At 46.2% G+C, this 57,671-nt stretch carries 43 protein-coding genes and 1 tRNA gene (1 of these 44 running past the window's edge); 35 read left to right on the plus strand and 9 right to left on the minus strand.

What is annotated here, in order from left to right; genetic code table 11:
- The first annotated feature begins 102 nt into the window (after positions 1-102).
- From IC230_RS29635 to IC230_RS29715, 17 genes are all read left to right on the plus strand, one after another.
- A complete protein-coding gene (locus IC230_RS29635; protein ID WP_223860936.1) occupies positions 103-2,379 on the plus strand; it encodes a glycoside hydrolase family 127 protein in 2,277 nt (758 codons plus the stop codon).
- 33 nt (positions 2,380-2,412) lie between these two features.
- Positions 2,413-2,931: a VOC family protein gene (locus tag IC230_RS29640; protein ID WP_223860943.1), complete on the plus strand. Its 519-nt coding sequence runs from the start codon at positions 2,413-2,415 to the stop codon at positions 2,929-2,931.
- Between the two features lie 30 nt (positions 2,932-2,961).
- Positions 2,962-4,545 (plus strand): glycoside hydrolase family 43 protein, encoded by a 1,584-nt coding sequence (locus tag IC230_RS29645; RefSeq protein ID WP_191042705.1) that lies wholly within the window; start codon positions 2,962-2,964, stop codon positions 4,543-4,545.
- Positions 4,546-4,586: 41 nt separating this feature from the next.
- Entirely contained in the window at positions 4,587-5,441 is an 855-nt protein-coding gene (locus tag IC230_RS29650; RefSeq protein ID WP_394355514.1) for a sialate O-acetylesterase, read from the plus strand.
- Between the two features lie 7 nt (positions 5,442-5,448).
- Positions 5,449-6,345: an alpha/beta hydrolase gene (locus IC230_RS29655; protein WP_191042706.1), complete on the plus strand. Its 897-nt coding sequence runs from the start codon at positions 5,449-5,451 to the stop codon at positions 6,343-6,345.
- Between the two features lie 70 nt (positions 6,346-6,415).
- Positions 6,416-8,503, plus strand: coding sequence for an alpha-L-fucosidase (locus IC230_RS29660; RefSeq protein ID WP_223860937.1), 2,088 nt, complete (start codon positions 6,416-6,418; stop codon positions 8,501-8,503).
- Positions 8,504-8,619: 116 nt separating this feature from the next.
- Positions 8,620-9,780, plus strand: coding sequence for an esterase (locus IC230_RS29665; protein WP_191042707.1), 1,161 nt, complete (start codon positions 8,620-8,622; stop codon positions 9,778-9,780).
- 13 nt (positions 9,781-9,793) lie between these two features.
- Positions 9,794-10,873 carry an alpha/beta hydrolase gene (locus tag IC230_RS29670; protein ID WP_191042708.1) on the plus strand — a complete coding sequence of 360 codons (1,080 nt, stop codon included), beginning with the start codon at positions 9,794-9,796 and terminating at the stop codon, positions 10,871-10,873.
- Between the two features lie 111 nt (positions 10,874-10,984).
- Positions 10,985-12,106, plus strand: coding sequence for an alpha/beta hydrolase-fold protein (locus IC230_RS29675; protein ID WP_191042709.1), 1,122 nt, complete (start codon positions 10,985-10,987; stop codon positions 12,104-12,106).
- A gap of 190 nt (positions 12,107-12,296) precedes the next feature.
- Positions 12,297-13,598: a glycosyl hydrolase family 8 gene (locus IC230_RS29680; RefSeq protein WP_191042710.1), complete on the plus strand. Its 1,302-nt coding sequence runs from the start codon at positions 12,297-12,299 to the stop codon at positions 13,596-13,598.
- A gap of 27 nt (positions 13,599-13,625) precedes the next feature.
- On the plus strand, positions 13,626-14,777 hold the full coding sequence (locus IC230_RS29685; protein WP_191042711.1) for an alpha/beta hydrolase-fold protein: 1,152 nt from the start codon (positions 13,626-13,628) through the stop codon (positions 14,775-14,777).
- Between the two features lie 32 nt (positions 14,778-14,809).
- Positions 14,810-16,735, plus strand: coding sequence for an alpha/beta hydrolase-fold protein (locus IC230_RS29690; RefSeq protein ID WP_191042712.1), 1,926 nt, complete (start codon positions 14,810-14,812; stop codon positions 16,733-16,735).
- Positions 16,736-16,941: 206 nt separating this feature from the next.
- Complete coding sequence (locus IC230_RS29695; protein WP_191042713.1) at positions 16,942-18,057, plus strand: endo-1,4-beta-xylanase; 1,116 nt, start codon at positions 16,942-16,944, stop codon at positions 18,055-18,057.
- Positions 18,058-18,133: 76 nt separating this feature from the next.
- On the plus strand, positions 18,134-19,204 hold the full coding sequence (locus tag IC230_RS29700; RefSeq protein ID WP_223860938.1) for a glycoside hydrolase family 43 protein: 1,071 nt from the start codon (positions 18,134-18,136) through the stop codon (positions 19,202-19,204).
- A 105-nt stretch (positions 19,205-19,309) separates the two neighbouring features.
- On the plus strand, positions 19,310-20,371 hold the full coding sequence (locus IC230_RS29705; RefSeq protein WP_191042714.1) for an endo-1,4-beta-xylanase: 1,062 nt from the start codon (positions 19,310-19,312) through the stop codon (positions 20,369-20,371).
- A gap of 55 nt (positions 20,372-20,426) precedes the next feature.
- On the plus strand, positions 20,427-22,934 hold the full coding sequence (locus IC230_RS29710; RefSeq protein WP_191042715.1) for a glycosyl hydrolase 115 family protein: 2,508 nt from the start codon (positions 20,427-20,429) through the stop codon (positions 22,932-22,934).
- 4 nt (positions 22,935-22,938) lie between these two features.
- The gene (locus tag IC230_RS29715) at positions 22,939-23,574 is read left to right on the plus strand and encodes a hypothetical protein (RefSeq protein ID WP_223860939.1); all 636 of its coding nucleotides are present in this window, start codon (positions 22,939-22,941) and stop codon (positions 23,572-23,574) included.
- A gap of 145 nt (positions 23,575-23,719) precedes the next feature.
- On the opposite strand, the gene IC230_RS29720 is transcribed toward IC230_RS29715, so the two are convergent.
- From IC230_RS29720 to IC230_RS29730, 3 genes are all read right to left on the minus strand, one after another.
- Positions 23,720-24,079, minus strand: a complete 360-nt coding sequence (locus IC230_RS29720) for a hypothetical protein (RefSeq protein WP_191042716.1) — start codon at positions 24,077-24,079, stop codon at positions 23,720-23,722.
- Between the two features lie 611 nt (positions 24,080-24,690).
- The gene (locus tag IC230_RS29725) at positions 24,691-25,041 is read right to left on the minus strand and encodes a cupin domain-containing protein (protein WP_191042717.1); all 351 of its coding nucleotides are present in this window, start codon (positions 25,039-25,041) and stop codon (positions 24,691-24,693) included.
- A 128-nt stretch (positions 25,042-25,169) separates the two neighbouring features.
- Positions 25,170-25,739 (minus strand): DUF308 domain-containing protein, encoded by a 570-nt coding sequence (locus tag IC230_RS29730; RefSeq protein WP_191042718.1) that lies wholly within the window; start codon positions 25,737-25,739, stop codon positions 25,170-25,172.
- A 747-nt stretch (positions 25,740-26,486) separates the two neighbouring features.
- Between IC230_RS29730 and IC230_RS29735 the strand changes: the two genes are divergently transcribed.
- From IC230_RS29735 to IC230_RS29750, 4 genes are all read left to right on the plus strand, one after another.
- On the plus strand, positions 26,487-26,747 hold the full coding sequence (locus IC230_RS29735) for a hypothetical protein (RefSeq protein WP_394355515.1): 261 nt from the start codon (positions 26,487-26,489) through the stop codon (positions 26,745-26,747).
- 92 nt (positions 26,748-26,839) lie between these two features.
- A complete protein-coding gene (locus IC230_RS29740; protein ID WP_191042719.1) occupies positions 26,840-27,355 on the plus strand; it encodes a tail fiber domain-containing protein in 516 nt (171 codons plus the stop codon).
- Between the two features lie 150 nt (positions 27,356-27,505).
- Positions 27,506-27,796, plus strand: coding sequence for an ArsR/SmtB family transcription factor (locus tag IC230_RS29745; RefSeq protein ID WP_191042720.1), 291 nt, complete (start codon positions 27,506-27,508; stop codon positions 27,794-27,796).
- Between the two features lie 940 nt (positions 27,797-28,736).
- Positions 28,737-28,928 carry a hypothetical protein gene (locus IC230_RS29750; RefSeq protein ID WP_191042721.1) on the plus strand — a complete coding sequence of 64 codons (192 nt, stop codon included), beginning with the start codon at positions 28,737-28,739 and terminating at the stop codon, positions 28,926-28,928.
- 931 nt (positions 28,929-29,859) lie between these two features.
- Here the strand turns inward: IC230_RS29750 and IC230_RS29755 are convergent.
- Positions 29,860-29,932 (minus strand) — tRNA-Lys (locus IC230_RS29755).
- Positions 29,933-30,158: 226 nt separating this feature from the next.
- Between IC230_RS29755 and IC230_RS29760 the strand changes: the two genes are divergently transcribed.
- Positions 30,159-31,589: a site-specific integrase gene (locus IC230_RS29760; protein WP_223860940.1), complete on the plus strand. Its 1,431-nt coding sequence runs from the start codon at positions 30,159-30,161 to the stop codon at positions 31,587-31,589.
- A gap of 15 nt (positions 31,590-31,604) precedes the next feature.
- Here IC230_RS29760 and IC230_RS29765 read toward each other — a convergent pair whose 3' ends face one another.
- Positions 31,605-32,624, minus strand: coding sequence for a helix-turn-helix transcriptional regulator (locus IC230_RS29765; RefSeq protein WP_191042722.1), 1,020 nt, complete (start codon positions 32,622-32,624; stop codon positions 31,605-31,607).
- Between the two features lie 318 nt (positions 32,625-32,942).
- Here IC230_RS29765 and IC230_RS29770 point away from each other — a divergent pair, with 318 nt between their 5' ends.
- Genes IC230_RS29770 through IC230_RS29785 form a run of 4 tightly spaced genes read left to right on the plus strand, consistent with a single transcriptional unit; the run spans position 32,943 to position 37,709 of the window.
- On the plus strand, positions 32,943-34,127 hold the full coding sequence (locus IC230_RS29770; RefSeq protein WP_191042723.1) for a reverse transcriptase family protein: 1,185 nt from the start codon (positions 32,943-32,945) through the stop codon (positions 34,125-34,127).
- A 39-nt stretch (positions 34,128-34,166) separates the two neighbouring features.
- Positions 34,167-35,330 (plus strand): hypothetical protein, encoded by a 1,164-nt coding sequence (locus tag IC230_RS29775; RefSeq protein WP_191042724.1) that lies wholly within the window; start codon positions 34,167-34,169, stop codon positions 35,328-35,330.
- A complete protein-coding gene (locus tag IC230_RS29780; protein WP_191042725.1) occupies positions 35,327-36,049 on the plus strand; it encodes a hypothetical protein in 723 nt (240 codons plus the stop codon). Before IC230_RS29775 ends, IC230_RS29780 begins: the two co-directional genes overlap by 4 nt.
- Positions 36,018-37,709, plus strand: coding sequence for a response regulator (locus tag IC230_RS29785; RefSeq protein ID WP_191042726.1), 1,692 nt, complete (start codon positions 36,018-36,020; stop codon positions 37,707-37,709). Before IC230_RS29780 ends, IC230_RS29785 begins: the two co-directional genes overlap by 32 nt.
- A 263-nt stretch (positions 37,710-37,972) precedes the next feature.
- Here the strand turns inward: IC230_RS29785 and IC230_RS29790 are convergent, their stop codons facing one another.
- From IC230_RS29790 to IC230_RS29800, 3 genes are read right to left on the minus strand one after another with little or no spacing between them, the layout of a single operon-like run.
- On the minus strand, positions 37,973-38,461 hold the full coding sequence (locus tag IC230_RS29790; RefSeq protein WP_191042727.1) for a hypothetical protein: 489 nt from the start codon (positions 38,459-38,461) through the stop codon (positions 37,973-37,975).
- Positions 38,448-39,179: a P-loop NTPase family protein gene (locus IC230_RS29795; protein ID WP_191042728.1), complete on the minus strand. Its 732-nt coding sequence runs from the start codon at positions 39,177-39,179 to the stop codon at positions 38,448-38,450. Before IC230_RS29795 ends, IC230_RS29790 begins: the two co-directional genes overlap by 14 nt.
- A 22-nt stretch (positions 39,180-39,201) precedes the next feature.
- On the minus strand, positions 39,202-39,543 hold the full coding sequence (locus IC230_RS29800; protein ID WP_191042729.1) for a hypothetical protein: 342 nt from the start codon (positions 39,541-39,543) through the stop codon (positions 39,202-39,204).
- Between the two features lie 198 nt (positions 39,544-39,741).
- Here IC230_RS29800 and IC230_RS29805 point away from each other — a divergent pair, with 198 nt between their 5' ends.
- Both IC230_RS29805 and IC230_RS29810 read left to right on the plus strand, forming a co-directional pair.
- Positions 39,742-40,221 (plus strand): hypothetical protein, encoded by a 480-nt coding sequence (locus IC230_RS29805; RefSeq protein WP_191042730.1) that lies wholly within the window; start codon positions 39,742-39,744, stop codon positions 40,219-40,221.
- Positions 40,218-41,111 (plus strand): relaxase/mobilization nuclease domain-containing protein, encoded by an 894-nt coding sequence (locus IC230_RS29810; protein WP_191042731.1) that lies wholly within the window; start codon positions 40,218-40,220, stop codon positions 41,109-41,111. Before IC230_RS29805 ends, IC230_RS29810 begins: the two co-directional genes overlap by 4 nt.
- A 31-nt stretch (positions 41,112-41,142) precedes the next feature.
- On the opposite strand, the gene IC230_RS29815 is transcribed toward IC230_RS29810, so the two are convergent.
- Complete coding sequence (locus IC230_RS29815; RefSeq protein ID WP_191042732.1) at positions 41,143-42,597, minus strand: sigma 54-interacting transcriptional regulator; 1,455 nt, start codon at positions 42,595-42,597, stop codon at positions 41,143-41,145.
- 186 nt (positions 42,598-42,783) lie between these two features.
- On the opposite strand from IC230_RS29815, the gene IC230_RS29820 reads away from it, so the two are divergent.
- From IC230_RS29820 to pglX, 7 genes are all read left to right on the plus strand, one after another.
- Positions 42,784-46,074 carry a helicase-related protein gene (locus IC230_RS29820; RefSeq protein ID WP_191042733.1) on the plus strand — a complete coding sequence of 1,097 codons (3,291 nt, stop codon included), beginning with the start codon at positions 42,784-42,786 and terminating at the stop codon, positions 46,072-46,074.
- A 118-nt stretch (positions 46,075-46,192) separates the two neighbouring features.
- Positions 46,193-48,778: an N-6 DNA methylase gene (locus tag IC230_RS29825; protein WP_191042734.1), complete on the plus strand. Its 2,586-nt coding sequence runs from the start codon at positions 46,193-46,195 to the stop codon at positions 48,776-48,778.
- Positions 48,775-49,686, plus strand: a complete 912-nt coding sequence (locus IC230_RS29830) for a hypothetical protein (protein WP_191042735.1) — start codon at positions 48,775-48,777, stop codon at positions 49,684-49,686. The genes IC230_RS29825 and IC230_RS29830 overlap by 4 nt, the downstream gene beginning before the upstream one ends.
- A 195-nt stretch (positions 49,687-49,881) precedes the next feature.
- On the plus strand, positions 49,882-50,475 hold the full coding sequence (locus IC230_RS29835) for a DUF1819 family protein (RefSeq protein WP_191042736.1): 594 nt from the start codon (positions 49,882-49,884) through the stop codon (positions 50,473-50,475).
- A complete protein-coding gene (locus IC230_RS29840; protein WP_191042737.1) occupies positions 50,472-51,059 on the plus strand; it encodes a DUF1788 domain-containing protein in 588 nt (195 codons plus the stop codon). Before IC230_RS29835 ends, IC230_RS29840 begins: the two co-directional genes overlap by 4 nt.
- The gene (gene brxC, locus IC230_RS29845; protein WP_191042738.1) at positions 51,060-54,680 is read left to right on the plus strand and encodes a BREX system P-loop protein BrxC; all 3,621 of its coding nucleotides are present in this window, start codon (positions 51,060-51,062) and stop codon (positions 54,678-54,680) included.
- 71 nt (positions 54,681-54,751) lie between these two features.
- On the plus strand, positions 54,752-57,671 hold the 5' portion of the coding sequence (gene pglX, locus IC230_RS29850; RefSeq protein WP_191042739.1) for a BREX-1 system adenine-specific DNA-methyltransferase PglX. The gene runs 614 nt beyond the window's last position; 2,920 of the gene's 3,534 nt are visible here — the first part of the coding sequence; it begins with the start codon at positions 54,752-54,754; the stop codon falls past the right edge of the window.

Raw genomic sequence — 57,671 nt, forward strand, 5'->3', positions numbered from 1 at the left:
ATGACCTTTGACAAAAGGTAGTCTACCGACGGAGGCACTCAAAAAGGAACGCGCACAAACATAGAATGACAAAAAAAAGATAATTGTTTATCAGAGAGTCAAATGAATACACTACGTATCATAACCCTACTCTTGCTCAGCGTCTCGGCGTTGGCTCAGATGCAGCTGTTTTCCTTGCAGGAGGTGAAACTGACTGGCGGGCCGTTTAAAAACGCGCAGGATGTCGACCTCAAGTATATTCTGGCGCTGAAGCCGGATAAACTGCTGGCTCCATACCTGATCGATGCCGGGTTGCCCGTAAAAGCGCCACGCTACGGCAACTGGGAAAGCTCGGGTCTGGATGGCCACATCGGCGGGCATTACCTGTCGGCGCTGGCCATGATGTATGCCTCGACCGGGAATGCCGAACTGAAAAAACGGCTCGACTATATGGTCGATCAACTGGCTCATTGTCAGGCTAAAAACGGCAATGGATACGTGGGTGGCATTCCCCAGGGAAAGGTATTTTGGGAGCGTATTCATAAAGGCGATATTGACGGTAGCAGCTTCGGACTGAACAACACATGGGTGCCGTTGTACAACATTCACAAGCTGTTTGCCGGGTTACGCGATGCCTATGAGTACGCCGGAAATAAACAGGCCAAACAAGTGCTGGTTGGCTTAGGCGATTGGTTTACTGAGCTGATCAAACCTCTGTCTGATGAGCAGATTCAGCAGGTGCTACGTACCGAACACGGCGGCATTAATGAGACTTTTGCCGATCTGTACATCCTGACCAAAGACAAAAAGTACCTCGAAACGGCGCAACGGATTTCGCACCGGGCGATCCTGAATCCGTTGATCGACAAACAGGATAAGTTGACCGGCCTTCACGCCAACACGCAGATTCCGAAAGTGATTGGTTTTGAGAAAATCGCTACGTTAACGGGGAAAACCGACTGGTCGGAAGCAGCCATGTATTTCTGGCAGAACGTATCACAGACGCGCAGTGTGGCTTTTGGCGGCAACAGCGTCCGCGAGCATTTCAACCCGGCAACCGATTTTAGTCAGGTGCTGCAATCCAACCAAGGGCCGGAGACGTGTAATTCGTTCAACATGCTGCGCCTGAGCAAAGCCCTGTTTCTGGATAAAAACGACGTCAGCTACCTGGATTTCTACGAGCGGTCACTTTATAACCATATCCTGTCGAGCCAGCATCCCGAAAAAGGCGGATTCGTGTATTTTACGCCCATTCGGCCCAACCATTACCGGCTGTATTCACAGCCGGAAACCAGTATGTGGTGCTGCGTGGGGTCAGGCCTGGAAAATCACACCAAATACGGCGAGTTGATTTACAGCCATTCGGCCAACGATCTGTTTGTCAACCTGTTTATCCCGTCGACGGTTAACTGGACAGCTAAACAGATAAAGCTTACCCAGCGCACTGAATTTCCCTACCAAAATGAGTCTGAACTGGTTGTCGAGACACCAAAACCACAGAAATTTTCTGTACACATCCGCTATCCGAAATGGGCTGAAAACCTCCATGTGCTGGTGAATGGAAAGGTCCAGCCGGTCGATGGAAAACCAGCCAGCTACGTTGCTATTAACCGGACGTGGAAACAGGGTGATAAAGTAACCGTCCGCTTCAAGACCTCAACGCACTTGGAGTATCTGCCCGACGGCTCGAACTGGGCGGCCTTCGTCAACGGCCCCATTGTATTGGCCGCTAAAACCTCGACGGACGATCTGAAAGGGCTTTTTGCCGACGATAGCCGGATGGGGCACGAAACGAAAGGCAAACTGTACCCAATCACCAACGCCTACGCGCTCGTGGGCGATCCAGCAACGTATCTGTCGCAAATAAAACCAATAAATAAACTGCGATTTAGCCTGGATTCGTTGACGCTGCAACCGTTTTACGAAGTGCATGATGCCCGCTACCAAATGTACTTCCAGACCTTTTCCAAAGAGGCATTCAACGAGCAGAAAGCCCGGTTAAAACAGCAGGAAGCGGAAGCACTGGCCCTTGACGCCAGCACGGTCGATAAGGTAAACTGTGGTGAACAGCAGCCCGAAGTCGATCACGACTACAAAGGCGAAAAGAGTGATTCAGGCTACGATGATGAGCGGTTCTGGCGACGTACCCGTTCCTTTATCGCTTACCAGTTACAAAACAAAAACCGGGCGGGTAAGTACATCGATATTCGTGCTTTAGATACTATCAAGCCGGAGCAGGTGAGCTTTGTAATCAATGATAAACCAGCCGAGGTTCTTTCTGCCAATGGGAAAACAATCCGGCTTAATGCATCTGACGACGAGGTAGTTAGACTAAAAATCGTGGCGGTCAATGGCGCGAATACACCGCGCTTTAATCAAATCAGAATTTTAACGCATTAACCAATGGTTCTTTTTCACATGAATAAAAAGATAATGAGTGTCTGTAAATGTGTCAAAATAACACTATTGGTGTTTGGGTGCGCACTGAGTTCTTTGGCACAATCCAATTTCAGCAGCAAAGTCATTGGCGTGGGCGTTGTCGTCGCCGATCTTGAACGCTCGCTGGACTTTTACGTGAATGGCATTGGTATGGTCAAAACGGGCAACTTTACGATCAATGAAGATTTTGGCAAACGCTCGGGCCTGACGGATGGTGTGGCGGTGGGAGTTACCATCCTGAAACTCGAAAACAGTCCCGAAGCCACCGACTGGAAGCTGATGAGCTTTGGCAAAAAAGCCGCGCACCCGAAGCCCAACCACATTCAGGACGATACGGGTATGCAGTACATCACCATTCAGGTAAAAGCCTTACAGCCCATCATCGACCGACTGAAACAAATGAAAGTACCCTTTTTAGGCAGTACGCCCACCCCCCTGAATGCGAAAGCGCACTTTGTGTTCGTGCAGGACCCCGATGGGACTTTTATTGAACTGATTGGCCCACTGCAATAACCGGAGCAAATCTGATACGTATTGTCTATCATGCAAAAGTCCATTTTTCAATCGGGTTTGCTAGGCGTTGTGCTGTTGCTGATTCACTGTTCGGCAATAGCGCAAACCGCTCATAACCCTATCCTCTTTGCCGATGTACCTGACCTGTCCATGATTCGTGTGGGCAATACGTACTACATGAGCAGCACGACCATGCACCTGAGTCCGGGCTTGCCGATTATGAAGTCGAATGATCTGGTGAACTGGCAACTGGTTGGATACGCCTACGACACGCTAGCGAATGTGGATGCGCTGAATCTCACCAATGGCAAAAGCACCTACGGGCGCGGTTCGTGGGCCAGTAGCCTGCGGTATCATAACGGTACGTACTACGTAACAACCTTTGCTCAGACGACCGGCAAAACGTATGTCTATACCACTAAAGACATTGAAAAAGGGCCCTGGAAAGTGGCCTCGTTCAGCCCCTCTTACCATGACCACAGCCTATTTTTCGACGATGATGGTCGGGTGTATATGATTTATGGCGCGGGCCAACTCCGGCTTATCGAATTAAACGCCGACGCATCGGGTGTGAAGCCCAGCACTACCGAACAGGTCATTATTGAAAACGCCAGTACGCCGTCGGGCACGGGTGGTGGATTACCCGCCGAAGGGTCACAACTGTTCAAGGTGAAGGGTAAATACTACCTGTTCAACATTACCTGGCCCAAAGGAGGCATGCGGACGGTCGTGATTCACCGGGCCGATAAGATTACGGGTCCATGGGAAGGCCGGATCGGCTTTCAGGATTTGGGCGTAGCGCAGGGCGGTTTGATTGACACGCCGGATGGGAAATGGTACGCCTATCTGTTTCGAGATTTCGGCGGAGTCGGGCGGATTCCGTATCTGGTTCCGGTCAAGTGGGAAGATGGCTGGCCCGTACTGGGCGTCAATGGAAAAGTCCCCGAAACGCTTGACCTGCCTGCCAACAAAAGTCTGATTCCGGGCATCGTAGCCTCCGACGAATTTACCCGAAAGAAAGGCGAACCCGCGCTGCCGCTGGTATGGCAATGGAACCATAATCCCGACAACAAACTTTGGTCGGTTACTGAACGGAAAGGCTATCTGCGCTTGAAAACTGGACGTATTGATACGTCGTTCGTGATGGCTCGGAATACCCTTACCCAGCGTACCATTGGCCCCGAATGCTCGGGTGCTACGTTGCTCGATGCCTCAACGTTGAAGGACGGTGATTTTGCGGGACTGAGTCTGTTGCAGAAAAACTACGGGCTGGTCGGTGTCAGGGTAACGAACGGCAAGCGCTCCGTGGTCATGGTTAGCGCGGCATCGGGCAAACCGGTTGAGGTACAGAGCATTCCACTCACGCAAAAGACGGTCTACCTGAAAGCGGAATGCGATTTCAGAGACCGGAAGGACACCGCTCATTTCTTTTACAGCCTCGACGGAAAAGCGTGGCAGTCCATTGGCGAACCGCTGAAAATGCCCTACACCATCCCGCATTTTATGGGCTACCGATTCGGTCTGTTTGCCTACGCCACTCAACAGACAGGTGGATTTGCTGACTTTGACTATTTCCGGATTACCGACACCATTTCAGAATCAGCCAAAAATTAACGCCTAGATCAATGGTTTCGATACCCTATTCCTTACCCCTCATGAACAAGTGTTTTTCTACCGCTACGATTCTTCTTGGCTTGCTGTTTTGGGGGCAGATGGCTTCGGCACAGGACAAAAACTTTTACATTTTTCTCTGTTTCGGGCAATCCAACATGGAGGGTAATGCCAAAATTGAACCGCAGGATACGGTCAATGTGAACAACCGGTTTCAGGTGATGGAAGCCGTAAACTGCCCGGATTTAGGCCGGACAATGGGTCAATGGTATACCGCCGTTCCGCCCTTGTGCCGATGCCGGACTGGCCTAACGCCCGCCGATTATTTTGGTCGCGAATTGGTGGCGAATCTCCCTGAAAAGGTGCGGGTCGGTGTGATCAATGTGGCCGTGGGTGGCTGTAAAATTGAGCTGTTCGATAAAGACCATTACGAGTCCTACACGGCCAACGTACCGGGCTGGATGAAGAACATGCTCAAAGACTATGACGGAAATCCGTACGCCCGACTGGTCGAGATGGCGAAGCTGGCGCAGAAAGATGGCGTTATCAAGGGGATTCTGCTGCATCAGGGCGAGTCGAATACCAATGATACGTTATGGACGAAAAAGGTGAAAGTCGTGTACGATAACCTGATGCACGACCTGGATCTGAAACCCAGAAAAGTACCGCTACTGGCGGGCGAAACGGTCAATGCCGATCAGGGTGGCGTTTGCGCGAGTATGAACAAGATCATTGCGACGCTTCCCGAAACCATCAAAAACGCTCACGTGATTTCGTCGGCGGGATGCACCGACGCGGCCGATAACCTGCACTTCAATGCCGCCGGATATCGGGAATTAGGGAAACGTTACGCGGCACAAATGCTGTCGCTGATGGGCTTTTCGCTTAGTGGAAATTAACGAAATTATGAAGACACTCACGCTGGTAGTAAGTTTTTGGTGGTTAGGTTTCCAGGCGTCAATCGCACAGGAATTGGTGAATCTGTATCCGGGTGCCATCCCGAATGCAAAGCCGGCAACTGTTCAGGAAACGTATACGTCGGGGATGTTCAGGAACGTAACGAAGCCAACGCTGGATGTGTATTTGCCCGATAAAGCGGCCGCGTCGGGAGCAGCCGTTGTCATCATTCCCGGTGGCGGCTACGGTGTTGTGGTGTACCAGGGAGAAGGCGTCAATACGGCCAAAGAATTTGTCAAAAACGGGGTGGCTGCTTTCGTGTTGAAATACCGGTTGCCGAACGATTCGATCATGGTTGATAAAACTATTGGGCCGTTGCAGGATGCCCAGCAGGCCATTAAACTAGTGCGTGACAATGCCGCCAAGTGGGGTGTCGATGTGGGGAAAGTGGGCATTATGGGATTCTCGGCGGGCGGGCATCTAGCGGCTACTGAAGCGACACATTTCGAGAAAGCGCTGATTGAAAACAGCAGCAACACCAGCCTTCGGCCCGATTTTCAGATTCTGGTGTATCCGGTAATCAGCATGCAGGACAGCCTGACGCATCGGGATTCGCGCAATAGTCTACTGGGTAAAAATCCGTCGAAAGAAACCATCGATTTGTATTCCAACGAGCGGCAAATCACGAAGAACACACCACCGGCTTATCTGACCCACGCGGCTGATGATAAACTGGTGGACGTTGATAACAGCGTTGCTTACTTCGAAAAATTAAGACATCAGAAGGTCGATGTGGAAATGCACATTTACCCAAAGGGCGGGCACGGGTTTATTTTCCGACAGCCGGGCTGGATGAATCCGCTGTTTGCGTGGATGAAGCAAAATAACTGGCTTAAAAACGAATGAGTGGTCCACCTGCTCTGGCAGAGTATATCGCGAACTGAACAGACCTGATGATTTTTAATTTCTGTAACTGATGCCTAAATTCTCGTTTTACAATCTGCTGCTTTTTTTGCTGATAGGTCTTTCTGGATTGGCACAATCAACACCCCCCAAACCCGTTAGCCCGCTTCCCAGTGAAAATCAGTTGCGTTGGCAAAAAATGGAATACTATGCCTTCATCCATTTTTCGATAAACACCTATACCGACATGGCCTGGGGCCTGGGCAATGAAGATCCCAAGCTGTTTAATCCGACCAACCTGGATTGTCGGCAATGGGCCCGGATTTGTAAAGAGGCCGGTATGAAAGGCATCATTTTTACGGCCAAACACCACAGTGGTTTTTGCCTATGGCCCTCGAAATACACCGACTACTCCGTAAAAAATATACCCTGGCGGAATGGGAAAGCCGACATCGTGCGGGAAATGGCCGACGCCTGTAAAGAATATGGGCTGAAGTTTGGCGTATATCTGTCGCCCTGGGACCGGAACCATGCCGACTATGGGAAGCCCGAATACATTACGTATTTCCGCAACCAGTTGACAGAGCTGCTGACCAACTACGGCGATATTTTTGAAGTCTGGTTTGATGGAGCCAATGGTGGGTCAGGCTATTATGGCGGGGCTAACGAAACCCGTAAAATCGAAGCCAAAACGTATTACGACTGGCCCAATACGTACAAACTCGTGCGTAAACTCCAGCCCAAAATCGTCATCTGGAATGACGGTGGTGATCGGGCCGACCTGCGCTGGGTGGGTACCGAAGCCGGGTATGTGGGCGAAACCAACTGGAGTTTATTGAACGCAACCGGCGATGTGCCCGAGAAAATGCTGCGCTACGGCGTAGAGAATGGTAATGCCTGGGTGCCGGGCGAAGTAAACACCTCGATTCGTCCCGAATGGTTTTACCACGAGCGGGAAGACAGAAAGGTGAAAACGTTGCCCCAACTGATGGATATTTATTACAATTCTATTGGCCGAAACGCTACGTTACTGCTCAATTTTCCGATCATGCCCAATGGGCTGATTCACGAGAAGGATGAGAAAGCTGTTCAGGCATTTGCCAAAGCGACGAAAGAAGCCTTTACACTGAATCTGGCCAAAAATGCCCAAGCTACGGCCTCGCAGGGGCGGGCGAAAAGCTCAACGTACGATGCCAGCAAAGCCATTGATGCCGATCAAGAAAGCTATTGGGCTACGGATGATGCCGTTCGGAACGTATCGTTAACGCTTGATTTTAAAAAGCCTACCGCTTTTAATCGGTTTCTGGTACAGGAGCCCATTCGATTGGGTCAGCGAGTCAAAGCCTTTACCGTGGAGGCTTTTGTCGATGGGAATTGGAAAGAAATTGCCAAAGAAACAACCATTGGATACAAACGTATTCTGCGGTTTCCGACCGTCGAAGCCACCCAATTGCGGCTGACGATTCTGGATGCCAAAGGCGCTCCCTTGATTTCAAATCTGGAAGTTTACAAAGCACCCCTGATTCTCACGCCCCCTGTAATTACCCGTGACCAGGCGGGTGAGATTCACATCAAACCCGGCGATACCGAATCGGAATTGTATTATACCCTCGACGGGCGTGCGCCAACTGCAACCGCTACCAAATACACGGCTCCCGTAAAAACCGGTACTGGCAAAATTGACATTAAGGCGATCGCCTACAACCCGTTCACGAAACAAAGTAGCATCGTCAGCGAAGAGAAATTTGACATCGCCCGCACGGCCTGGAAAATCGTGAATACGGACGCCAAGTCGGCGTATCAGGTTGTCGATGGCAATCCGGCTACGTCATGGCATCAGCCCAAAAGCCAGGCGATGCCTACGGACCTGGTCATTGATCTGGGAAAGGAAGAAAATCTGGTCGGTTTCCGGTACTTACCTGCTCAGAACTGGTGGGAAGAGGCCAGCATCATCACGCAGTACCAGTTTGAGGTGTCGACGGATAACGCAAGCTGGAAACGGGTTAGCGAGGGCGAGTTTTCCAATATCAAAAACAGCCCGGTCTGGCAAACCAAATCATTTGAGCCGACTAAAGCCCGGTACATCAAATTACGCGCCTTGAAAAATACGCAGGACGGTTCGGCATCGGGCTACGCTGAAGTTGACATTATTACCCAGTGACCTTTTTTTCTGACAGGATTGACAGGATGAACAGGATTTGTATTGACGGAAAAATCCTGTTCATCCTGTCAATCCTGTCAGAAAAAAGACAGACAATTCCTAAACCTTAATGAACTATGAATCAATACGTATTAAAGCGATTATGGCTTGTAGGGGTCATACTCTGCCTGTATCAAGGAGCCTTAGGTCAGCCTCCACGTGGCCCACTGGTGGTGTCGCCCCAGGTGAACGCCGACAAATCTATTACGTTCCGGTATCTGGCTCCGGCTGCCAGCGACGTAAAGCTGAGCGCTCAGTTTGAAAAAGCGCCCCTGCCTATGACCAAAGAAGCACAGGGTATCTGGAGCGTGACGACAAAACCCGTCAAACCGGACATCTACCCCTACAGCTTTCAGGTCGATGGCATTACGGTGATGGACCCGGCCAACGTAGCGTTTTTTCCGAACGAACGCTTCAAAGCCAGCCTGGTCGACGTGCCCGGCGAAACGCCCTTGGTTCATGCCATGAAAGACGTACCGCACGGCTCGGTCAACTATGAGTACTATCCATCGCTGGAAGGCACTACGGGTTCGCTGGTGGTCTATACGCCACCGGGTTACGATAAAAATCCGTCTCAGACCTACCCGGTTTATTACCTCATCAGCGGAACGACGGATATCGAAGAGACCTTCTTCAAAGTGGGCAAAACGAATCTGATTCTGGACAATCTAATTGCCGAAGGCAAAGCCAAGCCCATGATCATTGTCATGCCCTACGGTAATATCGCAGCCCGTTTTGCCGAGCAAAAGGGAGGCTCCAAACCCGCCGACCCGACTGTCCGCGATGGGGAGGATGCGGTCAAACGCGCCAATGATTTCGGAAATGACCTGATCGGGAAGGTTATCCCGTACGTGGAGAAGAACTACCACGCCATCGCCAACAAAAACAACCGGGCTATCGGCGGATTCTCGCGCGGGGGTGGGCAAACGCTCCGGGCGGCTTTTGGCAACATGGACAAGTTTGCGTGGGTATGCAGCTACAGTTCGTACCTGTCGCCCGCTGAAATGGACAAGAGTTTTCCGCAGATAGGCAGTAATTCAGACAACACGAATAAGCAGCTGAAACTCCTGTGGGTGAGTGTGGGAAGCGACGATTTTCTCTACAAGGGGACGATCGAATTTATGGATTACCTAAAGGCGAAGAAGGTCAATTACAAGAGCCTGATTACCGACGGTGGTCACACCTGGATGAACGTCAAACACTACGTTGCCGCAACTACGCCACTACTCTTCCGCTAACTCGCTTACCCGTATGAAACCTAGCTTATACCTGCTTCCAGCTCTCTTGCTTTGTTCGATGAAGGTGATCGCCCAGCAACGGCCGCCGTCGATCAGCTCGCCCGAAGTGCACCCCGACCATAGCATTACGTTTAAATACTTTTCGCGCAAAGCGCAGAAAGTGACCCTGAACGGCGAGTTTCTGAAAGCGCCGGTTGCCCTGATGAAAGATACGTCCGGCATCTGGAGCGTGACGGTTCCGCCCGTCAAAGCCGACATCTATCCGTACAGCTTTTCAGTTGACAGCGTTCAGGTTGCCGACCCAAACAACACGTACATTTTCGCCAATGAACGCTTCAAACGGAGCATCGTCGATGTGCCGGGCGACCAGCCACTGGTGCATTCGCTCCAGAACGTACCGCACGGAAAAATCAGCTATCGCTACTATAAATCCGCTACGTTGGGGATGACGCGTCAGTTACTGGTCTATACGCCACCCGGCTTCAATCCGAACGGCAAAACCAAATACCCGGTGCTATACCTGATTCACGGTGGCTCCGACACCGAAGAAACCTGGACCAAAGTAGGCCGCGCCAACCTGATTGCCGACAATTTGATTGCGCAGGGTAAAGCCAAGCCCATGCTCATTGTGATGCCCTACGGCAATGTGCGCCCGGCTCCGATGCCCGACTTTACCAAAGACATGGTGGCCGACATAGTACCATTTATTGAGGCCAATTACCCGGTGATTATGGAAAGCAAAGGCCGGGCCGTAGCGGGCTTTTCGGTGGGGGGCGGACAAACCCTAAACATCGGTTTGACCAATCCCTCCACCTTCGCTTACATCTGTTCGTATGCGCCCTATACCGCTACCGAGGAGTTTCAAAAGAACTTTGCCAACTGGACACCGGATGCGGCTAAAATCAACAGTCAACTGAAATTATTCACGGTCAGCGTGGGCACCGACGATTTTCTGTACGAACCGGTGAAAAAGAACATCGCTATGTTCGAAGACAAAAAGATCAAGCTGAAAAGCTACATCGTGCCCGGTGGTCACACCTGGATGAACTGCAAGCAATACCTGGCTACTACGTTGCAAGAGCTGTTTAACTAGAATAAAACACCCCTGAATCCCCTAAAGGGGACTTTGTTCGAGAGTGAGAAAAGTCCCCTTTAGGGGATTTAGGGGTATTCAAACAAATTTCACTTCTAAACCAATAATTCGATGATTTCTAAAACAATAGTTGCATTCGTTGCGGCCACATTGATTAGTTTAACCTGTTTTTCGCAGGCAAGCCAACCCGCGATGCTGGAGGATTTTAAACCGTCCACATTGAACCAGCCGGGGCAGGAATACCCGCAGGTAAACTCACAGGGGTACGCACGATTCCGTATCAAAGCACCCAAGGCTGATAGCGTTCGGGTGAGTTTGGGGCTGGGCGGGCGAGGAGGAACCATCCTCACCAAAGGAGACGATGGCTTCTGGACCGGCACGACGGCAGGACCGATGGACGAAGGATTCCATTATTACAACGTAACAATTGATGGTGGCAAGTTCAACGATCCCGGTGCTCTGAATTACTACGGCTCCGTCCGGTGGGAGAGCGGCATTGAAATACCGGCTCATGATCAGGATTTCTATGCATTAAAAGACGTACCGCACGGCAACGTACAGCAGGTGCTGTTCCCCTCCAAAAGCACCGGTACATCTCGTCGGGCTTTTGTCTATACACCAGCGGGCTACGAGAAAGATAAATCGAAAAAATATCCGGTACTGTATCTGCAACATGGTTGGGGCGAGGACGAAACGGCCTGGAGTAACCAGGGGCACGCGAACCTGATTATGGACAATATGATCGCGGAAGGTAAAATCAAGCCGTTCATCATTGTGATGACCTATGGTATGACCAACGAAGTGAAATTTGGCAAGATTAGAGAGTTCAAAATCGATCCCTTCCAGACGGTCCTGGTCGATGAACTAATTCCCTACGTTGACGCCAATTTCCGCACCCTCGCCAACCGCGATAATCGGGCGATGGCGGGCTTGTCGATGGGCGGCATGGAAACCAAAATGATTACCCTTAACAAGCCGGACGTTTTTGGGTATTACGGTTTGCTCAGCGGTGGTGTCTACGCGCCTGAAGACCTTAACGGTAAAGCAAAACCGAAGCTTGTTTTCATTAGCTGCGGCAGCAAAGAACGACCCGATGGCGTAACCAAATCGGCTACAGACCTGAAAGCAGCCGGTTACAATGCCGTCTCCTATGTTTCGGATAAAACAGCTCACGAGTTTCTGACCTGGCGTCGCAGCCTGCATGAGCTGGCTCCACTGCTGTTTAACAAGTAGCTCGTTTATTATTTTTTGTCATGCTGACCGGTCCGCCGGTGCGGCAGGAAGCATCTTTGCTCAGCTATTTTTTGCTCATCCGAAGGTGCTTCCTGCCGCACCGGCGGACCGGTCAGCATGACAAAAACTCAATTAGTAATACGTTGATGTGAATTAAACTGAGTGCTTGGTAGCACGGATAACATTGAAAATGAACTCGATACGTACTCTATTACTCGGTAAGTCCTGGCTGCTGCCCATACTGGCAATTAGTTGGTTGATGACGCCCGAAAAGGTTTCGGCTCAAAACAAGAAAACTGCCAGCCGGAATGCAACGGCGGTTCAGTCCGCTACTTATCGGAATCTGTTTCGCGAAGCGGGCTACAAACAGGCTGACATTGACGCGAAAGTGGCGAAGGCGTATCACGACGTTTTTGAAGGTCCTAATAAGGTTTATTTCGAAGTTGGCGATACCATGGCCTACGTATCGGATGTGAAAAATCATGACGCTCGTACCGAAGGCCTTTCCTACGGCATGATGATCGCCGTGCAGCTTGATAAGAAAGATGTATTTGACCGAATCTGGCGCTGGTCGAAAAAATACCTGCAACACCAGAGCGGTCCACGGGAAGCGTATTTTGCCTGGAGTATCAACCCGCAAACGATGAAAAAGAACTCCGAAGGTTCGGCTTCGGATGGTGAGTTGTATTACGTTACCAGTCTGCTGTTTGCCGCCAATAAATGGGGAAATAATACGGGCATCAATTATTACGGCGAAGCCCGGCGGATTCTGGATGCGATGTGGAAGAAAGATGGCACCGGCAACATCTACAACCTCATCAACATTGACGCTAAACAGATCTCGTTTGTTCCCGAAGGCAACAACTACAAATGGACCGATCCGTCGTACCACCTGCCAGCCTTTTACGAAGTTTGGGCCGTTTATGCCAAAGATGGTCATGAATCTTTTTATAAGGAATGCGCCGACACGTCGCGGGTGTTTCTGCACCGGGCCTGTCATCCAGTAACGGGACTCAATGCCGACTATACCGAGTTCAGCGGCAAACCGCACGATACCCGCTGGTCGCCCTCGGCATTCCGCTACGATTCGTGGCGGGTGCCCATGAATATTGCGATGGATTACACCTGGTACGGTAAAGACAAAGCCTGGCAGGAAGATTACGCCCGTCGTTTTCAGGGTTTCCTGCGCTCTAAGGGCATCGATACGTTCGACGATCAGTTTAACCTGGACGGGTCACGCCCCGAGTTTATTCTTCAGGCGGGGCCGGTAAAAAAACTCCGGCACTCCATTGGTCTAGTGTCTACATCGGCAACGCTGTCGCTTGTTAACAGGGAGAAAAATAGCCTCGATTTTGTGCATGCTTTGTGGAAGGCGAAACTGGAGCCTTTCGACGATGGCTATTTCGATCCGTACTACGACGGGCTAATGTATTTATTCGGGCTTATGCACTTGAGTGGCAAATACCAGATCATTCAGCCGCAGACCCATTAATAAACCCTGATACTTCTAAACCTTACCATGAAAAAATTAATCCTTTTCGTCGCCTGTGTTGTGGCGCTGAGCTTAGATGCCCTGGCTCAGACCGCTGGCGTTCCGGCAACAACCAATATTCCGGGGCAGAAATATCCGCAACTATTACCCGATAACCGAGTAGCATTTCGAGTCAAAGCGCCGGATGCTCAGAAAGTGCAGATGGATTTGGGTAAAAAATATGATATGGTGAAAGACACCAGCGGTTTCTGGACTGTAACGACCGAACCCATTCCCGAAGGATTTCACTATTACTCGCTGGTTGTTGACGGGGTTCCGCTTTGCGATCCGTCCAGTCAGACGTTTTACGGCATGGGCCGGATGGCGAGCGGCATCGACATTCCCGACAAGGACATGGATTATTATCAGCCCAAAAATGTGCCGCATGGGCAGGTACGGTCTGTTAATTACTACTCCGACATCACCAAAGCGTGGCGAAGAGCGAATGTATATACGCCACCGGGTTACGACGACAATTCAAAAAAACGCTATCCTGTTCTGTATTTGCAACATGGCGCGGGCGAAGACGAAACCGGCTGGCCAAATCAGGGGAAAATGGATTTTATCCTGGATAACCTAATTGCCGAAGGCAAAGCAATGCCCATGATCGTGGTGATGGAGCGAGGGTATGCCACCGACCCCACCAAACCCGTCAGCACAACCGGTGGCGGTCCCGGCAACATGACCAGCAACGTGTTTCCCGAAGTGCTAGTGAAAGAAGTCATTCCGATGATCGACAAAACGTTCCGAACGCTGGCGGATCGGGATAACCGGGCGATGGCGGGACTGTCGATGGGAGGTTTCCAGACCTTTCAGACCACGATGACCAACCTCGATAAATTTGCCTACATCGGTGGATTCAGTGGCGCCGGTCGTTTGCAGCCTGGCAGCGATATCAAGCAACTCTATGACGGTGCGTGGGCCGATCCTGCTGCTTTTAACAAAAAAATAAAGGTGGTTTACATGAGTATTGGTACCAAGGAGCCTGAACGGATGTACACCGGCGTAAAAGGGTTCCACGAAGCACTAGAGAAAGCAGGTATCAAACACGTGTATTACGAGTCGCCAGGTACGTCGCACGAATGGCAGACCTGGCGCCGGTCGCTGAAGCAGTACGCTGGTTTGATCTTTAAAAACTAATCCTGAAAACAGTTAATCAACCATTTACGAGAATGAAGCGATTTATCCTATTGATAGCAGCTGTAGGTTTGTTCGGCACCAGTACCTACGCGCAACCCATCGAAAAAGAAATGCCCAAAGGTTTCGACCAGGTGCGCACGGGTATTGCCACGGGTAAACTGGATTCCGTCCAGTATGCATCTAAAACCGTGGGCACGACCCGAAAGGCGTTAGTGTACACGCCACCGGGCTATTCGAAAAAGAAAAAATACCCCATTCTGTATCTGCTGCACGGCATCGGCGGTGATGAAAAGGAATGGCTTCGGGGAGGCAATCCGCAGGTCATTCTGGATAATCTGTATGCCGAGAAAAAACTGGAACCCATGATCGTCGTCATGCCGAATGGGCGGGCTATGAAAGACGACCGTGCCGTGGGCAATGTTTTCGACAAAGACAAAGTGGAAGCCTTTGCTACGTTCGAGAAGGATTTGTTGACTGACCTGATTCCGTTCGTTGAGAAGAAATATTCGACCCTTACCGATCGCGAGCATCGGGCTATTGCGGGTCTGTCGATGGGGGGCGGTCAGTCGCTGAATTTTGGGCTGAGCAATCTGGATAAATTCGCTTGGGTCGGTGGGTTTTCGTCAGCGCCCAATACCAAAAAGCCTGAAGAGTTGGTGCCGAATCCGGAGGATGCCAAAAAGAAGTTGAAGCTGCTCTGGATTTCGTGTGGAGATAACGACGGGCTGATTACGTTCAGCAAACGAACGCACGATTACCTGTATGAGAACAACGTACCGCACATTTACTACGTCGAGCCGGGCGTACACGATTTTAAAGTCTGGAAGAACGGGCTGTACATGTTCTCGCAGTTTCTGTTCAAGCCGGTAGACGTAGCGTCTCTGACCAAATACACGATATTGGGTTCATCGGCGGCTACCAACATACGTAATGCCAAATACCCGCAGATTTTACCGGACAACCGCGTGGTGTTTCGGGTGAAAGCGCCGGATGCGCAGAAAGTACAGATTGATCTGGGCAAAAAATATGACATGGTGAAAGATACGGCCGGGTTCTGGAACGTAACGACCGATTCCATCAGCCGGGGCTTTCACTATTACTCCCTGCTGGTTGATGGCGTAGCGGTTGCTGATCCAGCCAGCGAATCATTTTACGGGATGAGTCGCATGGCCAGCGGTATCGAGATTCCGGATCGCGACGAAGGCTATTATGCGCTGAGAGACGTACCGCACGGCGACATTCGGATTAAACGCTATTTGTCGAAAGCGTCGAATACCTGGCGCGAAATGTATGTCTACACGCCACCCGGCTACGATCAGGCTAGCGAAAAATATCCGGTCCTGTATCTCCTGCATGGCGGGGGCGAAGATCAGCGCGGGTGGGCTACGCAGGGGCGAACCGACCTGATTCTGGACAATCTGATTGCCGAAAAGAAAGCCAAACCCATGCTGGTGGTGATGCTCGACGGAAACATTGGTATGGGTGGTGGTGTGGCAGGTTTCAACGAAAATGCCCTGCGCGCTTTTGAAAACGAGTTGAAACAGGGGGCCATTCCCTTTGTGGAAAGCAACTTCCGGGTCGAAACCGACGCCAAAAATCGGGCGCTCGCCGGTCTGTCGATGGGCGGGTTACAGACGCTGCACGCGGGAATCAAAAATACCAATCTATTCTCGGCGCTGGGCGTGTTCAGTTCGGGCTGGTGGGCCAACAATACCAAGCTGTCTGATCCGCAGTATGCTTTCATGAAAGAGAACGCCAGCACGATCAACAGCAACCTCAAACAGTTCTGGATTTCGCAGGGTGGCAAAGAAGACATCGCGCATCAGAACTGCCAGATCATGATGAAGAAGTTTGATGAGATGGGCATTAAATATCAGTACAGCGAATATGCTGGTGGACATACCTGGCCGGTCTGGCGGCACGACCTGTTCGGATTTTCGCAGTTGCTGTTCAAGTAAAGGATACTGAACCTGTTTGAAATTTCACTTGGATGGATTTTTTGTCATTCCGACGTAGGAGGAATCTTCGATGGTTGGCTGTTTTATCGACTCATCCGAAGGTTCCTCCTGCGTCGGAATGACAAAAAACACGCATGGTTTAACTTACTATTAGGCTGTTTATACGGTCTATTGAAAAAACCGCTCAACTCGAAAAGCAGTACGTTATGATACCGAACAAACACATCCTTGCCCTAAGTACGGCCGTCCTTTTGCTGGCAAATGCTGCCACCGAGCAGGGTGTCGCTCTGGCTCAACCCATGCCGTCGTTGAAAGACGCGTTTAAAAAAGATTTCGGCATCGGAACTGCGCTCAACAACGCTCAGATTGAGGAACGGGACCCCAAAACGACGGCGTTTATTGCCCGGCAGTTCAACATGGCAACGCCCGAAAACATCATGAAGTCGGCGCTGATCCATCCGAAATGGGACACGTACAATTTTGAGATGGGCGACAAGCTGGTTGAATTTGGCAAGAAACACAACATCAAAATCAACGGGCATACGCTGATCTGGCACAGCCAGTTACCAAGCTTCGTCCGGGGGATTCACAGTCAGGATTCGATCCGGACGTTCTTTACGAATCACATCAAAACCGTCGCTGGTCATTATGAAGGCAAAGTTTTCTCGTGGGATGTGGTGAACGAAGCGTTGAACGAGGACGGCACAATGCGGAAATCGGTGTTCCTGCAATACCTCGGTGAGGATTTCGTCACGGAGGCCTTTCGGCTGGCCCAGCAGGCTGCCCCTAAAACGGAGTTGTATTACAACGACTACAACAACGAACAACCGGCCAAGCGGGCGGGCTGCATCGCGCTAATCAGGAAAATACAGGAGGCTAAGGTACGTATCGATGGCGTAGGTATTCAGGGACACTGGCACGTTGGGAAAGTGCCCCTGAAAGACATCGAGGAAAGCATCAATCAATACGCAGCCCTCGGCCTGAAGGTCATGTTCACGGAACTGGATATTGAAGTTTTGCCCCGCAATTTTCAGGGGGCGGATGTCGGTCAGCGCATGACAGCGAACGAACAGTCGAATCCTTATCCTACCGCCTTACCTGACTCCGTTCAGCAACAATTGGCGGCTGATTACGAGGCTCTGTTCAAGCTGTTTCTCAAGCATAAGGACAAAGTCACCCGCGTGACCTTTTGGGGGGTCAACGACGGCGATAGCTGGCTCAATAACTGGCCCATCCGGGGCCGAACCAGCTACCCGCTACTGTTCGACCGAAGTAACCAGCCAAAACCGGCTTTCGAGCGGGTGATGGCCCTAAAGAAATAAGCGTTTAGAGAGAACGATTTGTAAAACGGGCTTTTCAGTCCATGTCTTTTCACCGTATTATTCATTCAAAACTAACATGACGTATCAAAACCTGATGCCACAAGCCTACGCAACGCTTACCCTGGCAGCTCTGATTGGGAGTTCGCTAACGACCCTCGCACAAACCAACGGAGGCAAAAAGCCGATTTCGCAACCGCTGGTAAAGCACATTTACACGGCTGACCCGTCGGCCCATGTGTTTAACGGCAAGATTTACATTTATCCCTCGCACGACGTTGATGCCAAGGATGTCAAAGAAGATGATGAAGGTGGCCATTTCGCCATGCGCGATTACCACGTCCTGTCGATGGATAAGATTGGTGGTCCCGTCAAAGATAACGGCGTAGCGCTCGACATCAAGGACATTCCCTGGGCGGGCCGTCAACTGTGGGCGCCCGATGCTACGGTCAAAAATGGTACGTATTACCTCTATTTTCCGGTCAAAGACAAACAGGATATTTTCCGCATCGGCGTCGCGACCAGTAAAAGCCCCACCGGACCGTTTAAGGCTGAACCAGAACCGATTAAGGGCAGCTACAGCATCGACCCCACCGTGTTTCAGGATACCGATGGCAAAGCGTATCTCTATTTTGGGGGAATTTGGGGTGGTCAGTTGCAGCGCTGGAGTGGGAACAAATACAATCCCAAAGGAGCGTTGAAACAGAAAGATCAAGTTGCCTACCTACCCCGCATTGCCCGGCTGAGCGCCGACATGAAAAGCTTTGCCGAGCCGGTTAAGGAAGTGCAGCTTCTGGATGAAAAGGGCAAACCATTCCTGGAGAAAGACAACGACAAACGGTTTTTCGAAGCGGCCTGGCTCCACAAATACAAAGGCAAATACTATTTCTCGTATTCGACCGGCGATTCGCACAACCTCTGCTACGCCATCGGTGACAATCCATACGGTCCCTTTACGTATAAGGGCTTGTTGCTAAAGCCCGTACTCGGCTGGACCAATCACCATTCCATCGTGCAAGTGGGCGACAAATGGTACCTGTTTTACCACGATGTACAGCTTTCCGGCAAGACTCATCTCCGTAATGTAAAGGTTACCGAGCTGACTTACAATTCGGATGGAACGATCAAAACGATTGACGCTTACAAGTAAAAGTTTTTGACAGGATTAACGGGATTGACATGATTCTTTTCAACCCAATAAATCATGTCAATCCCGTTAATCCTGTCAAAAAAATCATCATAAATATTCGTTCCTATGCGTAAACTAATTTCCTGCGCCCTGATTACCTTATCCGTCGCCTTCGTAGCGCCCGAGAAAGGACTGAAAGACTACTATAAAAACTACTTTCCCATTGGCGTGGCCGTAAACCCACGGATGGTGCAGCCCGGTCCGGATGCCGAATTGATCAAAGCCCAGTTCAACAGCATGACACCCGAAAATGCCATGAAAATGGGGCCTATTCATCCGGAAGAGAATCGCTATAACTGGAAAGATGCGGATGCCATCGCTGATTTTGCCCAGCAGAATAACATCAAATTGCGGGGGCATACGCTTTGCTGGCACAATCAGACGCCCAATTGGTTCTTCACCGACTCGACAGGTAAAACGGTAAGCCGGGACGTATTGCTGGCCCGTCTGAAACGGCACATCACCGACGTAATGGGTCGGTACAAGGGGAAAATTTACGCCTGGGACGTAGTAAACGAAGCGGTCCCTGACACGGGAACGGCTCTCTACCGAAAATCGAAATTTTACGAGATCATCGGCGAAGATTATATCGAGAAAGCGTTTCAGTATGCTCATGAAGCTGATCCCTCCGCGCAGTTGTTTTACAACGATTACAACACCGAAAATGCCTCGAAGCGGGAACGTATCTACCAGATGTTGAAGAAGCTGAAAGACAAGAAAGTGCCCATTAATGGGGTTGGCTTACAGGCGCACTGGTCCATTTACGAACCTACGAAGCAGGAGCTGGAAGAATCCATTACCAAGTTTGCCAGTCTGGGCCTGAAAATCCAGTTCACGGAAGTCGACATGTCGGTGTACCCCAAAGAACACGAACGCCGAGCCCGGCGCGATACGGACAAAAGCGAGTTTACGCCGGAGATGGTCGACAAGCAGGCAGCACAGTACAAAATGGTATTCGACGTATTTCGCAAACACCGCGACAAGGTTACCGGCGTTACGTTCTGGAATCTGACCGACAAATATTCTTGGCTGGATAATTTTCCCGTTCCGGACCGCAAGGATTATCCCTTACTGTTTGATCAGGAGGGTAAGCCGAAGAAAGCCTATGAAAGTGTAGTGAAGTTTTAAGCAACCACCACCAATAAGTAAAGGAATATTTAGCGGCTCAACGTCAACAGGAAACATGAACTTCAACCTACTTGCTGTCTTTTTAACGCTCTGCTTATCCGTCACGGGTTGGGCGCAAAGCATCGTTGCTGACAAATCGTCCTTTGCCATTACGTCGGCGGTGATTTATGTCGATCCCGGTGAGCCCGAACTTGTAAAAACGGCAGCAACACTATTGCAACAGGATATTGAGCAAGTGACGGGTAAGAAACTGTCGATGATTACGGACATCAACCAGGCATCCAAAAACGTCATTGTCATTGGCACCCTACACCAGTCATCCTTTCTAAAGCAACTGGTTTCACAGAAGAGACTAAGCCCGAATGCCATCGAAGGGAAATGGGAAGCCTCACTGATTCAAACCATCAGCAAACCGGTTCAGAAGGTGTCTCAGGCGCTTATCATTGCGGGTAATGACCGACGGGGGGCGGCTTATGGTGTATTCGAACTGTCAAAACAAATCGGGGTTTCGCCATGGTACTGGTGGGCCGACGTACCTGTTGTGAAGCGAAAGGAGATTTTCATTAAGGAAAATACCTCCCTAACCGATGCGCCGAAAGTTAAATACCGGGGGCTGTTTATTAACGACGAAGCACCGGCACTTTCCGGCTGGACCAAAGAGAAATTCGGCGGGTTCAACCACAAATTCTACGGGAAGTTTTTCGAGCTGGTGCTTCGGCTCAAAGGCAATTACATCTGGCCAGCCATGTGGGGCAATGCCTTTTATGCAGATGACTCCCTGAACATAAAGGTTGCCGATCAATTCGGCATTGTGATTGGTACGTCGCACCATGAGCCGCTGATGCGGGCGCACGACGAATGGCGACGGGCCGGTGGTGGTCCATGGAATTATGAAACCAATAAAGAAAAATTGCAACAGTTCTGGCGGGACGGTATCAAAAGAGCGACCAACGAAAAGATTGTGAGTGTGGGCATGCGGGGCGATGGTGATGCACCGATGTCGAGGGAAACGGCCACCGCGCTGTTGGAACAGATTGTAACCGACCAGCGCGCCATTATCAGCGACGTAACGGGTAAGCCAGCGGCCGAAACGCCACAGCTATGGGCGCTCTATAAAGAAGTGCAGGATTATTACGATCAGGGGATGCGAGTGCCGGATGACGTAACGCTGCTGCTTTCCGACGATAACTGGGGCAACCTCCGTAAACTCCCCCGACTGGATGAGAAACCGCGCAAAGGCGGCTATGGAATCTACTATCATTTCGATTACGTCGGCGGTCCCCGAAACTACAAATGGTTGAATACCAATCCGCTTCCGCGTATCTGGGAGCAAATGCACCTGGCCTGGGAATACAAGGTACGCGATATCTGGATTGTCAATGTTGGCGATATCAAACCGATGGAATTTCCGATTTCCTTCTTTCTGGACTATGCCTGGAATCCCGAAAAAATCGACGCCGATCAACTCCAGCGCTACACCGAAAACTGGGCGACTGACCAGTTTGGGAAGCAACAGGCTAAAGAGATCGCTACGCTGCTGGCGAAATACGCAAAATACAATTCCCGACGAAAACCGGAACTGCTCGACGCCAATACGTATAATCTGCACACGGGCGAGTGGAAAACGGTTGTTGATGAATACACGGATTTACTGAAAAAAGCAGAGAAAATAAACAGCGTATTACCGACTGATTATAAAGATGCTTATTTCCAGTTGGTATTACATCCAATAAAAGCCTGTGCGAATCTGAATGCCATGTATTATTACGTTGCCCTGAATAAAGAAGCCTACCAGGCTAAAGGGAAAAAGACCAATGCGTATGCCGATAAGGTAAAAGAACTGTACGCCAACGATTCGCTGATTACGCAGCAATATCATCATTTGAACAACGGCAAGTGGAATCACCTGATGAGTCAGACGCACATCGGCTATACGTACTGGCAACAGCCCAATCAGCAAAAAATGCCAGCCGTGTTCTATAGCTCATCCGATTCGGCCGTAGTTACTAAAACGATTTCCGTTCAGGACACCAAACAGAGAATCTCCATTGCCGCCGATCAGTTTACCAAAGCGGTAAACACTAATGGCGTCACCTGGAAAGTTTTGCCTGATCACGGCAGAACCGGATCGGCTATTACGCCTTTTCCGGTTACGGCTACCGAGCAGAAGCCGGGTGGCAATTCGCCCCAGCTTCAGTACGACGTCGTTATGGATCGTGAAAGCGAGTTTGCAATCAATGCGTACTTCTCGCCTACGTTGAATTTGTTCAGGGACGAAAACGGCCTGCAATATGGCATGTCGGTAGACGACGAGATCCCGCAAATCATTAGCCTGAACAAAGAGGATAAAACCAGCGACAAAGGCATCTGGAATAAATGGGTGTCGGAGAACATTATTATCAAATCCACTACGCACAAAATCGCCAAAGCTGGTAGGCATACCGTGAAATTCTGGATGGTCAATCCCGGTGTGGTTCTGCAAAAGCTGGTACTTGATTTTGGTGGTTCGGAGAAGAGCTATCTTGGGCCGGAAGCAACAGGGGGGAAAACCACAAAAAAATAAGCAAATGCAATCCAGATTCATTTCTGTTACCGGCCTGATCATGATCACCCTGTTTGTGTCAACAGGTGTACAGGCTCAACTTCGCTTACCCAAACTAATCAGCGATGGCATGGTGCTGCAACGGGACGCTACGCTCAAAATTTGGGGATGGGCCAGTTCAGGCGAGCGAATTACCGTACGGTTTAACAATAAGAACTACAAAACGGTAACCGAGGCCAACGGACAATGGCTGGTAAAGCTGCCACCCATGCCGTCGGGAGGGCCGTTTACGATGGAGATTGCTGGTAAATCACGACTCGAATTAAAAGACATTCTGATCGGCGACGTATGGTTTTGCAGTGGGCAGAGCAACATGGTTCACCAGTTGAATATTCACGACGTAACGTATGCAAAAGAAATTGCAGAGGCCAACGATCCGCAAATCCGGCAGTTCTGGATTCCTACCCTGACGAACCTGCAAGGGCCTCAAAAGGATCTTCCGAGTGGACAATGGAAAGCCGTCGTCGGCGAAGACGTTCGTCCTTTTTCGGCGGTCGAAGAGGGTCTAACCGATTTTTCGACGCTAAAAGCGACAATCGAAAAAAACAAGGATACTACGTATATCAATAGCCTTACTAAAAGGCAGTCTAGTACTTCTTGACTAGCTTCACCTGTTGATTTGGGTATGACAGGTAAAAGTGATTTTGATGAACAGGTTAGTCGGTTTTCTTCCTGTATGCGATCCATTAAAAAAGTCGGCCTTTTCAAAGGCCGACTTTTTTAATGGATCGCATACGTCGTACTTCTTATGGCTTCGAGGTGCCGCTCGATGAACTGCTTCCTGAGGTGCCGCTACCGCTTTTCATTTTGCGGCCACTATTTTTGCCCGTTGAGCCTGAAGACATGTCGCCCGACTGACCGGAGGTCGAACTATTGTCGGTAGTGGTCGAGCTTTTATCCATCGTACCCGAATTCATTTTACTGTTTTTGCCGGACTGATTTTTCATATTGCCCGAGCTACCCGTTGTTGGTTGGCTGGTGCCGTTTTGAGCCGACGACCCATTGGTGCCGTTACCCGTACCACTGGTTGAATTAGCGTTCTGCGCCTGAGCGCTGAAAGCGGCTACTCCCAGTAGCAACGCTCCCATGATGATGACTTTTTTCATAGCGTTAAGAAGCTGGCAGTCTAGTTAAGCCAGCCCAGATCTAACGGCTTGTGTAGCTAAAAATGTTTAAAAATAATCTCACTTTAACACCAACTTAATCGCAGAATTCAGACGTATTTTTTTTGCTATGATTCGCTCTGAGTGTCATTCTTGTAAAAGATCGCCCGCCCGCTTGCTCCATTCCTGCAAACGGCGCAAAGCGGCTGTCTTGCTGGAACCATCACTACCATTAGCCCCAAAAAAGTACGCTTCATCTTCCCGACTGAATAAGTTTATTACGTTAGCTGCTTCCAGAAAGATTTGCTTATCATCAGCCGCTACACCTGATAAGTTATTAATCAGCTCTTTAATGGTATGATGTTGATCGCGGATAGGGCAATGTATGCCGATGGACTTAAGCCTCGAAGCGATTGGATATTGGAATTATCAAAACTCCAGGCTCTGTTTTGAACCGACCGGCCATTAACCTGGGTGGGTTCCGGTAAGTAACTTCCTGAACAAATGAGAGCAATCATGGGATTACTGGCCGTTCCGCTGTAGGCGATCCGACCAAAATACAAAACCGTATTACGGGGAAATTTGAGGCTGAGTAATTATATATACCCGCACGTCTATGCTTCTTTGTTTAACATCACCGTTTCTATCTGGCTATGTTCAACGGTTAGATTGACCGAACGCTCACCCCTAGGCCGGGTACGGTGGACAGTGTTCTTAGGAATAGTCAACAACTGACCGGCTGACAATTCGATGGTTTGGGTTTCTAAGTCAATTACTAAAACGCCCTCCATCCCGATAAAGGTCTCATCCGAATTGGGATGGTAATGCCAGTCATAGGTGTAGGTCATTACGCTCACTTTAACGACATGATCATTAACCTGGGCCAACGAGAAGTTAGCATACGGCGCTGTAACGGCGCGCGATAGTTCATTAATATCAGTAAGGGTTAGGGGAATAACCTCCATAGTTTACAACCGTTCCTGTTTAATTTAGCTTTCGAACTCTTTAATTCTTGTCTCAATAAAGGTGTCTGTTTGCTCCTGAAACTCACGTAGCTTTAAGGCCGTAGGGACGCCCAAATTGCGCAGAGCCATTACATTGTGGCTTGTGTCCGCATCTGTCCGGTAAGAAGTACAATCAGAATACCTAAAGCAATGGGGAAGATGCCAATATACCCCATTGAGTTATCAAATCCTGCTGGATGAAGCATTAGGGTGAAGGTCAGACCACCAGCCACCAATACATTTGCTAAGTGAATAAAGCTATTACTGCTTATGCCGCCCGCACCCGTTACTCCCCGGGCCGCCATGAATGCGTACATGGCTTGAACAGCCTGGAGGAAGGCGTACATCATGGCCCAGAAACCCAACACATCCACAAAACCTTCTAGCGTACCATTTGACAATAAAATGATAGCGATGCCAAAACCTATATCGGCAATCCCGTGGAGAATACCCCAAACGTTATTTTTTTCCAGCCGGTTAGAAAAAGAAAAAACTAACTGAAGGATGCCCGCCAGAAGGGCCATTGCCCCAATAATTTGCCCGGATTGCACCGAATAGGTGCTGGCAAAAATAAACATGGTAGCCCCTATCAATATATAGAGCGTACCCCGAGCGCTTAAGAGCCACCAGCGCTGGAGTGTCAAACGATTAGCTTTCATAACCTTGCGTATTATTTGTGACTCAACAGGGTGTGGAAGCGGTTTGTTTTTTGGTCAGTGCTGGAAGACACTCAATAGGTTGCAGAGGTAGCCCAGCTGAACCTGGAAGAAAACGTTGATCACTTTATTTATTCAGCCCGAATGACGGGTGACGTATCCAGGAGCAGACAAGTCGACTTCACAATAGCCCGCGCCAGATTCAGAGGACACCTGAACCAACACGGCCTTCCTGCACATATACAAAGCCTCTCAAGCGATAGTTTAACCAAGCGAACAAGCAAATTCATCGAGTATTTGCGTGTACTCGACGAACTGTTTAAAGCAATACGAAGTCACTTTGTCGGCCGGGCAGTATAAACATGTCTGGCAGTTGAATTATTGACAGCAGTAAGAAGGCCCCGGCAAGCCGTCGGGGCTTTTTTCTTATCTTGTAACCATGTTAAGCTCCACAAGTATAAAATCAACTTTGTTTTTAGTTCTTTCATTTCTCTGTAGTATTACCCTGAGCCATGCTCAGGTGGGCATTGGCACAACCACTCCCCAAGCCTTCTTTAACGTAGCTGTGGGCAGGGATGTGCTGTTTGGAGAAAATTTGACCAACTCCGGTAATACGAACAAACTTATCTAGTACGCCAGCAAAGCCGCCATGCGGGCAGGTTATGTAGATGATGCAAGCTGGAATACGCTTACCATCGGACCCTATTCGCTGGCTACTGGCTATAATACGAAAGCCAATGGTAATTATATATAGCTTTAGGGTTTCAGACCACTGCCAGCGGAGAAGCTGCCGTAAGCCTGGGGGCTTCTACCACTGCATCGGGTACAGCCGACACTGTAATGGGCAACCAGTCGACAGCCAGCGGGTCATCGGCTACGGCGATGGGTCTGCAAACAATGTCCGATGGGAACTATGCTACGGCCTTAGGGTATCAAACAACAGCGAGTGGCTTTTCGTCTACAGCACTGGGCTATCAAACCAGGGCTAGTGGCTCGCATCCACGGCGCTAGGGGCCAATGTATCGACGAATAGTCAGGTTGGCTCGTTTATCATCGGCGATTATACGACAGGCTATGCTTATTCCAGCAAAAAAACCTATCAAATGATGATGCGCTTCAGTGGCGGTTATGTGCTTTATAGTAGCGCTCCGGCCAGTCAAAGCACAGCTATAGGCGTGCAACTGCTGTCCGGAGGTAATGCCTGGACGACCATTTCTGACTCGACCCGTAAGGAGAAGTTTCGTCCCGCCGACGGAGCTAACTTTTTACAAAAGATCAGTGCTATGCGCTTAGGTAGCTGGAACTATAAAGGGCAGGACCTAAAGCAATATCGTCACTACGGTCCAATGGCCCAGGACTTCTTTGCGGATTTTGGTCAGGATGAACTGGGTGCTATTGGCGAAGACAAGAGTATTAATCAGGCAGATTTTGACGGCGTAAACCTGATTGCCATTCAGGCGTTGATCAAAAAGGTAGAGAGACTAGAAGCCTATAATCAACACCTTCGGGCGGAGTTAAAAGCCTCCCGTCAAGATCAGCAATTAACCCAGGAACTAGCTACCTTCCTAGCCAGACTGAGCACTCAGCTAAACACGCCAGCAGCCAGTCTTAAGCTATAGCTATACCATCTGGAAAGTGTAAAATGTGCAGACTCGAAAACAATCCTTTCATTTTTCTTCTCTATATTTTATTGTTTACATTTAATAAAATATATAATGTTATTGTTTTCATTTGTATAAAAAGGTAACTTGTTCCCTCTTTAACGTGATATGAAATCAATCATCAAAGACTACCAATTGGCTGCGGAACTGCTCAAGACAATCGCTCATCCAATCCGGCTACGGATCTTGTTAATACTAGCTCAGGAGCCCTCGCTGAACGTATCGACTCTACAGCATGAACTCAAGCTGGATCAATCGGCGTTATCACACCATTTGATCAAGATGAGGGACCGGGGGATTTTAAATAGCGACCGACGCAACAGGGATATGTACTATTACTTGGCTGACCCGGCGTTTGTTCAGGTTATTAAACTAATGCTAGAGCGAGAGATAAAGTAAGCCTGTCCTGTCATTTCTTATTTATTTTGGGGGTAGCTCGATTGATAAGCTTAGTGGTTTAGCTACTAATGGCCAGCACTTTTGTTCAAGAGGTCTTTGGCAAACATACCCTTGCTGAGCGGTTCCGAGCTAGCTTATACGTACCATTATTTAGCCGTGTCGCAGGAGTGCTGATCTGGCTTTTAGGGACTGATACAGAAACGTTAGTGAGCTCTTGACGCCTTGCTGAACAAACTAACAAACAAACATTAAACCTGATACCCAGGACTCAGTTTTTAGATTCAGCGGGCCATCTGCTGGGCGTAATAGCGCTGAATCTTTTCCCGGCTTCGCTTGAGTCGCATCTTCACAGCGCTCAGCTTGATCTGGTACAACTGAGCCAATTTTTCCAGGCTTAAGACTTACTTAATGAGGAAAATCTAAACAAAAATAGAAAGATCGGATAGAATTTACTTTTATATGATAATAATTTGTCGTACGGCAAGATTAGGTACATACAGTTAGCGGTGATGGTTCTCTTATTATCATTGGATAATAAATGGTCATTTTCTGGTCCACATTTCACTAAGTCGTTTTTGCTTTTTTGTCTAGTTTATTCACAGCGTTTTGGGGTGAGCTGTGGACAAGTAGGAGAAGGGGTACATAGGGGGCTTTTGTGTCGCAAGTGATCTAGATCTGTACTAACAACCGGTTAATAAATTCGATGCTTATTCCGGAACACGCCCTTAGCTAAGTGTGTAATTAGGTTGCCATGATCCCAGTAATAAAAGCTGTACTCTGGCCCTGACCCAACTCTACGCTGACCGGTAGCTTCCTTCGGTAGGCAACAATGGCGGGTAATGACGAAGGGGACGGCTACATTGCATTTAGGGAATAGGCTTGTTAACTATGACTATCACCGCCTGCCTCTTTCAGGCTTTCCAATGATTAACCCTAACAAATGAACCCAATTGATGCCACTAAAATTGATGCAACTAATCGAATCCTTCAACAAATAAAAGCGGAAAATGGCCCTACTCCTCTGGTGTTCACACTGGTTAAACTAAAGACTTTGTGCTTTGAACTGCTGCAAACCAGCCTTGACAACCCGTACCTCCGTCAGCTATACGAGACGCTCCAACACATCAGCTAGCGTCAAGTAAATGACATGCTTGATTGCTATCAACAGAATCAGCAACAGGCTTATCAAGAGATCTTTACCCAAATCCAGCATCGCATTGATGACTTAGTGAAGGAACTACCCTACTAATTACTAGACGGCAAATAATTATCTAAGACGAAGCTGGCAATACTAGCCGCCCCGGCAGGCTCACCAAGTTCCACCAGTAGCGACGGAAGGTGTAAAAATGGGTGAGCCATTTGTTAAAGGAATCGGGTTTGATGATCTAGGAGTTTATGCCGGCCTGACACCAATCCGAAATATCTTGCTGATGCTGGCTGTGGCTTAATAAAATAATGGGTATCCTTGTATAGCCTGCCTGAGATTTTAGAAATTGTAAGACCGCCAATCCGTCGGCTCGACTGGGCAAGGTAGGCTCCAATAAAATTAGCAAAGGCAGGACCAGGTTATGTGCCAGGTTTTTCTCCAAATAGGCTTGCAACTGGGTGAAGTGAGCCATCCAGATGGGTTCTGTCTGAGGGAAACACTGCATCTACGCTGAACGAATAATGAGCCAATGATCGGCGTTTGATTCGATAACTAATATAGGGACTCGGTTGATTTTTGGGCTTTTACTCATTAATAAAAGGTAAGCAACTGGTTCGACATATACGTTGATGTGCTGCGATCAGATGTCATTCGAGGGTATGAATTAGCCTGATGACGCCGACAAAAGCTGTCAATACTTGATCCCTACTAGATCAACACAAATCCAAGCGATCCTCTTTTGACGAATGAGGGAGCGGGAGAGGTATGTGTTAAGAGGTTACTAAGCTATTACTCCAGACAGGATAAATTGTGGCTAACCTCGCGGGTCGACAACATTGATTGGCCAATGAAGCATAACTATTTATCTAAATCAAAAGCCACTTACTGGATTGCAGCAAGTGGCTAGTGGGAAAAGTGACCCCGGACGGGCTCGAACCGTCGACCCATTGATTAAGAGTCAATTGCTCTACCAACTGAGCTACGGAGTCATGTTATATAGATACAACAACTTTTCTTTAGAATAATGCCGTGTATCAAATAAAAAAGCACTTACAATTTTTACGTCGTAAGTGCCTGATTTTGAGTGGTGGGAGTTGACGGGTTCGAACCACCGACCCTCTGCTTGTGAGGCAGAGGTTACATATTCTGAATATCTCTGCTTATATACATCAAATGCTTTAAATCAATCTATTAGGGCTGATTTTGTTCTGGTTGATGTTGGTTATTTCCAGTTGTTCTGGTAGATTTGTTTCAACCAACGTTTCAACCAGTGCGTTGGTTGAAACAAAAATGGCAGGTACTAGGACAACAGATCATAAAGAAGGTAAAGCTACTGTCAAAGTAGTTTATTATACGCATAAGACACTTGCTGATGGGTCTCATCCATTTGTCGTCCGTATTACTAAAAATCGAAAGAATCGTTGGATTTCAACAGGCTTAAGTTTACACCCCAAATATTGGAATGAGCAGAAAAAAGAGATACGTCGTAGTTATCCTGAGACAGAGCGATCGAAATTGCTAAAAAAGCTGGCGGAGTGGCAGGAAAAATATGAGAAAGTAGTTGAAATGGTAACCGACATGGATGAGCAATATGACGTCAAGTCGATAGCTGCGAAAGCCGTGGAAAATCGCAAACAAACGCGTAAGATAACCTTGTTAGCTTATATTGATTCGATAGTCGAGGGCATGGTAAAAGCCAATCAAACAGGAAACAGCATCGTCTATCGGGATCTACGCAATCAGCTGCATAAATTCATTGTAGATGAATATGATACCTCTGATGTATCCTTCGATAAGATTACAGTGAAATTTTGTTATGAATGGGAAAATACCTTACGCATTACAGGGGCGACAGATAATACGCTAAGTAATCGCTTCAGGACACTTCGTGCTGTTTTAAACCGGGCTATAGCCAATGGCTATGCAAAGGCGGATAATTATCCTTTTGCGCGTAATGTGGCGGAAAAACATAAGTTTAGTGTAGGTAAGTTTGATACGTCAACGCAGAAACGGGCTATTAGTCGAGATCACATACGTAAAATTGAAGCCTATCAACCAGTTGGTGCCGCTACTGGTCCATACGCCCAGCTGAAAAATGATGCTGAAATTGAACGGCTCCAACGAGCTAAAGATATTTTCCTGTTTTCATTTTATGTAGCCGGGATAAATTTTGTTGACTTAGCTAAGCTTCGCTGGCGAGATATTCAGATTGATGATATTGAAAATCAACGTATTAATTACGTTCGACAAAAAACGGGAGGAAAATTTTCTCTGAAGCTGTTAGAACCCGCAATGGCTATAATTGAGCGTTACAGAGCAGAAACGTATACTGGACCAGACAGCTATATTTTCCCTATCCTCAATGTTCAAACTCATACTACTGTTGTCAAAATCAACAATCGAATTCACAAGGTCTTAGGGCAAACCAATACAGATTTAAAAACTATTGGCAGGACTATTGGCTTGACAATACCATTGACAACTTACGTAGCCCGTCATTCTTTTGCTATGGCTCTTATTCGAGCAGGAGCGGGCAAATCAGTCGTTGGGCAAGCTTTTCAACATGGAGCAGAGTCAACTACGAATGTGTACGTGAATAGTTTCGAGAATAGCGATGTTGATAGAGCTATGGATTCGTTGCTATAAAGCAGATATACGGGTCTATTGCTCCAATTGATCCTGATACTTTTCATTCAGAACGGCTATCTGTTTGGCAATGTCATTTCGTAGTGAATCCGGAGAAAGCAATTGTGCATTAGCCCCTAATCGTAAAACTTCGGATATAAATTCATAATTAGGGATAAGCTTATATTGGAACGTTACGCCTGTTTCATTGGCCGAATGAATCTGTTGTGAGTGATGAATTGGCCGTGTTTCCAAATAAGGGGCTGTATTCACATCAACTTGAAGAAGTACTGTTTCAATGTCTTTATTAGCTGGCCGAGTAACCCCAACAATATCATTAAAGTATGTTGTGGGGTTAAAGTGTTTATTGGCTTTAAATAATTTTTTTGTTGATTCAATCGTCTGTATACGATCCAAAGCCAGATTGTAGACCGTATCTTTTTCAGATACCCAACCAAATACATACCACCGTTGACGATATTCCTTTAGATAGTAAGGATGAAAAGTAAACACTTCGTCTACACTTGCCTGAAATGCCCGATACGTAATTCTTGAAACCTGCTCAGTACGGATGGCCTGATATAAAGGCTCCAGGTACTCATACCCGCGGACTAAGCGAGTGTTTTCAAAGGAAACGATAGTTTCATCTGGATCGTTGGTAATAGCCTTACCCTCAATCTTTGTTACAATAGCCTCAATCTCCTGAAAATGAGGTAACCCCCTAAATTGCTTCAGCAAAGTAATGGCTTCAGTTAAGCTTCGAATGTCTTCTGTATTAAGAGCCTTTTTTTCAATGCTAAATTCAAGATCATAGTAAAAATACACTCCTTCCTGGCAAATAATAGGTGCATCGAAACCTCTCGGCGGCAAGCTACGCATGATGTGAATATCTTCTTTGAGTTGCCGATCGCTAATCCCCTTATTGATACCAAAATGCGCATTTAGCTCGCTGGATACGTGATCAATTAGACGCTCAATTGTCCAACGACGTGAACCATCACGGAAACATTCGTTCAGAACCCGGTAACGAAAACTGGCGTTTTTATTGGTTGCCATATGAATTTTTAGAATCTTACAGCAAAATGCAGAAAGAGTGCATTTGAGGCAACTAATTTTGCCGAAGTTCTTTCTTTTCCTGAATCGCCTGTCCTAAGGTATTGATTGTGTGCACGTGCGTTTCGCTGTGTAGTCTGGTGTAAGCCGGACTGAATGTAGTTGGGTAATTGGTGGTGTTGATGGTTGAAGTGAATGCTCTTTAACTGTTGGCCTGGACTGTATTACTTTAATTATATTATTAATTATTGTATGCTTATTCATACATAAAGAGTACCGAGGCAACTTGCCTCCGTTCAGGTGGTTCAGGATTTTTTCGTTATGTCTCTAGATCAGCAGCAAATCGATAGTATTCGTCAACAGTTTGCCTCTATGCAAAACAAAGAGGAATTACTTGTGCTGCTAAATTTGGCCAAATCCTTACTATTTGAGAAGGGAACAGAAAAGTCGATTAAGCTTCACTCGCTGACCTGGTATAGCAATACATCGTTAAATGCTGTACGATACCAGTCATTTACGATCCGTAAGAAAAGCGGAGGTGAGCGAACTATTCATGCGCCTGTTGGCCCGTTGAAAACGATTCAGCAATGTTTAAATTTTGTTTTACAGTGCGTTTTTGTACCCCATCCGGCGGCAACAGGTTTTGTTATTGCCAAAAGCATTGCTGACAATGCCCGACCTCACGTTGGTCATCCATATGTGTATAATCTTGACTTGAAAGACTTTTTTCCGAGTGTTAATTTCCAGCGAGTGAAAGCTTGTCTTAAACTACCTCCTTTCAACTTGAATGAGACGCGGGAACCGTTGGCTTTTCTGATTGCTAACCTTTGTTGTGTTCGTAACCCCATCGATCCGAAACAAGCTTTTCTTCCGCAGGGGGCACCGACCTCTCCGGTACTGACGAATATTGTCTGTCAGCAGTTAGACCGTCGCTTGACCGGCTTGGCTAAACGGTTCGGAGCTTCATACACCCGCTACGCCGACGACATGACGTTCTCTTCCTTCACGAATGTCTATCAGCCCGGTAGCGAGTTTTGCCAGGAGCTAAATCGTATCATTAGTGGTCAACGCTTCGTTATCAATCCTTCCAAAACCCGTCTGCAACGCACAGGTTACCGACAGGAAGTGACTGGTTTAGTAGTTAACAATAAAGTGAATGTCAACCGCCGTTATCTACGGACGCTTCGAGCCATGTTGCACAATTGGGAGACATTAGGATATGACGAAGCTGACAGACGCTTTAAACAGGCGTATGCACTCGATCGTGCTTATACTGGTAAAAAAGCACCTGCCCTTCTAAATGTATTGATGGGAAAGTTGGAATTTACGAAGATGGTGCGTGGCCAAGAAGATGTCTTGTACAGCCACTATAAACAAGTTTTTGAAACTCTGCTGGCTGAAACGACAGATCAAAAACCAGTGGAATTAGAACAAATTTTGGATATTTGGGAAGAGCAGGGTATCGAAAAAGCAATGATCCTCTTTGAACGTTACAAGGCTCTTTAAATTCATATGGACGCCCGTAGAATTCAGTTTCTAATTGCTATGCAGCGCGAGATAGATAAACTCGAAGCGAAGGAGGGAGAATCGACACGTGTTGAGCGTCTAAAAAGTCGATTTTATGATGTTGTGGAAATTGAGGAGATGACAGTGGGGGGGCATGGACAACAGTCAGAGGATAGTAAAATCTCAGGGAATTCGATTGTATTACAGAATGAAGGATCAAATCAATACAGAAGCTTGGATGGTTCAATTGATAACCAAATCAAGGCGGGTAATGAAAAGCAATCTAATTCGCTAAGTACTGGACATCCTAAAACTGATGAGGTATCCAGAGCATTCCCACACAAGCCTAAAGATGTAGCCAATTTTATGAAATTGTTTGATGATTCAAATGGTCTAAAATATCTGACTCACGAATTTGATGAACCAAATGCTACTTTTTATGTAGATGATTTCTTATCTAGTTCAGAAATACTATTTAAAGAATATGACAAAAAGTATATAATTCCAAAATCTCTATGGAGTTTGATAGAAAATTTTGCTTTCAAGGAAGCTCCAGACTGGACTGCTGAAAAACAAATGAAAGAGGGATGGGCATCTCCAAAATGGAAAGATTGGGCTAGGCATAATGGTCATCCATTAAAAAATCGTGATTTTGAAAATATAGTACAGTCCTTTAGGAAGTCTACTAGAGTAAAAAATACTTTAGATTATTTAATTAATTTAGTTATTGACGATAAGTTTAAGGAAAAAAGAAGTGAGTTTAATTTCGATTTCTTTGATCTCGATAAAGCAGATTTTTATACCTATGTGGTTAACTTCAGGAGAGCTCTTCGCGCTTTGTTTGATGAAATCTGTGAGCGTCCTAAATATCCAAACGTATCGATTCGATATAAAAGATTAATAGATAATGATTATAGAACCAGAGTAATAGAAATATTTCAAGAAAATTCTTATCCAACAAATAAGACTTTAGGTGAAACACTGGAAAAATATAAAAAAGGTGGTGGCCATCTGTGGAATATACGTCAAAACTTATTTGGCTATTGTGATTGGTATATTGAAACTATTTGGGATGAAAAACCGATACGTCTTCATCTATTAAAAGAGGGTATGAAAGACTCTAAAATTGAGTTTAATATTGAAGAATTAGAAGCTATTTCGCAACCAGGTTTTATGCACACACTAATTTTTTATTTTAAATGATTTACTTATTGGATGATAACAAAGATGATAAACGGAAAACCACATTCAACGTTAGTTATGTTGATGATGGAAGCTTTAGTGATTGCCTTACAGCTATCTCACATCTACCACAAAATGCAGATTTAGGATTTATGTCGGACGCTCGTTGTCTATTTATACACGAGAGTACAGAAGATACAGATGCAAATGCAAAGTTCATGAGTGGCTCTACGACGAACGCTCGACGCATAATTGAAGATTTATCTGATAACGGTGATAAAATACCGCTTGTGGTATTCAGCAATCAAATGACAGGAGCTACTATTTATGACTTCGATAACAAACCGTATTGGGTTAAGCAGATTAATAAAACGTTACTTTACCAACAGCGACTTTATCCGTTTTTGAGCCATTATAGAATTACAGGCCATATTGAGTTGAGAATAATAGCCTATGGTGAAAATTATAGGTTAGTTGAGGCAGGCCGATATGCACGTTGCCTCATAGAACCTTTAGTAATATTTGAACGAAGCCAAATGATGGACTTATCATTCCTGCCAAAATTGACTATGCTGGAACGTTTCTATGAATTTATGAACCCCGATGGGGGTTATAACGAATTTGTAAATAGCCTGGAAGATAACCCCATTACAGTTGGTAACTTTGTTGACAATATCTCATTGGTGATTGAAAGTATTAGCGAGAACTATGGCAAAAACACTTACGCTTGGCAAAGATGAAAGTACTTTCGTAGCTGCTCTTGGGTTCAAATTTATTCAGTTACCTCGGTTCTTATCGGATGATGATCGGCACGATTTCACTCTAAATACACTCAAAGAAGTTGAGTTTGATAAATTAGTTATTTTGATCGACAGTGAGGATGGCTATGATGGACTTAAGCTTGGATTGCACATTCGGTTAACGACTCAAATGCATGAGAAGCGGTTGGTACCTATCTTGTTTATAGCTTCTGATACATTGAAAGTCATTCTACGACAGGCTGGTATTTGGGGTCGTATTTTGACTACTAAAGGTTGTTCATTGCAGCAATTCGATGTTACAGCCATACGAAATGGATTAAACTTTCCTCCCTTACGGTTAGAAGCCTTAGACGAGTTTCTCAGGATAATACAACTACAACCTGATGAAACGGTAGGAAGACACTCTTTAGCTAATCAGTGGGGAGCTTATGCATTAAATAAAGCGGCCGGCACCAATGCTTTAAGTAAGAACGAATCACTGGTAAAAGCCCAAAAGCAGCTGTATTTTAAATACATCGAATCAATAAATAATACGTCGAAGCACGTTTCTGTACCAGCTAACCCAGCGGCAAAACCAGTATCATCGACCCCAGTTCAGGTTAATGCAACTGGAAAAAAAATTCTATTAATTGATGATGAAGCTGACAAAGGATGGAGCGACGTTTTACGCGTTATTTTTAAGGTTAGCGATCCGCAAGATTTTATTGTAGTTAATCGGCGTGTATCAGGTTGGTCTGATTTTAAAGATGAGGAAAAGAAGTTAATTATTGAGACAGGCTTTGATTTGTTTTTAGTTGACATGCGCCTAACAGGTAAGGAAGAGGAGGAAGCAGTCGAGCCTAATAAGTTTTCTGGTACAGATGTAGTGCGGTATATTAAACATGATAACAACGGTAATCAAGTTATAGTGTTCACTGCTTCTAATAAAGTTTGGAATTTAAAAGCATTACTTGATAATGGCGCTGATGGGTATTATATAAAGGAATCTCCAGAATATAATTTCTCACAGAGTTTCTCAGTTGAGAATTTTATGAATTTTAAAGCTGAGGCTGAATATTGTTTGCGTCGATCTTTCCTTAAAGAAATGTTTAAAAAAACGCACACATTAAAAGGTTCTTTACTGGAAAAGAAGAAGAGAAGAATAATAAATAAAGAATTAGCAGTGGAAATTTCTCGTTACTTAAATTATTCTTATGATTCTATTACAGACTATAAAACGGATAATACTTCTCAAATTGGTTTGAGTATGGCTTATACCCTTTACTTTCTCATACTAGAAGCTCTGTTTAAACAATTGATTGATTATGACGGAGAAGTAAGTGGGAATATATATAAATTTCAATTTAGAAAAGGGGGTTACCTTAAGAAGTTTAATACTGATACAGGACTAAGTACTGGCCACGATTTAGAAATACAAACTAATGACCATCATTTTAGCCCTAATATACCGTATAAGCAACAATTGTTCAATGTGATTCATTTCGCTGGTTTCTCTTCAGATAGAACTGTAGATATAGTTAGCAAAAGGAATGCATTTCAGCATCCTGACCTTACAAAGAACGAGTCATTTGCCGAAATTAATCTTCAAGACGTGATTATGATATTTGAAGTGGTTTATAAGTTGGTATCTGAGTTATAAAAAAGCAGATCTAATGTATAAGCACTGCATTTCTACTTCCAACCTTTGAGCCAGAAATCAACATCTCTACCACACCATGTCTAGTATTTTATCTTACTTTGCTAAACTTAACTGAGGGCCAGTGGAAAGCAGCTTTACACATTGAGAAATTTTTGAATAGATCTGGGGAAGCACTGCTATCGTTTGATAAAGTTAAGCAGACGTATGCCTGGAAGGCTCTTCAACTAAAAAGCACCTAATCAAAACCCTCTCCTACATTGCGATCAATAATGCAATGGTACTCTCACGCACTTACAGTCGCTGTTGTACACGTAATGTTTACCCGCTTCAATAGTACCTTTTGACGGAGCTGCCCTAAGAATTAAATTTAAAGCTCCGTCTTCTGCGTGCTCCAACTGGCCCAATTGCATTAAAAACTGAAACTCGGCGGCATTCGGGTACTTATCTAACGTAGCTTTAATCGCCTGATAGCTTTGCTGTTGGGAATAAAACCAACTCACTATAGCAATAGTAAGCATTATTGGTATAGTCCAAACTCCATTACGACCTACACCGTACCAGAAAGCCGCCTTGGGATTATCGGTTTGCAATGGTTGCTGACTTTCTCTGATACCAGCTGTTGCCTGTTGAATAAGCGTTTGATAGCGGCTACCAACTTCATCAACTTCAAGTAGCAATAAAGCCCCTGTTTTACCTACGTCAAATCCATATTTGCGTTGTGCCGCTGCCCGTCGATCGTCAATGACCTGCATTACTCTGTTCGGTTACTAATTGCTCAATTTCCCGCTCCATTAACATACGCTCTAAGAAGTCATATTCAGATAAGCCTTTGCCTAATTGCGCATAATGAATAATCTGCTTGCCAACCTCACTATCGGCATCGATGTTGCCGAAATTTTGCAGAGGTATAGCATTTGATTGACAAAACTGTTGTAGTACAGTTTGTTGATCTGAGCGGGCTGGCCCCACGAACCCGTATTGGTTGGCATGTACAATGACCGGAAATAATTGACCAAGCAAGGTCACTACATCCACAAGGTATTCAATACAAGGTTTGAACGCCGTATTACCACCAATGACAATATGGAAAATAAACTGGCCTTGTGTTTGCTGCTCAACCCGTTTGAAAAGCGCTGCTGGAATATCCCGTCGAAGTAAGGCGGGAAGTTGTTCGGACTCTGGTGCTCCAAAATCTAAAAAATACTTATTATAGGAAAGTGCCGATAACTCCAATACCGATCGAAGTAGTAATTGCCGATCTTGTTTATCGCGCTCGTTGAAAAGAGAAAGCTTAGCTACCCGTTTCTGGCTTCTAAGGAAGGCCAATTGGCGATCACTAGTTTTTGTAGAGTTATCTACATCTAAAAACAAAACGGAGGGTTCATGTTCATTCGCCAGCGCATAGAGGTATGTCAAAAATGATTTACCTACGCCACCTTTGGCTTGAAGGATAAAGTGAAATTGTTTCATCGGTTTGCTCGGTAAATAGTGATTAGCTTGCTAGGAATTGGATGAGTGAAGATTGCTTAGTAAGTGAATCTAAATCGGGTACTGTTACGGCAAGTGCTTGGGGATTAGGGCTAACTATTACTGATTTACCTACTGATTTCATCGCTAGTTTAGATCGTCTGGGTTTATGTTTAGATCGGATGTGATAAATAATACTGGGACCTACCTCTATGCCCAAATCATCTGAAATTTTTTGGGCCAGTACATCAGCCGTTAGGGGAGATTCAAACCATTCTTGGTAGTGTAAAAAGAGCAGGTCTCTGCGTTTTGTATTACGTTTTCGAAAAGCATAGAGCAAGTCCTTTTTCGTCGTAGCGTTCATCATATGTCTACAATTGATTTTTACTTAAAAATACATCATTTCGGCTAATTATTATAGATTTGTCAAATAAATGTTAGAAAAAATGTTATTATTAGAATATTTTAGGCTAATTATTAGAAGATTGATAATTTTTATTTGGAGCGAGTTGTCTTTTCGCCGGGGGAAAATGATTGTTTCACTTAGAATTCTCTAAATCTGTCTATGGAACAAGGCCATACTTTCAACCAAGATTCGCAAGCTAAGCGCTCGGGACGCCCAACCAAAAAAGCGGAGCAGATTCGGTGTCATAAAGTGACGATTGCCTTAACCGAAAGCGAATATCAATACTTTAAAAAACTAGCTGGTCATGAACCGTTATTTGTACCTACTGGCCGTAATGCAAGGCCAAAACGACAGCATGGATCAATGGCTGGGCTAATTAGGCGTTTAATGAAAATGAACGGGCTGGGTAAAGGACTGTCGCCTTTAGCAACCGTTGAGCAAGAGCGGATTTTAGGACAGTTAGCAAATCAGTCTAATTACTTACAGCAACTGGGGAGACAGGCGGATGCAGGAGGATTTCTGGCGGTGGTTGTACAAGTAACAAGCCTCATACAAAGAATAAGCGCTATACTAGATGAATATGATCGAATTCGAAGAATTGATCGGAAGGGTGTACCTATTATCAACGTACCCATATGATTGCTAAAGTAAGTATAGGACGTAGCTTTAGTGGGGTAGTACGGTATCTATTCGAAGGCCATCATGACGATTTACAGGTTAACAAGCAGGCCGAAATTTTGGCGGCTAATGGCGTACGGTTAGGATCAATGGAACAGATGATATCGGATTTCAATCGGCACAGAGTACTTAATACAGACTTAGGGGTTGCGGTATGGCATACTGCCTTAGCATTTCATGCGGATGACCGCCCCAAACTGACTGACCCTAAATTAATTGGGTTAGCTGAGGATTATATGCGGGAACTCCGTCTTGATCCCGATAATATACAGTGGCTGTTAGTAAAACATAATGATACCGCTCATCCCCATATCCATTTAGTGATGAGTCGGGTAGATTTTGATGGCCGTACGGTTGACAAAAGTTTTTGCAAAGATCGTAGCCGCGAAGCAGCCAAACGTATTGCCAAACGACAAGGTCTGATCGTTGCTGCAGAACGGCAGCGTTCTAACATAGTTAACGGGCGAGTGATGTCTGCGGAATGGATGGATGCTAAACGCCAAATTCAGGCGGTTGTAGTTGCAGAACTTCCTAATGTTTCTTCTCTGGTTGAGCTGGCTCAAAAGCTTCAATTACAGCAAATTCAGATCCATTTCCAGCATAGAAAGCAGAAAAAGGGGAAAGGAGCTATAACAGGAATTACGTTTGAAGCCAACGGTCATTTCATTCGAGGACGTAACATCGGTAAAGAGTTTAGCGCAGGGCCACTACAAAAACAGATACAGCAATCGCTACTGAACACTCGCTCGCCTAAAGAGCAATTAGAAGCTTCCAAGAAGATTATAGTAGATCCTCAAAAAGTAGTAAAACATGGTCGCCAAAACAGCTTATTTAGCCATAGAATACATTAACTGGCCATAGAATTAAAAGCCTAATCATTTATTAGTCAGCCTTGTTATGTAACGTAATATCATACTGTCTAATCTTATTGACCAACGTATTTATTGAGCCATAACCTAAGGCTTCACAGGCCTTTGCCTTATTACCGGAAAAGTAAATTAAGGCTTTTCGAATTAACTCTTTTTCATGAGAAGACCAGTCGAAGCTAGCCAGATCATCAGCGGGCTGGGTTAACCAAGATGGTAAATCATCAACGTCAACTTTATCTATGTAAAAGACATATAGGGATTCGATTAGATTCTCTAACTCGCGCACATTACCTGGAAACTGATACTGATCCAAAGCTCGATAAACGGCTGTTGACAACACCAATCGTTTAGGCCGACGGAAGATTTGTTGTTTTTTGCGCAGAAAGTGATCCAGTAAAGCTCTTTTTTCTTCCTGACCTCTCTCAGAGAGCGCTGGTAAACGTAATTCGGCTACGGATAGCCGATAAAACAAATCCCATCGGAAGCGCCCTTTTCCACACGCTTCTCGTAACGATTGGTGAGTGGCCGCTATAATCCGTACATCTGATTTCCGGTCTTTGGTTGATCCTACGGGTGTATAATCCCCGGTTTGTAATACGCGCAGCAGGCTTTGTTGCATGTAAGGAGTTATATCCCCGATTTCGTCCAAAAACAACGTTCCTCCTTTAGCTATATCGAAGAAGCCATCAGTCCGTTTCTCCGCTCCGGTAAAAGCGCCTTTCTCATAGCCGAACAGTCGAGACTCCAGCAATGAATCCCCGAAAGCTGAGCAGTTAATAGCCACAAACTTTCCTGTACGTCGTTCCGAATGTTCGTGGATATAGCGGGCAAGGTGTTCCTTACCCGTACCACTGGCACCCTGAATGAGGCACGTGACCTTATCCGTCTGAGCCAGTTTGTCGGCTCGATCATACACTGTTTTAAGCGTTGGAGTAATCAGATAGTCCGACGCATCTGTATGTCCAGCGTCTTGAAGACCTTCCTTAACCAGTACAGATACCGGAATCACGGATTGCTCTACGTCTACCGCCACCAATTCAGGTCGGTTTGTCTTTGTAAAACGAGGAGCCCGAGTTTGGTATAGAGTAGTAGGTAGCTTTAACGATTGGTGACAGAAATACCAGGCTACCTGCATGGCTGGAGTACCCGGTGAAATAAACAGGTCGATCTGATCGGCTTGTAAACTCAGCAGCAACGCTTCTATTTTGGTCTTGATCTCGGGCATATCAATAATGTCCCGAATGGCCATATACCGTCCTTCCAGTTTATCCTTATGGGCAGGAAAATCGAGGGATAACCGATTAATGAGTTTTTCTAACCGGAGGTCCTCACCCGTCATGGACGAGAGTATAATATGCCTGTCATGATTGAAAAAATACTGATAAAACTGATAGGTTGGCCCATTTGTATCGACCTCAGCATCCACAAAATCATTTTTGAAAGCATACCAGGATAATAAAATTTTCATATCAAAAATTGATGAGTAAAATCAGAAATTGATATTAATAGTACGAAAAATAACTAAAATAAGCTAGTATTTGGGTTGGTCCTTAATTTGCCATATGTACTGTAACAGATGAAAATGGGTGATTAGTATTCACCTTTTACTATCTGATCAGATTAAGGAAAACAGTCACGTAAACACTTGTCATCTATGTTCAATTCCTTACTTCCCTGGCACCTTGCCCAACTTAGTGATCAGTTTTCTGCTTCTAATCAGGTATTTGTCTACAAAGGCTTTCCCATTCCATTCGTCCAGGCAGTAGGGCAATCGCACCCGATGGTTGATACACAGTCGGTCAATCCGGATGGTAAACTCGATTTGGACTACATTGACCAGAACGTACTGGATTACGCGTTTTTGCTCCGCAAACCGGCTTCTCATAATGTTGTTTTGTTTTACGAAGAATTTTTGAAGCTCTCTCAGGAGGTACGTAATATCGAACGGCTGGGTCGTCAGTTTATCATTTTCGAAAATCCGTTTTATCGGCGGGTACCGAATCAATCGAATCATAGTTTTGTCGATGTCGAATGGTCGATTGAACAGAATCGCCCCATCGTTGATGACGAAGTGTTCTGTTCATTTTATGCCAACTGTTTTCGGCAGGGAGAGCAGGAGTACATACAATACCTGACCAACGAAGCCATGGACGCCCCGAACGTAGTGAAGGGCATATTCTTTACTGGAGTGGATCGGTTGCCAGTTGTCCAGTCCATCATAGACGATCAGCTACCTGCTGGCACCATTTCGTTCCTCTCGTCGGATAATGCCTATCAGGAGTTCAAGCGGAAGATCTTTGGGAACGAACCTGTCGACCAGCCCATACACATTCTAATTGACCAGGCCAACACCCGTACGCTCGTTGAAAAACAAGAGCTATGCATCCTGCATTTTATGCTACAGCAGGCCGAAGTGCCGTTCGAGTTTTATGTTCGTCAAACCGTTCGAGACGCATCGTACCGACCTGAACTACTACATATCCTGCAACGCTACTGGCAGAATGCTGAAACACCGAACCATACCCAGTCGGCTCCCTCTTTCCGAACGCTTAGCATCTATCGTGACCCGGCCATTAGTCGCGAGTTAATCGACGTGTCGCAGGGGGCGGTTATCGAGCATCTGGTTCAGCAAGTTGAAGCCGCTCAAGCCAATACCAAACCTTACGAAGACATTTTTTTGACGTCACCAACTGGAGCGGGAAAATCGGTACTTTTTCAGGTACCGGGTATCTACCTGGCCGAGCGGTATGAGTTGGTAACAATTATCGTTTCACCCCTAAAAGCACTGATGTACGACCAGGTTGAGGCTCTGCGTCGCGAGCGGGGGTACAATGCGGTAGCTTTCATCAACTCGGATATTACACTTATTGAGCGGCAGGACATTATCGACCGTATTGCCCGAAAGGAAATCTCCTTGCTCTACTTATCGCCCGAATTGCTACTTTCCTATGACATTCGTACCTTCATTGGTGAACGTCCGTTAGGTTTGCTGGTTGTGGATGAAGCGCATTTAGTGACGACCTGGGGCCGCGATTTTCGAGTCGATTATTGGTTCCTGGGTAATTATATCCGGAAGATTCGCCGGTACACCAACCACCGCTTTCCAGTGCTGGCTCTGACTGCTACAGCTGTTCACGACGGGCCAAACGATCTGGTTTATCAGACTATTTCAAGTCTGAATATGCAGAATCCAGCTAAGTATATTGGGAATATCATCCGTCCCGAAATTTCGTTTCAGATTGACGAATCACCCTTGGTGGAAGGCAACCATGAGCAACACAAGCTGGCTGTGACAGTAAATCACATTCGTCAGATGGTGCAAAATGGTACGAAGTCTATCGTTTATTTTCCCTGGATTAGTCAGATACGCGACGTACTAACCTTACTGGATGCCGAGACCCGCACCCATGTGGCGATGTACTACAGTGGAGTAGCTCAGGCCGACCGCGAACGTGCGCTCCGACGCTTCAAATCCGGTGAAGTACTGGTGGTGCTGGCCACCAAAGCCTTTGGTATGGGGGTCGATGTATCGGACATTCGAGAGGTGTATCACCATGCCCCGTCGGGCACGCTAGCCGATTATGTCCAGGAGTTTGGGCGACTCGCTCGTCAGAAAGGATTAACGGGCGTCGCCAGTATGGATTATAATGAGCGTGATCTCAAGTTTGCCAAGGTGTTGTTTGGCCTGTCGTCGCTCAAACAGTATCAGGTGGGTCTGGTGTTACGTAAACTATGGAATATGTACCGGCTTAAGCGGAAGCGTAACTTCCTGGTATCAGTTGACGATTTTGCGTACATTTTTCCGCATGATCAGGACCCCGAGCAGAAAGTCAAAAGCGCCCTACTGGTATTAGAAAAGGATTACCTGGCCCGCTATAATTACAATGTGTTAATTGTTCGCCCCAAAGCACTTTTCTCGGTCGTCTACGCTAAAGTCACCAATGCCGAGGTTGAGGCCTTCGAGAATCGTTTTGGTGAATTTATTACCCGGCTCGATGGGACACAGCGAGCTACAAAAGCCATGGCATATACTGGGAAAGGTGGGGGTGTTATATTGCCGAGAGCGGAGACTGGGGTTTGCTACCGTATTCAGCTAGACCGGCTTTGGGAGGCTATTTTACCAGATGTGAGTTTCCCGAAAATGAAACAGGAGTTCTTTTCTGGGACACTATTTGAAAAATTTGGTTTTACCTCGGTGTCGCCCCGTTTGCAGTATGATCTAACGCTAAACACGGGTTGGTCGGAAACGCTGGACCGGCTAACACTGCGGTTAACACAGTTGGAACGCGTCATGCATTCATTCCGGGGATTTTTCTCACAAGATGAATTATATCGGAAACTACGGGATGAATTCGGTGATGAAGCCTTAGCCCGCAAAGCGGCTAATTTGCTAACAACACTTTATAGCGAAAAGCCAGATTTTGGTCGCAATGGCCACGCCCAGCCAACGGGCACAAACTTTATCCAAACCCGTAAATCACAACGAACGAGCGATGTGGAGTACCAGGTCATCAACACCGCACTGGCGCAGGTGGCAAATACTACCCGGCAGAAGTTTAGTGCGCTCTTTAACAACTTGCCTGTTACGGAATCGCATCGTCGTCATTACGTATCGACTAATACAGAGAAGAATCGCGATACGCTCAAACTGGCTTACATTCTGGAAGTGTTTGACTTGGCTACATACGAATTATCAGGTGGCGAATTGCCTCAAATTTTCATTCGTATCAACGACCCTCTGAAAATTGAGCGTTTCGCTACCTCGGCCTACACCAACAGCATCGTGCAGGAAGTCCACGACCGACAGAAGCGTTCGGTGAATCTGCTCGAATCGTTTTTTGCCGCAACCATGACCGACGCTGAGCGCTGGCAGTTTATTGAAGATTACTTTATGGGCTGCGAGATAGGTAACTTAGAGGAGGATGTTAAGGTAGAAGTTGCCTAATCGACATTTTAGGAAATTATACCAACCAAAGAAGTTTGTTTAACTTTCTCTGGTTGGTGTTATGAAAATAAGATGCTTGAATTAAACAGGCTTTAATATTAAGTAGATGATAGAAATAATGAAAGAAACACAAATAGCCGATTTTATAGAACAAGTTCTGATTCATCGTCGTCGCAGACTTTTCACGGAACAGTTGATATCCGAAATTGGTAAGCAGTACAGTACTTTAGTATCTGCCGAGCAGATTAATTCAATCGTTACTAGTGAAAAAAATAGATTTAGTTTCTATTCGAACGGCAGCATAATGTTGAATTATGAAAAGATATTCTGGGAAATTATAGATAGTATTCGTAACCAACTCACGCATTCGAGATACTATCAAAATGCGTTAGAGCCAATTGTTTTATTCGTTTTGCGCTTACGTTCACGCCCCGCTTTATTGACCAAGCTGAAACTCGATTCTAAGAAGTATTTAAATTTATCGGTTGCCGAATTTGCTAGAGAAATTTATTTTGACTTTAATGGTAAGAATACGACTATAACCAATCAATTCAGCTATTTTATTAAGCAATCTACTCTTATTAGTTGGCAAGACTTTGAAAATATTGAATCTAAAGTCTCTGAGATACCTGATCACCTTTTTAGCATTTATTTTACTGACTTATTTCGATCTACAAATCGATCCGTGGTTGAATTCATAGAGCCAAATTCTACTAGCGCTGAACTGATTGCTGCACTAGGCTCAACTTTGCCATCTTACTCGGTATTTGATCCTTTCGCTGGAAGTGGGTCATTTATTGCTGAATTATATAAAATACAACCAAATATAGATCGATTTTATTATCTTAATGATTTAGTAATAGAGACATCATTATTAGGCGAAATAAACCTTTTTCTAAATGGAGTAGAAAATTTTCAATATACTACGGGAGATGCTTTCAAGCTAGAAGAGAAGCATAACGCAGATTTAATCCTTTCGAATCCACCTTTTTATAATGACAAAAAATATCATAACGTAATTGAATGTGTATTAGAGCAACTTTCGATTAAGGGACAAGCATTAATTATTATACCGGATAACTATTTAAGTGGCCATCGTTACAAACGAGAGAGAGATTTGCTTGTTCGTTCTGGTAGAATTAGGTCAGTAATTTCATTGCCGCCAGGTTTATTTAAACCTCTCGCATCTATCAAAACATCAATTTTGCATATAACTAAGGCGGAGTTGAAAGGTGAACCTATTTTATTTATAAAAACAAATAATCTCACAAATGATGAATTGAGTGATAGCATAGCGGATTTGTCAGCTTCATTTGTAAGAAGAATAGAAGAAGAAGGTAGATCTCGTTTAATTAGTATAGAAGACATAATTTTAAATGATATCAATCTTAGTGCACCAATATATTTCCTTCCATCTTTTCAAAATTATGGTAACTCTGAGCTTGGACAATTAGTAAAACCTTTAAGGCAAATTGGGAGCTATCAGTCTATAAAAAGAGATGTTATCAATGATCAGCGTATTGGCTTTCCTATTGTCCGAGCTAGTAGTTTATTAGACACTCTTGAGTCAATTTATCTAAATATTCAATCCATTAAAAGCTTTACTAGCCAGCTTCAAGGGATTAGATTGCCTAAAAACACACTTTTATTGTCTTTAACAGGGCCAAATCTACGCCCTACACTTGTTGATGTGGTTGATCCGCTGATAATCGATGGTAGATCAGTGATTCCTCTTCAAATTTTATCTGATTTAGTAATACCTGAATACTTAGTTTATCAGCTGCAAGAAGAAAATGTACAAGCACAAGTGCGAGCGTACTATCAGGGAGTTCATTTTCAATATATCCGCAGAGAAGATTTGTATAAAGTTAGAATTCATATACCACCATATGAAGAGCAACAACAATATATAGAACATAAACGACAAAGCCTTGGCTTGAGCCAAATACAAAAGAGAGAGGAGATTGCTTATGAACGTTTTTCAACCCTTAAGCATAGTATGGCCCAGCCACTACGCACTTTGAGCAGTGACTTTACTACATTAAGAGATTATCTGAGCGAAAAAAGCGAAGAACAAATCCCAATTAATCTTACAGATTATACTGCACCTATATTTGAAGGTGAGGATGAAAGCGATCTTGAGAAACTTCGGCTAACAAATGTCACAGATCGCATCAATAAAAGCATAAAGTATTTGCAAAATTCATTGAACAAAGTAGATGCATTAATAAAGACGAGTGTGCCTCTTGAAACAAAACCAGTTCAAATAAAGCAACTTCTTGAAAAGATACTGGAAATGAATAGAGATAATACATATTCATTTCGTGTTATTGGGCCTGAAGTTACCTTGAGAGCTGACCAGTTCTTACTGGAAGCTGCTTTCAGTTATTTAGTAGAAAATGCTGTAAAACATGGATTTGAATATAAGAACTCTAATGATACAAATAGTATTATCGCTGAAATAACAAAACGCAAATTTTCAAATATAGAAATCCTTTTGATGAACAATGGTCGAAGAATGGCCGATGGAATGGACAATGAGGTTATTTTTGAGAAAGGCCGTACATCTAATAAACGTTCTGGCAGTGGTTTCGGCGGATTTGTAATTAATGAAATTATTAAGAAGCATCAGGGGAGTATTGAATTGTTTTCTCGTACTAGTGATGCCTATCCTGTTCAATTTAAAATCATTTTACCAATATGAATATAGATAAACCTATTAACGTCCTATTTATTGACGATGATGTAAATGTTCGTGAATCTCTAATTGGTGAAGCTCGTCGCAAACGTATCCTCATCAGAGGAGTTGATAACCTTGATGATGGTATTCTTGAACTTCGAAGTAATAATCGGATTAAATTTATTATTCTTGATGGGAAGGGTTTTCGGCGTCGTGGCCAAGTTAAAGGAACCGAAAGCAGCAGCTTTGCTATCAAAGCGGCACAAGAAATTCCACGGTTAGCAAAGGAGCTAGACCGATACCTGCCCTTTTGTTTCTTTACCGGATTTGCTGACTTAGCTAGTGATCTTAGTGGAGCGGATCACATTGTTATCGATAAAAATGAAGAAAATGCGACAGAAAAACTTTTTGAACACATCTGGAGGACTTATCAAAATTCGGATGAAGGACGTTTGAAACAGCAATACGAACCGCTTTTTAACTCTATCGATATATTGAGCAACTCCCAGGCTGAGCATGACCTAATAACTTTTCTAACTGAAAAAGATGCTAGGCAAGGTAACCGTCTTAAACACACCGCTCGGCTAATCCGGCCAATTATGGAAGCTATATTCGCCAAAATAGCTGAGTTGGATCGTGAGATGTTACCTGACGGTTTACAGATTGGTAATCAGCAAAGTTTGTCCAATGCAATTTGGCATCTAGGAGGTAAGCCTCAATGGAGTAAGACAAACAAGAAATACGATTTTGGTGGTAAGTCATATATTCCTTTTCATTTGTGGATGTCTATTGATTTTCTTCAAAAAGCCTTGAGTACGGTTGCTATGCATGACTATCCTGCCTCAATCTCTTATTATACACTTTCCAGTTATGGAGATATTTTAGCGGATTTGTTGCTTTGGTTTTCTGATTTCATGCGCAACCGTGCTTAATTGATTCATTTGATTTCAGATGATCTAGTTTAACTTCCAGTCATTACAAATCACGTCAGGAGTTCATTAAAGATTATATTCTGGGTCCTGAGATCAGTTCGTCTACAGAGGAAATTACGGAACCTATGACGTTGTAAAGCCGCCCGAACTTAGGTACTATTGCGGTTTGATTTTTTCTACCATAATAGTACCCGAATGTATCGTCTCTCTTTTACAGCGGCTTCATTTCGGTTGGCTGAAAGTATTCGGCTGGCTGAATTGTATCAACAATGTGCTGACTGGCAGAAAGTTAAACAAATGGCTATAGCAGGCGATGTGTTGCAGTTAGGGCGAGCCGCAACCGTTACCCGTGAGAGCCGGGAGCTAATCCATCGATTAAAGAAACTGGCTGACAAAGAAATGGATTTTCTGCTTCACACCGATACGCTAACACAACGGCAAATGATCCTGATTGCTATATGTCGAACCTACGATTTCGTACGTCAGTTTGTGCTTGATGTCGTACGTGTCAATTATCAACGATTTGAATTTGATATTAGTGATAGTGACTACAGCCGTTTTTTTAATCAGCAAGCGGCTCTGCACGATGAATTAGATGAATTATCCGATTCATCAAAAGCGAAGATTCGTCAGGTCCTGTTTCAAATTCTGGCGGGGGCTGGTTACATAATGTCAACTCAGCAGCGAGTCATTACACAACCGGTTGTTCTCGATACGTTGGCCGACCTGATTCGCCAGACCCGACCTGCTGATTTGCCTTTGCTTCTTTTCAATGACCGAGATTTATGATTACTACTTCATCACTTACCGATCAATTTGATCATTTGTTTGCCGTTATCCGGTCGCCGGGATTTCTACGGAAAGAAGCCCTGGGTGGTGAGATTGGTTTTTTTATCCATGCCTATGAGCCTGTTCAACAAGCAGAAGTAGAACAGGCAACGGCCAGGCTTATCAATCGACTGAAACAGCAAGGTGTACTCGTTGTAGAGATTAATTTATATACGATCTGTATTGATCTGCTAACGGAGCAAAATCGTCTGGATCAAATTATTGAACGGGAGTCCTCCATGCCAAAAGAAAAGTTGTTGCGAGCCATGCAGTCGTCGCTGAGTGTAGAGGGACGTTTAGTACCTGCTATTGAAGCCCGCCTAGCTCAAACTCCTCATCAGGTCGTTTTTCTGACCGGTGTTGGGCAAGTCTTCCCGTTTATTCGCTCGCATACTGTGTTGAATAATTTGCAGCGTGTGATAACTCAGCCTCCGCTAGTTATATTTTTTCCAGGGCAATATAACGGCCGCTCACTTGAACTCTTTGGCCTGCTGCATGACGATAATTACTACCGCGCCTTTAACCTTGCTAATCTTCATTCGTAAATGATCCTTCAGGATAGTTTTGCCAAACCTATTGGCCGCCCCATTGAAACCGTTATTAAAGCCGACGATACCAGCCACGTTGAGCAGGAAGTAAATGAGTATGTTATTACACAGGAGCTTTCCAAAAAGCTGGAGATTTTCTTTGCGGCTTATAAAGACACCTCGCCCGGCGTAGTAGCCAATGGCGTCTGGATTTCGGGCTTTTTCGGCAGTGGTAAATCGCATCTGCTGAAAATCCTGTCCTATGTGCTCGAAAACAAAACGTATGACGGGCGTCAGATTGGGCAGGTGTTTGCCGATAAAGCGCAGGACAACGCATTACTACGGGCCGACATCCTAAACGCGGTACGCATTCCGTCCTGCTCCATTCTGTTTAATATCGATCAGAAAGCGGATGTCATTAGCAAACAGCAGCCCGACGCCATCTTGTCAGTTTTCTATAAGGTTTTCAACGACTTCATTGGCTATTACGGTGCTCAGGGACACGTAGCTGACTTCGAGCGGGCATTGGATCGGCAGGGAAATTACGAAGCCTTTAAAGAAGCGATCCAGGATCTGACGGGTCGCTCCTGGACCGATATTCGTATGGATTATGCCTGGGAAGAAGACGCGATTACGCAGGCGCTGGCTCGGGTACGTGGTAATCAGCCAGACGATAACCGGAACGTACTGGACACGTACCACCGTGACTATAAATTATCGGTTGATGATTTTTGCCAGCGGGTGCAGGATTATATTGCCAGTCAACCCAAAGGATTTCGACTCAATTTCTTCGTGGACGAAATTGGCCAGTACATTGCTGATAACAGCAAACTTATGCTGAATCTGCAAACCATTGCTGAAACATTAGCTACTCGAACTAAGGGCCAATCGTGGGTACTGGTGACAGCGCAGGAAGACATGGCTCAAGTTATTGGCGATATGAATCAGCGACAGGAAAACGACTTTTCGCGCATTCAGGCCCGCTTTGCTACACGGCTGAGTCTGACATCAGCCAACGTCGATGAAGTGATTCAGAAAAGGCTCCTGGAGAAAACGGCAGCCGCTAAGGTGCAGCTTGAACTGCGGTATGAAACGGATCGGCACAACCTGCAAACCGTATTTCAGTTCGTAGAGAGCCGAGTCTTTAAAGGCTTCCGCAACGAAGCCGACTTTGTGGATAAATACCCATTTTTACCATACCAGTTCGATCTGTTTCAGAGCACTATTCGTGGCCTATCGACCCACAATGCGTTTCAGGGGAAACATGCGTCGGTAGGTGAACGGTCGATGCTGGGCGTTTTTCAACTGGTTGTACTGCAAATGGCTAATGGGCCAATTGGGCCGTTTGTTACGTTCGACCGGCTGTTCGATGGCATTAGTTCGACTATTCGAGGTGAGACGCAGGCTTCCATTACGCAGGCGACCAAACAGCTCGATAACGACCTGGCCAAGCAGGTGCTACGGGCGCTGTTTATGGTTAAATATGTGAAGGAGTTCAAAGCGAATCTGCGGAATATATCGATTCTGCTCACTGGCGATTTAACGACGAATCTGAAGGCCCATGAACTAACTGTACTCGAAGCTCTGAATCTACTCGAAGCCCAAACGTATATTCAGCGTAACGGGGATACGTATGAGTTCCTGACCGATGAGGAAAAAGACATTGAGAATGAAATTAAGGCCGTTAAGCTCGAACTGGGAGCCGATAATCGGCTGTTGAGTGACCTTCTTTTTGGCGAGATTGTCAAGGATGCCAAAATACGGTATCAACTTAATAAGCAGGATTACGACTACACGCAGAAAATCGATGGTGTAACGACCAGTGGCCGCGAGCGGGAGTTAGCCATTAATATGCTAACGCCTAACTTCGAAAACTACGATAACGAAGCCTTGATTGGGGCACACTCGATGGGAGTTAGTACGCAGCTATTTTGTAAGCTGGCTCCCGATATGCAGTTGCTGGACGATGTACGGATGTATCTAAAAACGGATACCTATATTCGGCAGAACAATTCGTCGGCCGCTACGGATACGACCCGCCGTATCATCTCCGAGAAAGGTACGCAGAATAGCGCCCGTCGACGAGCTTTGCAGGTAAAGCTAAACCGCCTGTTGGCCGATAGTAAAATCTGGCTGAATGGTTCGGTTCTGGATTTAGGCGTATCCGGTGAGGGGCGCAACCGGATTAATGCAGCCGCTCAGGAATTGATACGGGTAGCGTATCCGAACCTGACGATGCTGGGCGATACAACGTATTCGGAGGAGGCTATTAAAACGACGCTCAACAGCCGCGTTGATGATCTTTTTCGAAACGATGATAGCGCCCTAGGCGAGGCCGAGCGCGATCTGCTGGCTACGTTGAAACGACGCAAACAAGCTGCTGAACGGACGACGGTCAATGACCTCCTAACGCATTTCAATCGCAAACCGTACGGGTGGTACCCAGCCGCTACGCTGACTCTCATCGCCCGGCTCTACAAACGGGGTAAGCTGGAAGGACGGCTGGATGCGAACTTACTGGCCGATACGGGTATGAAAGATTCCCTAACAAACAGCCGTTTGTTCGATAAAACCTTGCTGGAACCTCAGGAAGATTTTGAACCGTCGAAAGTCAAAAAACTCCGCGACCTATACACGGAATTGTTTGACGAACAGGCACCCACGATTGAAGCCAAAGAATTGGCCATCGCATTTCAAAAACGGGCCAGGGAGCTAAAAATGGAACTTGACGGGCTACGGGCCAGTTCGGGACAATACGCTTTCCTGAATGCGCTGGCCCCTGTAACCGAACAACTAGGCAAGCTAAGTCAGAAAGAATACGCCTATCTGGTGAATCAGTCGGGGCAGTTTGCTGATACGTTGCTGGACGCCAAAGAAGACCTGATTGCGCCCATCCGTACATTTTGGAATGGGCCGCAAAAGGGTATTTTTGATCGGCTGCGCGAGTTCATCAAAGGCGATCAGTCGAACTTTAGCTACATCGACAGCGCGGAGCTGAATCGACTAAAAACGATTTTCGATAGCCCCAATCCCTTTGCAGGCAACCTAATGCAGGAAGCAAAAGCAGCTATGGACGTAGTGGCCGATAAGGTGAAGGCTGAAAGAGAGGCACGTCGACAGCAGGCAACCAACGCCGTGCAGCAGTGCATTGAACGGCTCCAGCAGCATGAAGATTTTGCCGGATTACTAGCTGATCAACAACGCGTTGTGCTTAAGCCGCTCAATGAATTGCTCGAAGAAATCAAACACCAACGATATATCGGTACGATAGAATCGCTGGCGCAACGAGCGCAGCAGAAGCTGACCGAACAGCTCAATGTTATTGTGAGGCTGGCTCATTCCCCCGCTGTAAAGACCCAACCAGCGAACGGGAAGCCAGATGAAGAAACACCGGCCTCATCTCCGTCCACCCAGGTTTCAAGCCAGCCCAGCCCGGCAACAGCCACGCCCGACCGGCCTCCCGTAACGTATCCGGTTCCAGCTCAGGAGCCGGTTGTTACGTATGTGAATCGACAGAGCGTAACGATTGATTTTGCTAAACCCGAATTAAAAACCGAAGACGACGTTGATGCCTACGTCGAAGCGATGCGGGCCTCGCTGAAAGCACTGATTCAACAAAATAAACGCATCTCCCTATAGGTGAAAGAGCGAAAGAGCGAAAGCCATCCGGCAGGCTTTCGCTCTTTCGCTCTTTCACTCCTTCACTCTTTATGAATACCAACTCACTCAAGAAATTTGCAACGGCCGCTCGCCGAAAACTCATTACCCAGATCACCGCTAAACTGGATTATGTACTCAAAGCCGACTCGGCTGCTTTGCGCGAGCGGGCCGATGCGTTACGCCAACTGCGCGACGAGTTGACGCGTTCAACCCGCAACGAATTGATAGAACGGGTGGCCTATACCTGGTTTAACCGGTTTGTGGCCCTACGTTTTCTTGACGTGAACGATTACCAGCCGTCGGCTATTCGGGCAGTATCGCCGGTAGACGGGTTTACAACGCCCCAACTGCTAGACGAAGCCAAGCAGGGTCAGATTCCTGATGAGCTGGCGGTAGATGCCCGGCGGGTGCTGGATTTGCTCGACGGCCGACTGCCCAGCCGCGATCCTCAAAACGAAGCTTATGGCCTGCTGTTGCTGGCTACCTGCAACGCGCTCAACGTGCCACTGCCGTTTCTGTTCGAGCCGCTGGCCGACTATACTGAGCTGCTCATGCCCGACGATCTGCTATCGCCCCAGTCGGTGCTGACGGATATTCGCGACGGCATGACCGCCGACGATTGCCAGAACGTAGAGATCATCGGCTGGCTGTATCAGTTCTACATCAGCGAGCGCAAAGACACCGTGTTTGCGGCCAAAAGCAAGGTGAAAGCCGAAGACATTCCGGCGGCTACGCAATTGTTTACGCCCCGCTGGGTGGTGGAATACATGGTGCAGAACACGCTGGGCAAACTCTGGTTACGCAATAAGCCCAGCTCCGGCTTGAAAGCCCTGATGCCGTATTACCTCGAAAGCCCGTCAGAAACCACCGACATATATCTGAAACTAACCAGCCCGCAGGAATTGACTCTGCTTGATCCGGCAGCGGGCAGCGGCCATATCCTGGTGTATGCATTTGAGTTGTTGGTCCACATTTACGAAGAAGAAGGCTACGGTCGCACCGACATTCCTAGCCTGATTCTGCAACACAACCTGATGGGCTTCGACATTGACGAGCGGGCGGCTCAGTTAGCCAGTTTTGCCCTCGCCATGAAAGCCCGGCAGTACGACCGCCGTTTCTTCCGACGTAACGTGCAGCCGCGTGTGGTGGCCCTGCACAAACTGCAACACACCAACCCCGCCGACTGGCAGCCCGTACTGGCCGATGCGAGCGTAACACTGACCGATACCCTTCGTGCCGACTTGACGCTGATGACCCACGCCAACAATCTCGGTGCGCTCATCCGTCCCGAAACAGGTGAAACCACCCTGCAACAAGCCGCCAACTTAGCGAAAGCCTACGCCGATCAAAGTAGTGACCTCTTCCGCAAACCACAGGCTGAAGATCTGGCGGAAGCGTTGGCACACCTCGCGTTGCTGGCTCGTAAGCATACGTGCGTAGTAGCAAACCCGCCGTATATGGGCGGGGCTAAAATGAACGACTTTGTAGGCAAGTTTATGGGTAAATACTACCCTGACTCAAAGGCGGATTTAATGACCGGCTTCATGGAACGTACCGAAACACTGGTACAACCCGATGGCTATGTAGGCATGATTAATCTGCCCTCGTGGATGTTTCTTTCATCGTTTGAAGCATTCCGTAAAAACCTCATACAACGCTTTAAAATTGACAGTTTGTTGCAAATGGGTCGTGGTATTTTTGGTTCTGATTTTGGTAGTGTGGCCTTTACGTTACAGTTTTCTAAACCGCCCCACGGCGACGGGGTGTACCGCCGGTTATTTGAAGAACACGTACAGGTACGGAGTATTGAAAAGATTCGAGATTTATTTCTGGATAAAACATACGGTTGTTACCACACGAAGCAGGATAATTTCGAGAAGATTCCGGGTGAGGTAATTGGCTATTGGTTGAGCGAACAGGCTATAGGAGCGTTCGTTGGATCAAAATTGCTAAATGAAATTGGGGACCCTCGGCAAGGAATGGCAACTTGTGATAATGATAGATTTACAAGGATGTGGTACGAAGTCACTCAAAAGAAAATTGGATGGTCATTTACTAATGGCAATGAAGCTAAAGCAAGTAATAAAAAATGGATTCCTTACAACAAAGGCGGGGCTTATCGCAAATGGTATGGAAACCAAGATTTAGTTGTCAACTGGGAAAATGACGGAGGTGAAATCACTGAATATGTGACAAAAATGTATGGATCTCCAAGTAAGAGAATTGCTAGTAGGTCTGAATATTTTAAAGAGTCTCTAAGCTGGTCGAAAGTTACCAGTGGGAGTTTTGCTGTGAGGTATTTTCCTAAAGGTTTCATATTTGACGTTGCTGGATGTAGCATATTTTTTAAAGATCAAGAAGACATTGGATTAGTAGCAGGTGTTTTAAATTCAACTGTTGGGAATTTTTATTTAGGGCTGTTGTCTCCTACATTAAATTTTGAAGCTGGTACTATTGCTAAGTTTCCCTTAATAGGTGTACAAGATGCATCAGTAAACCAGACAATAAATAGTTGCATTTCCATTTCTAGCCAAGATTGGGACGCTCGCGAAACGTCTTGGGATTTTCAAACCAACGAGTTGCTCCGTCATCGCACGGATAATCTGTTGGCCAACGCCGTAGCGACCTACGAAACGTATTGGCAGGCAAAATTCAGCCAGCTTCACGAGGACGAAGAGGCACTCAATCGCATTTTTATTGATCTCTACGGCCTTCAGGACGAGCTAGCGCCGGATGTAGCACCGGACAATATTACCATTCTGCAACAGGAAGCCAAACCCGATGCTACCGGCAAACTCCAGTTTGATCGGCGCGAACTCATGGCGCAATTTGTGTCGTATGCCGTCGGCTGCATATTTGGTCGTTACAGCCTCAGCAAGCCGGGCTTAGTACTCGCCAGTCAGGGCCAAACCCTGGCTGATTATCAGAGAGAAGTAGAAGCAGGCGAAATCGTGGCAGACGAAAACGCAT

It is taken from the genome of Spirosoma validum, assembly GCF_014699035.1.
Classification (GTDB): Bacteria; Bacteroidota; Bacteroidia; order Cytophagales; family Spirosomataceae; genus Spirosoma; species Spirosoma validum.

Bases quoted from the DNA above. Each gene is read 5' to 3' on its own strand.
- IC230_RS29795 (WP_191042728.1), bottom strand. From the start codon at position 39,179: ATGAAACAATTTCACTTTATCCTTCAAGCCAAAGGTGGCGTAGGTAAA.
- IC230_RS29805 (WP_191042730.1), top strand. From the start codon at position 39,742: ATGGAACAAGGCCATACTTTCAACCAAGATTCGCAAGCTAAGCGCTCG.
- IC230_RS29770 (WP_191042723.1), top strand. From the start codon at position 32,943: ATGTCTCTAGATCAGCAGCAAATCGATAGTATTCGTCAACAGTTTGCC.
- IC230_RS29840 (WP_191042737.1), top strand. From the start codon at position 50,472: ATGATTACTACTTCATCACTTACCGATCAATTTGATCATTTGTTTGCC.
- IC230_RS29810 (WP_191042731.1), top strand. From the start codon at position 40,218: ATGATTGCTAAAGTAAGTATAGGACGTAGCTTTAGTGGGGTAGTACGG.
- IC230_RS29740 (WP_191042719.1), top strand. From the start codon at position 26,840: ATGATGATGCGCTTCAGTGGCGGTTATGTGCTTTATAGTAGCGCTCCG.
- IC230_RS29635 (WP_223860936.1), top strand. From the start codon at position 103: ATGAATACACTACGTATCATAACCCTACTCTTGCTCAGCGTCTCGGCG.
- IC230_RS29690 (WP_191042712.1), top strand. From the start codon at position 14,810: ATGAAGCGATTTATCCTATTGATAGCAGCTGTAGGTTTGTTCGGCACC.
- IC230_RS29685 (WP_191042711.1), top strand. From the start codon at position 13,626: ATGAAAAAATTAATCCTTTTCGTCGCCTGTGTTGTGGCGCTGAGCTTA.
- IC230_RS29705 (WP_191042714.1), top strand. From the start codon at position 19,310: ATGCGTAAACTAATTTCCTGCGCCCTGATTACCTTATCCGTCGCCTTC.
- IC230_RS29650 (WP_394355514.1), top strand. From the start codon at position 4,587: ATGAACAAGTGTTTTTCTACCGCTACGATTCTTCTTGGCTTGCTGTTT.
- brxC (WP_191042738.1), top strand. From the start codon at position 51,060: ATGATCCTTCAGGATAGTTTTGCCAAACCTATTGGCCGCCCCATTGAA.
- IC230_RS29785 (WP_191042726.1), top strand. From the start codon at position 36,018: ATGGCAAAAACACTTACGCTTGGCAAAGATGAAAGTACTTTCGTAGCT.
- IC230_RS29725 (WP_191042717.1), bottom strand. From the start codon at position 25,041: ATGGAGGTTATTCCCCTAACCCTTACTGATATTAATGAACTATCGCGC.
- IC230_RS29780 (WP_191042725.1), top strand. From the start codon at position 35,327: ATGATTTACTTATTGGATGATAACAAAGATGATAAACGGAAAACCACA.
- IC230_RS29710 (WP_191042715.1), top strand. From the start codon at position 20,427: ATGAACTTCAACCTACTTGCTGTCTTTTTAACGCTCTGCTTATCCGTC.
- IC230_RS29645 (WP_191042705.1), top strand. From the start codon at position 2,962: ATGCAAAAGTCCATTTTTCAATCGGGTTTGCTAGGCGTTGTGCTGTTG.
- IC230_RS29815 (WP_191042732.1), bottom strand. From the start codon at position 42,597: ATGAAAATTTTATTATCCTGGTATGCTTTCAAAAATGATTTTGTGGAT.
- IC230_RS29825 (WP_191042734.1), top strand. From the start codon at position 46,193: ATGAAAGAAACACAAATAGCCGATTTTATAGAACAAGTTCTGATTCAT.
- IC230_RS29830 (WP_191042735.1), top strand. From the start codon at position 48,775: ATGAATATAGATAAACCTATTAACGTCCTATTTATTGACGATGATGTA.
- IC230_RS29790 (WP_191042727.1), bottom strand. From the start codon at position 38,461: ATGCAGGTCATTGACGATCGACGGGCAGCGGCACAACGCAAATATGGA.
- IC230_RS29655 (WP_191042706.1), top strand. From the start codon at position 5,449: ATGAAGACACTCACGCTGGTAGTAAGTTTTTGGTGGTTAGGTTTCCAG.
- IC230_RS29670 (WP_191042708.1), top strand. From the start codon at position 9,794: ATGAAACCTAGCTTATACCTGCTTCCAGCTCTCTTGCTTTGTTCGATG.
- IC230_RS29680 (WP_191042710.1), top strand. From the start codon at position 12,297: ATGAACTCGATACGTACTCTATTACTCGGTAAGTCCTGGCTGCTGCCC.
- IC230_RS29715 (WP_223860939.1), top strand. From the start codon at position 22,939: ATGCAATCCAGATTCATTTCTGTTACCGGCCTGATCATGATCACCCTG.
- IC230_RS29720 (WP_191042716.1), bottom strand. From the start codon at position 24,079: ATGAAAAAAGTCATCATCATGGGAGCGTTGCTACTGGGAGTAGCCGCT.
- IC230_RS29730 (WP_191042718.1), bottom strand. From the start codon at position 25,739: ATGAAAGCTAATCGTTTGACACTCCAGCGCTGGTGGCTCTTAAGCGCT.
- IC230_RS29640 (WP_223860943.1), top strand. From the start codon at position 2,413: ATGAGTGTCTGTAAATGTGTCAAAATAACACTATTGGTGTTTGGGTGC.
- IC230_RS29675 (WP_191042709.1), top strand. From the start codon at position 10,985: ATGATTTCTAAAACAATAGTTGCATTCGTTGCGGCCACATTGATTAGT.
- IC230_RS29800 (WP_191042729.1), bottom strand. From the start codon at position 39,543: ATGATGAACGCTACGACGAAAAAGGACTTGCTCTATGCTTTTCGAAAA.
- IC230_RS29700 (WP_223860938.1), top strand. From the start codon at position 18,134: ATGACGTATCAAAACCTGATGCCACAAGCCTACGCAACGCTTACCCTG.
- IC230_RS29750 (WP_191042721.1), top strand. From the start codon at position 28,737: ATGAACCCAATTGATGCCACTAAAATTGATGCAACTAATCGAATCCTT.
- IC230_RS29775 (WP_191042724.1), top strand. From the start codon at position 34,167: ATGCAGCGCGAGATAGATAAACTCGAAGCGAAGGAGGGAGAATCGACA.
- IC230_RS29760 (WP_223860940.1), top strand. From the start codon at position 30,159: ATGTTGGTTATTTCCAGTTGTTCTGGTAGATTTGTTTCAACCAACGTT.
- IC230_RS29695 (WP_191042713.1), top strand. From the start codon at position 16,942: ATGATACCGAACAAACACATCCTTGCCCTAAGTACGGCCGTCCTTTTG.
- IC230_RS29745 (WP_191042720.1), top strand. From the start codon at position 27,506: ATGAAATCAATCATCAAAGACTACCAATTGGCTGCGGAACTGCTCAAG.
- IC230_RS29820 (WP_191042733.1), top strand. From the start codon at position 42,784: ATGTTCAATTCCTTACTTCCCTGGCACCTTGCCCAACTTAGTGATCAG.
- IC230_RS29765 (WP_191042722.1), bottom strand. From the start codon at position 32,624: ATGGCAACCAATAAAAACGCCAGTTTTCGTTACCGGGTTCTGAACGAA.
- IC230_RS29660 (WP_223860937.1), top strand. From the start codon at position 6,416: ATGCCTAAATTCTCGTTTTACAATCTGCTGCTTTTTTTGCTGATAGGT.
- IC230_RS29665 (WP_191042707.1), top strand. From the start codon at position 8,620: ATGAATCAATACGTATTAAAGCGATTATGGCTTGTAGGGGTCATACTC.
- IC230_RS29835 (WP_191042736.1), top strand. From the start codon at position 49,882: ATGTATCGTCTCTCTTTTACAGCGGCTTCATTTCGGTTGGCTGAAAGT.